At 64.1% G+C, this 57,671-nt stretch carries 49 protein-coding genes and 2 pseudogenes (1 of these 51 running past the window's edge); 36 read left to right on the top strand and 15 right to left on the bottom strand.

Annotation, left to right across the window (positions count from 1 at the left end):
- From prmA to accB, 3 genes are all read right to left on the bottom strand, one after another.
- Positions 1-217, bottom strand: partial view of a 50S ribosomal protein L11 methyltransferase gene (gene prmA / locus AWB65_RS15365; RefSeq protein WP_087667976.1) — the start only. It extends 686 nt beyond the left edge of the window; only the first 217 of its 903 coding nucleotides appear in the window; it begins with the start codon at positions 215-217; its stop codon lies beyond the left edge, outside the window.
- Positions 218-223: 6 nt separating this feature from the next.
- Entirely contained in the window at positions 224-1,594 is a 1,371-nt protein-coding gene (accC, locus tag AWB65_RS15360) for an acetyl-CoA carboxylase biotin carboxylase subunit (RefSeq protein ID WP_087654743.1), read from the bottom strand.
- A 177-nt stretch (positions 1,595-1,771) separates the two neighbouring features.
- Positions 1,772-2,251 carry an acetyl-CoA carboxylase biotin carboxyl carrier protein gene (accB, locus tag AWB65_RS15355; RefSeq protein ID WP_087667975.1) on the bottom strand — a complete coding sequence of 160 codons (480 nt, stop codon included), beginning with the start codon at positions 2,249-2,251 and terminating at the stop codon, positions 1,772-1,774.
- Positions 2,252-2,285: 34 nt separating this feature from the next.
- On the opposite strand from accB, the gene AWB65_RS36935 reads away from it, so the two are divergent.
- Positions 2,286-2,543 (top strand): hypothetical protein, encoded by a 258-nt coding sequence (locus AWB65_RS36935; protein WP_235007631.1) that lies wholly within the window; start codon positions 2,286-2,288, stop codon positions 2,541-2,543.
- 210 nt (positions 2,544-2,753) lie between these two features.
- Here AWB65_RS36935 and AWB65_RS15345 read toward each other — a convergent pair whose 3' ends face one another.
- Entirely contained in the window at positions 2,754-3,287 is a 534-nt protein-coding gene (locus tag AWB65_RS15345) for a TlpA family protein disulfide reductase (RefSeq protein ID WP_087667973.1), read from the bottom strand.
- A gap of 30 nt (positions 3,288-3,317) precedes the next feature.
- Entirely contained in the window at positions 3,318-3,971 is a 654-nt protein-coding gene (locus tag AWB65_RS15340; RefSeq protein ID WP_087667972.1) for a UDP-N-acetylmuramate--alanine ligase, read from the bottom strand.
- A gap of 178 nt (positions 3,972-4,149) precedes the next feature.
- Between AWB65_RS15340 and mpl the strand changes: the two genes are divergently transcribed.
- The 16 genes from mpl (at position 4,150) to pyrF (ending at position 21,387) form a co-directional block, all read left to right on the top strand.
- Positions 4,150-5,556 (top strand): UDP-N-acetylmuramate:L-alanyl-gamma-D-glutamyl-meso-diaminopimelate ligase, encoded by a 1,407-nt coding sequence (gene mpl / locus AWB65_RS15335; RefSeq protein WP_125474138.1) that lies wholly within the window; start codon positions 4,150-4,152, stop codon positions 5,554-5,556.
- Complete coding sequence (locus AWB65_RS15330; protein WP_087667970.1) at positions 5,553-6,152, top strand: YqiA/YcfP family alpha/beta fold hydrolase; 600 nt, start codon at positions 5,553-5,555, stop codon at positions 6,150-6,152. The genes mpl and AWB65_RS15330 overlap by 4 nt, the downstream gene beginning before the upstream one ends.
- Positions 6,153-6,275: 123 nt before the next feature.
- Positions 6,276-8,336, top strand: coding sequence for a ribonuclease catalytic domain-containing protein (locus AWB65_RS15325; protein WP_087667969.1), 2,061 nt, complete (start codon positions 6,276-6,278; stop codon positions 8,334-8,336).
- Positions 8,333-9,178: a shikimate dehydrogenase gene (aroE, locus tag AWB65_RS15320; RefSeq protein ID WP_087667968.1), complete on the top strand. Its 846-nt coding sequence runs from the start codon at positions 8,333-8,335 to the stop codon at positions 9,176-9,178. The genes AWB65_RS15325 and aroE overlap by 4 nt, the downstream gene beginning before the upstream one ends.
- Before the next feature lie 27 nt (positions 9,179-9,205).
- Entirely contained in the window at positions 9,206-9,928 is a 723-nt protein-coding gene (mtgA, locus tag AWB65_RS15315) for a monofunctional biosynthetic peptidoglycan transglycosylase (protein WP_087654735.1), read from the top strand.
- A gap of 349 nt (positions 9,929-10,277) precedes the next feature.
- Entirely contained in the window at positions 10,278-11,213 is a 936-nt protein-coding gene (locus tag AWB65_RS15310) for an IclR family transcriptional regulator (protein WP_087667967.1), read from the top strand.
- Complete coding sequence (locus tag AWB65_RS15305; RefSeq protein WP_087667966.1) at positions 11,210-12,196, top strand: 2-dehydro-3-deoxygalactonokinase; 987 nt, start codon at positions 11,210-11,212, stop codon at positions 12,194-12,196. The genes AWB65_RS15310 and AWB65_RS15305 overlap by 4 nt, the downstream gene beginning before the upstream one ends.
- Before the next feature lie 17 nt (positions 12,197-12,213).
- Positions 12,214-12,891, top strand: coding sequence for a 2-dehydro-3-deoxy-6-phosphogalactonate aldolase (locus AWB65_RS15300; RefSeq protein WP_087667965.1), 678 nt, complete (start codon positions 12,214-12,216; stop codon positions 12,889-12,891).
- A complete protein-coding gene (locus tag AWB65_RS15295) occupies positions 12,888-13,670 on the top strand; it encodes an SDR family oxidoreductase (protein WP_087667964.1) in 783 nt (260 codons plus the stop codon). Before AWB65_RS15300 ends, AWB65_RS15295 begins: the two co-directional genes overlap by 4 nt.
- A gap of 117 nt (positions 13,671-13,787) precedes the next feature.
- Positions 13,788-14,798 carry an arabinose ABC transporter substrate-binding protein gene (locus AWB65_RS15290; protein WP_087667963.1) on the top strand — a complete coding sequence of 337 codons (1,011 nt, stop codon included), beginning with the start codon at positions 13,788-13,790 and terminating at the stop codon, positions 14,796-14,798.
- A 75-nt stretch (positions 14,799-14,873) separates the two neighbouring features.
- Entirely contained in the window at positions 14,874-16,388 is a 1,515-nt protein-coding gene (gene araG / locus AWB65_RS15285; RefSeq protein WP_087667962.1) for an L-arabinose ABC transporter ATP-binding protein AraG, read from the top strand.
- Between the two features lie 27 nt (positions 16,389-16,415).
- Complete coding sequence (araH, locus tag AWB65_RS15280) at positions 16,416-17,432, top strand: L-arabinose ABC transporter permease AraH (protein ID WP_087667961.1); 1,017 nt, start codon at positions 16,416-16,418, stop codon at positions 17,430-17,432.
- A gap of 25 nt (positions 17,433-17,457) precedes the next feature.
- The gene (locus tag AWB65_RS15275; protein ID WP_087667960.1) at positions 17,458-18,246 is read left to right on the top strand and encodes an SDR family NAD(P)-dependent oxidoreductase; all 789 of its coding nucleotides are present in this window, start codon (positions 17,458-17,460) and stop codon (positions 18,244-18,246) included.
- On the top strand, positions 18,243-19,121 hold the full coding sequence (locus AWB65_RS15270; protein ID WP_200821726.1) for an SMP-30/gluconolactonase/LRE family protein: 879 nt from the start codon (positions 18,243-18,245) through the stop codon (positions 19,119-19,121). The genes AWB65_RS15275 and AWB65_RS15270 overlap by 4 nt, the downstream gene beginning before the upstream one ends.
- 85 nt (positions 19,122-19,206) lie before the next feature.
- Positions 19,207-20,331, top strand: a complete 1,125-nt coding sequence (locus AWB65_RS15265; protein WP_087667959.1) for an aldose 1-epimerase — start codon at positions 19,207-19,209, stop codon at positions 20,329-20,331.
- Positions 20,332-20,574: 243 nt separating this feature from the next.
- Entirely contained in the window at positions 20,575-21,387 is an 813-nt protein-coding gene (gene pyrF, locus AWB65_RS15260) for an orotidine-5'-phosphate decarboxylase (protein WP_087667958.1), read from the top strand.
- 9 nt (positions 21,388-21,396) lie between these two features.
- Here the strand turns inward: pyrF and AWB65_RS15255 are convergent, their stop codons facing one another.
- From AWB65_RS15255 to thiL, 4 genes are read right to left on the bottom strand one after another with little or no spacing between them, the layout of a single operon-like run.
- Positions 21,397-24,726: a DEAD/DEAH box helicase gene (locus AWB65_RS15255; RefSeq protein ID WP_087667957.1), complete on the bottom strand. Its 3,330-nt coding sequence runs from the start codon at positions 24,724-24,726 to the stop codon at positions 21,397-21,399.
- A gap of 32 nt (positions 24,727-24,758) precedes the next feature.
- A complete protein-coding gene (locus AWB65_RS15250; protein ID WP_087667956.1) occupies positions 24,759-25,259 on the bottom strand; it encodes a CinA family protein in 501 nt (166 codons plus the stop codon).
- 27 nt (positions 25,260-25,286) lie between these two features.
- Positions 25,287-25,829: a phosphatidylglycerophosphatase A family protein gene (locus AWB65_RS15245; protein WP_181505747.1), complete on the bottom strand. Its 543-nt coding sequence runs from the start codon at positions 25,827-25,829 to the stop codon at positions 25,287-25,289.
- The gene (thiL, locus tag AWB65_RS15240) at positions 25,819-26,832 is read right to left on the bottom strand and encodes a thiamine-phosphate kinase (RefSeq protein ID WP_087667955.1); all 1,014 of its coding nucleotides are present in this window, start codon (positions 26,830-26,832) and stop codon (positions 25,819-25,821) included. The genes AWB65_RS15245 and thiL overlap by 11 nt, the downstream gene beginning before the upstream one ends.
- 248 nt (positions 26,833-27,080) lie before the next feature.
- Here thiL and AWB65_RS15235 point away from each other — a divergent pair, with 248 nt between their 5' ends.
- The 3 genes from AWB65_RS15235 to AWB65_RS15225 all read left to right on the top strand — a co-directional run bounded on the left by AWB65_RS15235 (position 27,081) and on the right by AWB65_RS15225 (position 30,854).
- The gene (locus AWB65_RS15235; protein ID WP_087667954.1) at positions 27,081-29,375 is read left to right on the top strand and encodes an NADP-dependent malic enzyme; all 2,295 of its coding nucleotides are present in this window, start codon (positions 27,081-27,083) and stop codon (positions 29,373-29,375) included.
- Between the two features lie 416 nt (positions 29,376-29,791).
- Positions 29,792-30,274, top strand: coding sequence for a ribonuclease (locus AWB65_RS15230; protein WP_087668031.1), 483 nt, complete (start codon positions 29,792-29,794; stop codon positions 30,272-30,274).
- Between the two features lie 16 nt (positions 30,275-30,290).
- Positions 30,291-30,854 carry a barstar family protein gene (locus AWB65_RS15225; protein WP_087668030.1) on the top strand — a complete coding sequence of 188 codons (564 nt, stop codon included), beginning with the start codon at positions 30,291-30,293 and terminating at the stop codon, positions 30,852-30,854.
- A 50-nt stretch (positions 30,855-30,904) separates the two neighbouring features.
- Here AWB65_RS15225 and AWB65_RS15220 read toward each other — a convergent pair whose 3' ends face one another.
- Positions 30,905-31,642 (bottom strand): 16S rRNA (uracil(1498)-N(3))-methyltransferase, encoded by a 738-nt coding sequence (locus tag AWB65_RS15220; RefSeq protein ID WP_087667953.1) that lies wholly within the window; start codon positions 31,640-31,642, stop codon positions 30,905-30,907.
- A gap of 56 nt (positions 31,643-31,698) precedes the next feature.
- Entirely contained in the window at positions 31,699-32,112 is a 414-nt protein-coding gene (locus AWB65_RS15215) for a VOC family protein (RefSeq protein WP_087667952.1), read from the bottom strand.
- A 323-nt stretch (positions 32,113-32,435) separates the two neighbouring features.
- On the opposite strand from AWB65_RS15215, the gene tkt reads away from it, so the two are divergent.
- Positions 32,436-34,478: a transketolase gene (gene tkt / locus AWB65_RS15210; protein WP_087667951.1), complete on the top strand. Its 2,043-nt coding sequence runs from the start codon at positions 32,436-32,438 to the stop codon at positions 34,476-34,478.
- A 64-nt stretch (positions 34,479-34,542) separates the two neighbouring features.
- Positions 34,543-35,553, top strand: a complete 1,011-nt coding sequence (gene gap, locus AWB65_RS15205; RefSeq protein ID WP_087667950.1) for a type I glyceraldehyde-3-phosphate dehydrogenase — start codon at positions 34,543-34,545, stop codon at positions 35,551-35,553.
- A 145-nt stretch (positions 35,554-35,698) separates the two neighbouring features.
- Here the strand turns inward: gap and AWB65_RS15200 are convergent, their stop codons facing one another.
- The 3 genes from AWB65_RS15200 to AWB65_RS15190 form a co-directional block, all read right to left on the bottom strand.
- Positions 35,699-38,128, bottom strand: a complete 2,430-nt coding sequence (locus AWB65_RS15200; protein WP_087668029.1) for an arylsulfatase — start codon at positions 38,126-38,128, stop codon at positions 35,699-35,701.
- 88 nt (positions 38,129-38,216) lie between these two features.
- Complete coding sequence (locus AWB65_RS15195) at positions 38,217-39,365, bottom strand: formylglycine-generating enzyme family protein (protein ID WP_087667949.1); 1,149 nt, start codon at positions 39,363-39,365, stop codon at positions 38,217-38,219.
- Between the two features lie 229 nt (positions 39,366-39,594).
- On the bottom strand, positions 39,595-40,296 hold the full coding sequence (locus AWB65_RS15190) for a FadR/GntR family transcriptional regulator (protein ID WP_087667948.1): 702 nt from the start codon (positions 40,294-40,296) through the stop codon (positions 39,595-39,597).
- 238 nt (positions 40,297-40,534) lie between these two features.
- On the opposite strand from AWB65_RS15190, the gene AWB65_RS15185 reads away from it, so the two are divergent.
- The 3 genes from AWB65_RS15185 to AWB65_RS15175 all read left to right on the top strand — a co-directional run bounded on the left by AWB65_RS15185 (position 40,535) and on the right by AWB65_RS15175 (position 43,507).
- The gene (locus AWB65_RS15185) at positions 40,535-41,866 is read left to right on the top strand and encodes a C4-dicarboxylate transporter DctA (protein WP_087667947.1); all 1,332 of its coding nucleotides are present in this window, start codon (positions 40,535-40,537) and stop codon (positions 41,864-41,866) included.
- Positions 41,867-41,975: 109 nt separating this feature from the next.
- Positions 41,976-42,986, top strand: coding sequence for an allantoicase (gene alc / locus AWB65_RS15180; RefSeq protein ID WP_087667946.1), 1,011 nt, complete (start codon positions 41,976-41,978; stop codon positions 42,984-42,986).
- 5 nt (positions 42,987-42,991) lie between these two features.
- Positions 42,992-43,507 (top strand): ureidoglycolate lyase, encoded by a 516-nt coding sequence (locus tag AWB65_RS15175; RefSeq protein WP_087667945.1) that lies wholly within the window; start codon positions 42,992-42,994, stop codon positions 43,505-43,507.
- A gap of 80 nt (positions 43,508-43,587) precedes the next feature.
- Here the strand turns inward: AWB65_RS15175 and fur are convergent, their stop codons facing one another.
- A complete protein-coding gene (gene fur, locus AWB65_RS15170) occupies positions 43,588-44,016 on the bottom strand; it encodes a ferric iron uptake transcriptional regulator (RefSeq protein ID WP_087667944.1) in 429 nt (142 codons plus the stop codon).
- Positions 44,017-44,215: 199 nt separating this feature from the next.
- On the opposite strand from fur, the gene AWB65_RS15165 reads away from it, so the two are divergent.
- From AWB65_RS15165 to AWB65_RS15115, 11 genes and pseudogenes are all read left to right on the top strand, one after another.
- Positions 44,216-45,034 carry an outer membrane protein assembly factor BamE gene (locus AWB65_RS15165; RefSeq protein ID WP_087667943.1) on the top strand — a complete coding sequence of 273 codons (819 nt, stop codon included), beginning with the start codon at positions 44,216-44,218 and terminating at the stop codon, positions 45,032-45,034.
- 116 nt (positions 45,035-45,150) lie between these two features.
- Positions 45,151-45,948 carry a 4-hydroxy-tetrahydrodipicolinate reductase gene (gene dapB, locus AWB65_RS15160; RefSeq protein WP_087667942.1) on the top strand — a complete coding sequence of 266 codons (798 nt, stop codon included), beginning with the start codon at positions 45,151-45,153 and terminating at the stop codon, positions 45,946-45,948.
- A 21-nt stretch (positions 45,949-45,969) separates the two neighbouring features.
- Positions 45,970-46,635 carry a MotA/TolQ/ExbB proton channel family protein gene (locus tag AWB65_RS15155; protein WP_087667941.1) on the top strand — a complete coding sequence of 222 codons (666 nt, stop codon included), beginning with the start codon at positions 45,970-45,972 and terminating at the stop codon, positions 46,633-46,635.
- Positions 46,636-46,637: 2 nt separating this feature from the next.
- The gene (locus AWB65_RS15150; protein ID WP_087667940.1) at positions 46,638-47,066 is read left to right on the top strand and encodes an ExbD/TolR family protein; all 429 of its coding nucleotides are present in this window, start codon (positions 46,638-46,640) and stop codon (positions 47,064-47,066) included.
- Positions 47,067-47,271: 205 nt separating this feature from the next.
- Positions 47,272-49,866 carry a leucine--tRNA ligase gene (gene leuS / locus AWB65_RS15145; protein ID WP_087667939.1) on the top strand — a complete coding sequence of 865 codons (2,595 nt, stop codon included), beginning with the start codon at positions 47,272-47,274 and terminating at the stop codon, positions 49,864-49,866.
- A 14-nt stretch (positions 49,867-49,880) separates the two neighbouring features.
- Entirely contained in the window at positions 49,881-50,498 is a 618-nt protein-coding gene (locus AWB65_RS15140; RefSeq protein ID WP_087668028.1) for an LPS-assembly lipoprotein LptE, read from the top strand.
- A 12-nt stretch (positions 50,499-50,510) separates the two neighbouring features.
- Positions 50,511-51,608, top strand: coding sequence for a DNA polymerase III subunit delta (gene holA, locus AWB65_RS15135; protein ID WP_087667938.1), 1,098 nt, complete (start codon positions 50,511-50,513; stop codon positions 51,606-51,608).
- Positions 51,609-51,742: 134 nt separating this feature from the next.
- Positions 51,743-53,014 carry a glutamate-5-semialdehyde dehydrogenase gene (locus tag AWB65_RS15130; RefSeq protein ID WP_087668027.1) on the top strand — a complete coding sequence of 424 codons (1,272 nt, stop codon included), beginning with the start codon at positions 51,743-51,745 and terminating at the stop codon, positions 53,012-53,014.
- A 26-nt stretch (positions 53,015-53,040) separates the two neighbouring features.
- Complete coding sequence (locus AWB65_RS15125; protein ID WP_087667937.1) at positions 53,041-53,457, top strand: CopD family protein; 417 nt, start codon at positions 53,041-53,043, stop codon at positions 53,455-53,457.
- A gap of 578 nt (positions 53,458-54,035) precedes the next feature.
- Positions 54,036-54,167 (top strand): annotated as a pseudogene (locus tag AWB65_RS37845) (ESPR domain-containing protein); the annotation flags it as partial.
- A gap of 237 nt (positions 54,168-54,404) precedes the next feature.
- Positions 54,405-57,671, top strand: a pseudogene (locus AWB65_RS15115) (hypothetical protein); the annotation flags it as partial.

Here is a 57,671-nt window from a genome sequence, read left to right as displayed (position 1 = left end):
GATCGGCGTCTTCGGCGAGGAGCGCGACGACGCGCGAGTGCTTCCACGCGCTCTGTTCCGGCGTGAGACCGGGCTCGCCGAAAAGCGGCTGCTCGTCGGGCGTATCGGCGTCGGCGTCTTCCACTGATACCGACAGCGCGCCGACTTCCAGCAACGCGTCCGACAGCGCTTCCGCGTGCTCGCGATCCAGTTCGGCGATCAGTTCCCGGTAACTCATTTTTGCTTACGCCTCTTCAGCGGCGACGGCCGCCTGGCGCGCGGCCAGCTTGTTTTCGAGGTAGTGGATGCTCGTGCCGCCCTCGACGAACTTCGCGTCGATCATCATCTCGCGATGCAGCGGGATGTTGGTCGAAATCCCTTCGACAACCATTTCCGACAGCGCGATACGCATCCGGTTGATCGCCTGCTCGCGAGTCGCGCCGTAGGAAATCAGCTTGCCGATCATCGAATCGTAGTTCGGCGGGACGAAATAGCCGTTGTACGCGTGCGAATCGACGCGGATTCCCGGCCCGCCCGGCGAATGCCACGACGTGAGGCGTCCCGGCGATGGCGTGAACTTGAACGGATCTTCCGCGTTGATCCGGCATTCGATGGCGTGGCCGCGGAACTGGATGTCCTTCTGGCGGAACAAGAGCTTCTCGCCCGCGGCGATCCGAATCTGTTCCTGCACGATATCGACGCCGGTAATCAGTTCTGTCACCGGATGCTCGACCTGCACGCGCGTGTTCATTTCGATGAAATAGAACTCGTTGTTTTCGTACAGGAATTCGAACGTGCCCGCACCGAGATAGCCCATCTTCCTGCACGCTTCCGCGCAACGGTCGCCGATCCGGTCGATCAGACGGCGCGGAACGCCCGGCGCCGGCGCCTCTTCGATCACCTTCTGGTGGCGGCGCTGCATCGAGCAATCGCGCTCGCCGAGCCAGATCGCGTTGCGGAACGAATCCGCGAGAATCTGGATCTCGATGTGACGCGGATTCTCGAGGAACTTTTCCATATAGACCTGCGGATTACCGAACGCACGGCCCGCTTCCTCGCGCGTCATGTTGACCGCGTTCACGAGCGCCGCTTCCGTGTGCACGACGCGCATCCCGCGCCCGCCGCCGCCGCCCGCCGCCTTGATGATCACCGGATAACCGATCGTGCGGGCAATCTTCACGATCTCCTTCGGATCGTCGGGCAACGCCCCTTCCGAGCCCGGCACGCACGGCACACCGGTCTTGATCATCGTCTGCTTGGCGGTGACCTTGTCGCCCATCATGCGGATCGTTTCCGGACGCGGCCCGATGAACGTGAAGCCCGACTGCTCGACGCGCTCCGCGAAATCCGCGTTCTCCGAGAGAAAGCCGTAACCGGGGTGGATCGCTTCGGCGTCGGTGACTTCGGCCGCGCTGATGAGCGCCGGCATGTTCAGGTACGAAAGGTTCGACGGCGCCGGTCCGATGCAGACCGCTTCGTCAGCGAGCTTTACGTACTTCGCTTCCTTGTCGGCTTCGGAATAGACGATGACCGTCTTGACGCCCAGTTCGCGGCACGCGCGCTGGATGCGAAGCGCGATCTCGCCACGGTTCGCAATGAGGATTTTTTCAAACATAGCAATTATTCGACTCATCAGCGGACCGGCTGTGCGGCCCTGGAGGATCGGCGGCGCGTTGCTGCTCCGAATGCTCCGGAGCGCTCACGCGGACGCGGCGAATGCCTGAATTTGCCCACGCCGTCGTGCGCGTTCCGATGAAGCGCGGCGCGTCGACGCGGCATGAATTCGCCCGGCTTACTCGCCGATCACGAAAAGCGGCTGGCCGTATTCGACCGCCTGACCGTTCTCGCACAGAATTTCCTTCACGACGCCCGACTTGTCCGACTCGATCTCGTTCAGGAGTTTCATCGCTTCGATGATGCAGATCGTCTGGCCTTCCTTCACCGTATCGCCAACCTGCACGAACGGCTCCGCGCCCGGCGACGGCGCGCGGTAGAACGAGCCGACCATCGGCGAGGTCACGATGTGGCCTTCGGGCGCGGCAGCGACGGGAGCCGCGGCCGGCGCAGCGGCGGCGCCTGCATCGCTGGCCGGGCCGAACTGCGGCGCCTGCTGCGGCTGGCCTTGCGGCATGTACTGCTGGGGCGCCTGCATGTAAACGGGCGCCGCGTTCTTGACGATGCGAACCTTTCCTTCGCCCTCGGTCACTTCGAGTTCCGAGATACCGGATTCCGAGACGAGGTCGATCAGCGTTTTGAGTTTACGAAGGTCCATCGAAAAATCCCCTTTCAATACTTGGAGACCGGAAGTGCTTCCGGTGCTTGACTTGATTTATGGGTGTTGCATGGCCGGCGAGTCAACGTGCCGGCGGCAGTGCCTGTCTGCACGAGAGCGCGTTGATTGCGATCTGGCCGGTACAGTGATGTTGATGCCGGAAGCACTTGCGATTGCTGCGATTGCTGCGGTGAAGCGGGGCGCGCATGGCGGTCGCCGCTACGTGAACGGCGGCATCCGGTTCCCGGATGCCGCCCAATTTCGGATGAATGCTGCGCAGCGTCAGCGTTGATGTCATAGTCGCTTCGGTTTGTGCGAATTGGGCGCACTTTAGCGCTCTTTAGAGAATTTTGTCTAGTTTTACAGGGCGGCGCTCAACTTGCTGCCGGCACAAATTACACCATCCGCGACGCGCGTGCCCGCATGTTCTCTCAAAAATAAGCAAATGGTTGCGAAATTGGCGCCTTCCGGCGCCAATTTGCGTGAGTCGCGTGAATAACTGTTACAGCGCGTCGAGCGTGTGTTTCAGCTCGGCAGGATCAACTTCGCCGAGTTTTGTCGACCGTACGACGCCTTTTGCATCGATTACGACGGTAAATGGCAGACCGCCCGCGTCATCGCCGAAGTGGCGGGCGAGGTCGGCGCCACCGAATCCTGCGATGTACACGGGATAGCTCACCGGCACCTTGCGCAGGAAATCGTTGATGTTTTTCTCGGTATCGACGCCCAGGCCGATGAACGTGATGCCCTTCTTTTCATATTGAGTGTGCAGCGCGGAAAGCGCGGGCATCTCTTTCACGCACGGTCCGCACCACGATGCCCAGAAGTTCACCACGATCGGCTTCCCTTTGAAGGCCGCGAGCGATTGCTGCGTACCGTCGGCGTTTTGAAGCGTCGCGGTCCACAAATGATCGACGGCGTTCGACGACGAAGCCGCTTCGCTCGTGCCGCCCGTCATCAGGTGACCGGCGTAGAAGCCGCCGGCGGTCGCGGCGATCGCGACCACGATGGCCGCCAGGATGCGTTTCGAGTTCATGTAGATGCTTGTAAGTGCGTTGAGCCGTGATCAGCCGGCGATGCCGATGGCCGGCGGGGTGTCGGAGGGACCGAGCAGCGCGCGCACTGCCGACGCATTTGCGCGCGCCAGCCGTCCGCGGCCGTCGGCGCGCACGGCGCCGCGCAGATCGTTGGTGTCGTAGAGCGCGATGTGGATGCCCATCGGATCTTCCGCGCGCGTCGGCCGGTTCAGGAAGCTCAGCGTTTCGACATAGCCGCGCCCGGCGAAGTGCCGCGTTTCGGACACGTCATATTGAATGTTCGCGTTCAGCAGGTAAATCGCGACTTCCTTCGGGTTGTCGCAGAAGCATTGCAGATGGATGTCGGAATGTTCGCCGGCCGTGCCGTTCAACACAGCGCCGGTCAGATACGGATTGAACTGTTCGAGCCGCAGCATCCAGTCGAGCGCGACTTCGCGCATCCGGCGCAGCACGGCGGGCTGCGTGTCGCTCTGGAAAATCGCCTGATACTCGCGGATCTCTTCTTCGATCTGGTCGTTGTCCGGCAGCCATTCGCCGCCGACTCTCGACTCGCCGACAACCTGCCGCGCCGCCTTGCGCTTCGCGGTGGAATAGTCGAGCCCGTCCTCGGCGATCATCCGCGCGGCAGCGATCGCGATTTCCTCGCGAACGCGCTGCGGATCGAAATGAGATTTGCGAATCATCTCGGAATCATACTAGAGATCAGGGAGCCTTCCGGCTGCGGCAAACGGCCGTGCGGAAAGCCGGAGCGGCTGGCGCCCTCGGTTACAATAAGCGCCTTCTTGTTTCTTCGCGGTCGGGCCCTTGTAAGCCGCCCGGCCTGTGTTTTCCGAGACTGCGCCCCGCGCGCGACCACGCTTTATGCACATCCACATCCTCGGCATCTGCGGCACTTTCATGGGCGGTCTCGCCGTCCTCGCCCGCGAGGCGGGCCACAAAGTCACCGGCTGCGACGCCGGTGTCTATCCGCCGATGAGCACGCAACTCGAAGCGCAAGGCATCGAGTTGATCGAAGGTTACGGCGTCGAACAGCTTTCGCTGCAACCCGACCTTTTCGTGATCGGCAACGTGGTCACGCGCGGCAATCCGCTGATGGAGGCGATTCTCGATCGCGGGCTGCCTTATACGTCGGGGCCGCAGTGGCTGGGCGAGCACGTGCTTGCTGGCAAATGGGTGCTCGCGGTCGCTGGCACGCACGGCAAGACTACGACGAGTTCGATGCTCGCGTGGCTGCTGGAGGAAGGCGGGCTGAATCCGGGCTTTCTGATCGGCGGCGTGCCGCTGAACTTCGGCATTTCGGCGCGGCTGACCGATTCGAGCTTTTTCGTGATCGAAGCCGACGAGTACGACACCGCTTTCTTCGACAAGCGCTCGAAATTCGTCCACTACCGGCCGCGCACGGCGGTGCTGAACAACCTCGAATTCGATCACGCTGACATCTTCCCCGATCTCGCCGCCATCGAAACGCAATTCCACCATCTCGTGCGCACCGTGCCGAGCGTCGGGCGCATTGTGACGAATGGCCGCGAGGGCGCGCTCGAACGCGTGCTCACACGCGGCTGCTGGTCAGGCGTGGAGCGCTTCGGCGTCGACGGCGGCTGGCAGGCGCTTCCCGCCACGGACGGCGCGACCGTCGACGAACAGTTCGCCGTGTACTGGGAAGGCGAGCGGATGGGCGTCGTCGACTGGCAGGTGCAGGGCGATCACAACCGCATGAACGCGCTCGCGGCGATCGCGGCGGCGCGCTCGGTCGGCGTGCCGCCGTCGCAATCGGTGAAGGCGCTCGGGAGTTTTCGCAATGTCAAGCGGCGCATGGAAGTAAAGGGCAGCGTCGACGGCATCACCGTCTACGACGACTTCGCCCATCATCCGACCGCCATCGAAACCACCGTCGCCGGATTGCGCACGCGCATCGGCGGGGCGGACAATGCGGCGCGCATTCTCGCCGTGCTCGAACCGCGCTCGAACACAATGAAACTCGGCACGATGAAGGCGCAACTGCCGGCGAGCCTGAAAGACGCCGATCTCGTCTTCGGCTACGGGGCGCGCGAAGGCCGCGACAAGCTCGGCTGGGATCTCGCCGAAGCGCTCGCGCCGCTCGGAGAAAAGGCGCGCGCATTCAACGAAATAGACTCGTTGGTCAAGGCGGTCGCCGCCGCCGCCGAGCCGGGCGATCACGTCCTCGTGATGAGCAACGGCGGATTCGGCGGCGTGCATCAGAAACTGCTGGACGCGCTGTCGGCGCGACCCGCCAGGGGCCACGCGTGATTCTCTACCTGCACGGCTTTCGCTCGTCACCGCAATCGTTCAAGGCGCGCGTGATGCGCGCGCGTCTCGCGGAACTCGGCCGGCTCGACGAATGGCGGTGCCCGGTCTTGCCCGTTTCGCCGCGCGAAGCGATCGCGCTGGCTGAATCGCTGGTGGCAATAGCCGATACGCAGGATGTCACGGTGATCGGCAGTTCGCTCGGCGGCTATTACGCGACCTACCTCGCCGAAAAGCACGGCTGGCGCGCGGTACTGCTCAATCCAGCGGTCGTGCCGCAGCGCGATCTGAGCCATTACCTCGGCGAGCAGCCGTTGTGGCATGGCGGCGGCAGCATTGTCGTGACGCCGGTTCATCTCGATGAACTGCGCGCGCTCGGCGTCGACGCCATCACGCGGCCGGAGCGCTACTATCTGATAGCCGCGACCGGCGACGAAGTGCTCGACTACCGCACGATGCTCGAGCATTACCCCAACGTGCGCACGACGCTGATCCAGGGCGGTGATCACGCGATCAGCGATTTTCCGAAGTATCTGGACGAGGTGCTCGCGTTTTGCGCGCCGCGTCCGCCCGCGACGGTGGCGTCCGCGGCGGCGTGAGCGCGCCGTCCGCCGTGAGCGCACGCGGTGTTTAAAACCAGCGCCAGATCCACGTTGCCCTAAGCTAAATCGAATACGGCGAGCAATCGCGCTCGCCGGTCCACAGTCTTGCGAGAGTATTGAGTGAACGTTTTCTTCGAGGAATCGGGTAGTTTCAAGGCCGGCGCGGTCCTGTCGAAACAGGGCGACGCGTTCCAGGTCGAGTTGCCGGGCGGCCGGCGAGCGAAAGTGCGCGCGAAAGACGTGCTGTTCGAGTTCGAGAAGCCCGCCGCCGGCGACCTGATGAAGGAAGCCGACACCATCGCTCAGGACATCGACCTCGACTTCCTGTGGGAATGCGCGCCCAACGAAGAGTTTCCGTTCGCGACGCTCGGCGCCGATTATTTCGGCGACAAGTTCGGCGCGGTCGAACGCGCGGCGCTCGTGCTGCGCATGCACGGCGCGCCGGTGTATTTCCGCCGCAAGGGGCGCGGGCAATATCAGCGCGCGCCGCAGGAACAATTGCAGATGGCGCTCGCGTCGCTGGAAAAGAAGCGCCAGCAGGCGCTCGTGCAGGCCGGCTACGAAGAGGAACTGAAGGCGGGCAAGCTGCCCGAGGCGCTCGTCGGCAAGGCGATCGGCTTGCTGACCAAGCCCGACAAGAATTCGATCGAATACAAGGCGCTCGAAGCCGCCGCTGCCGCGCGCGGCATTTCGCAAGCGCGGCTGATGCTCGAATGCGGCGGGATTCCGTCGGCGCGGGCATTGCACGAAGCGCGTTTCCTGTCCGAATTCTTCCCGCACGGCATCGGTTTTCCGGCGGTAGAGATTCCGCCGCTGCCTGAGGATTTGCCCGAAGCGGACGTCGAAGCGTTCTCCATCGACGACGTCACGACCACCGAAATCGACGACGCGTTCTCCGTCGAGCATCTCGCGGACGGCCGCGTGCGCGTCGGTATTCATATTGCGGCGCCGGCGCTCGGCATCGCGCGCGGCGACATGGTCGATGCGATCGCGCGCACGCGTCTGTCCACGGTCTACATGCCCGGCGACAAGATCACGATGATGCCCGACAGCGTCGTCGAGGCGTTCACGCTCGCCGAGGGCGGGCTGCGTCCGGCGTTGTCGCTCTACATCATCGTGAATCGCGAGACGCAGGAGATCGTCGCCACCGAGACGCGCGCCGAGCGCGTGTTCGTGAAGAGCAACCTGCGCCACAACCATCTCGATGAATTCGTCACCGAGGAAACGCTCGCGAACGGCAGCGGCGATTACGCGCACAAGGAAGACATCGCGGTCCTGTGGCCGCTCGCGCAGGCGCTGTTCGAGAAGCGGCAGGAAGCGCGCGCGACTTACGGCCTGCGTCGCGAAGTGCAGCGCAACAACGATTTCAACTTCTATGTGGAAGGCGAACACATCACGATCACGCCGCGCCGTCGCGGATCGCCGCTCGATCTGATCGTCGCGGAACTGGCGATTCTCGCAAATTCATCTTGGGGCGCTTTTTTGAACGACCACGGCGTGCCGGGCATCTATCGTTCGCAGCGAGGTTTCGGCGGGCCGGGTCCAAAGCGCACCCGCATGCAGACGACGCCCGCGCCGCACGAAGGCCTGGGCGTCGCGCAGTACGCTTGGAGCACGTCGCCGCTGCGCCGCTACGTCGATCTGGTGAACCAGTGGCAGTTGCTCGCGTGCGTGCAGCACGGCGTCACGGCCAAACTCGCCGCGCCGTTCAAGCCGAAGGACGCCGATCTCTTCGCCGTCGTGCAGGGCTTCGACGATACCTATTCCGCCTACGCCGATCATCAGCGCCGCATGGAGTATTTCTGGTGCCTGCGCTGGCTCAAGCAGGAGAACAGGAAGCACGTGGCGGCGGCGGTGGTGAAGGACGATCTCGTGCGTCTCGATGAGATTCCCCTGATGCTGCACGTGCCGGGTCTCGGCGTGCACGCGCGTGGCACGAAGGTGATGCTCGACGTGATGTCGATCGATGAATTGACCGTCGAAGCGTCGTGCCGGCTGCTGCACGTGATCGATGCGCCGTCGGCATCGGCTGAAGTCGCCGAAGAGGAGGCCGAAGAGGACATTATCGAGACGACCGATCTGAGCGCCGAAAGCGAACCCGAAGCGCAGGCCGAAGCCACGCCGGAAGTCCCGGCCGCCGAGCCCGAACAACCCTCCACCGACGCGACGGAGACGCGATGAACCTCGACCGCTACGCCGTGATCGGCAATCCGATCGAACACAGCAAGTCGCCGTGGATTCACGCGCGCTTCGCCGAGCAGACGGGCGAGCCGGTCGAATACGGCCGCATTCTCGGAACGATCGGCGCGTTTGCTCAGGATGTGCGCACGTTCATCGAAGCGGGCGGGCGCGGCATGAACGTCACCGTTCCGTTCAAGCTCGACGCCCACGCGCTCGCCGAATCGCTCACCCCGCGCGCCGCTGCGGCGGGCGCGGTGAATACGCTCGCGTTCACCGTCGACGGCATTCGCGGCGACAACACCGATGGCATCGGCATCGTGCGCGACATCGAGCAGAACCTCGGCGTGCGGCTCGAAGGCGCGCGGATTCTGCTGCTCGGCGCGGGTGGCGCGGCGCGCGGCGTCGTGCTGCCGATGTTCGAGAAGAAGCCCGCCGCGTTGACGATCGTGAACCGGACGGCAGCCAAAGCGCATCAACTCGTCGATCAATTCGCCGATGCCGCAGAGGCCGCGCACGTGCGCTTTTCGGGCGGCGGCGCGAATTCGGTCGAAGCCGGCCCGTACGACGTGATTGTCAACGCGACAGCCGGCAGCCTCGACGCCGCGCTCCCCGATTGCGACGACGGCGTCTACGGCCCCGGCTCGCTCGCCTACGACATGATGTACAGCCCGCAGCCGACCGTGTTCATGCGTCACGCGGAAGCGCTCGGCGCGCGCGCGTCGGACGGGCTCGGGATGCTGGTCGAGCAGGCGGCGGAGTCATTTTTTGTGTGGCGCGGCGTGCGGCCCGACGGCGGTGTCGTGCTGCGCGAACTGCGCAAGGTTCTGAGCGCGCAAGCCTGATCCACCGGACCGCGCGGACTTCCTGCCATGACAAGAACGAAAACGGCGGTTCGTCTCGGCCCGGCGCGCTGGATTCTGTACGGCGTCTCGGTGCTCGCCATCGCGTTCCTCGCGACGCAACTCTACTTTTTCGCGCAGATCGCCATCTGGACGACGGTCAATCCGTCGTCGACCGCCTTCATGCGTTCCGATGCGTGGCGGCTCAAGCAGGAGCGGCCTGATCTGTCGATCCAGCGCACCTGGGTTCCGTACGACCAGATTTCGCGCAATTTGAAGCGCGCGATCATCGCGTCGGAGGATGCGAACTTCGCAAGCAACAACGGCTACGAAACTGACGCCATCCTGCAAGCCTGGGAGAAGAACAAGGCGCGCGGAAAGATCGTCGCGGGCGGGTCCACGATTTCGCAGCAACTCGCGCGCAATCTTTTCCTGTCGCGGGAGAAGAGCTATATCCGCAAGGCGGATGAGCTTGTCATCACGTGGATGCTCGAACTGCTGATGGACAAGGAACGCATCTTCGAGATTTATCTCAATTCGGTGGAATGGGGCAACGGCGTGTATGGCGCGCAAGCGGCGGCGCAGTACTACTTCAAGACATCGGCGGCGAATCTGACGCCCGCACAAAGCGCGCGGCTCGCGGTGATGCTGCCGCGCCCGCGGTACTTCGACGAGCATCGCGGATCGGCGTATTTGACGCAGCGCGCAAGAGTCATCGCTAAACGCATGGGAGCAGCCGAATTGCCGCAGTAAGTTTTTTAGTTCGATGATGCTAAACGGCTAAAGCCCTGATTTATCAGGGCTTTTTTGTTTGCGCTCGTCGGGAAACTCCCATTATATGAACAGCGCAATCACATATTGAATTTTTGAGACAAGCGGAACTAGAATCCGTCCACAGCCTGAACGGCACTCGCGATGCGGCAAACCCAGCACGAGCCGCGCGAAAAAAGAACGGAGACAAGCCATGCCATCGATCGACCGCCTGCGCCCGCAGGCCGCGCCGCCACGTCAGGCGATTTCCCTCGCCGCGCGCCGTTTGCATCTCACGCCCCGCGTCTGACGCCGCCCCGCCCAGTCCAACGAGTATCGAGCATCGAGTGCCATGAACAAGCCCACGAATTCCGATATCGACCTTGACGTCGCCGACGCCGTCGCGCCGAAAGCCGTCGATAAAGCCAACGCAAGCGCGAACAGTCGCGATCCCGACTCGCTGGCGCTGCCGAGCGCGCTCGTCGACATCACGCCACAGCAAGCCGGCACGCAGACGCTCCTGCGCGGCCTCGCGATCCTCGAAGCCGCCGCGAACGGCGCGCGCGATCTTCGAGCGTTCGGCGCCGCGCTCGGCACGACGCGCAGCACGACGCACCGCCTCGTCAGCTCGCTCGTGCAGGCGCGCTATCTGCGGCAAGTGCAGGGCGGCTATCTGCTCGGGCCGAAGCTGATCGAACTCGGCACGATCGCGCTTGAACAGATGCCGCTCACCGCCGTCGCGCGCCCGCATCTCGAAGCGCTCGCGCAGCACACCCACGACACGATTCACCTCGGCGTGCGCGATGGCGACGACGTCCTCTACATCGACAAGATCCCCGGGACGCGCGGCCTCGAAATGCGTTCGCGCGTCGGCCATCGGATGCCGCTCGCGTCGACCGGCATCGGTAAGGCGATGATGCTCGACCTGCCGCACGAGTTGTGGAAGAAGCTGCTGGAGTCGTCGCACCGGGCGCTCGCGGGCGCGAGTTTCAAGCCCGACCATCGGCCCGACATCGATACCTTTTTGCAGCGCATGACGCGTTATGCGCAAGGCGGCTTCACGTTCGACCTCGAGGAAAACGAAGCGTCGATCCGTTGCGTCGCGGCGCCCGTGCGCGATGCGTCGGGCGCGATCGTGGCGGCGCTCTCGGTGGCGAGCACGATTCCCTACATGCCGCACGAGCGCATGGAAGAACTGATTCCGGTCGTGCAGCGCGAAGCGCGCGCGATCTCGGAGGAACTCGGCTGGCGCGTGCCGCAGCCCACGACGCGCAGGATCAAGCGATGAGCGACGTGACCCCGAAGCACGCCGCCGCGCTCGTCGCCCTCGACTGGGGCACCACCGCGCTGCGCGCCTACCTGCTCGGCGACGACGGCGCGGTGCTGGATTCGCGCGCGTCGCCGGCGGGGATCATGAAGCTGCCCGCGGGCGGCTTCGACCAGGCATTCGACGAAACCTGCGGCGCTTGGCTCGCGAGCCATCCCGGACTGCCGGTGATCGCCGCCGGCATGGTCGGCAGCGCGCAGGGTTGGGTGGAAGCGCCGTATGTCGAAACGCCCGCCGATGCCTCCGCGCTCGTGAAAGGCATCGTCGAGGTGACGGCGGCGAACGGCGCGACGGTCCACATCGTGCCCGGCGTGCTGCAGGCCGGCGCGATGCCGAACGTGATGCGCGGCGAGGAAACGCAGATCGTCGGCGCGCTCGCTGGCGACGCCGCGCTCGAACACGAGCCGCACGGCGCGCTGATCGGCCTGCCGGGCACGCACGCGAAGTGGGCGTTCGTGTTCGAAGGGCGCATCGAGCGCTTCTATACGTTCATGACCGGCGAGACGTTCGGCGCGCTGCGCGATCACACGATCCTCGGCCGCACGATGCGCGCGACCGCGCAGCAGGACCCGGACGCGTTCATTCGCGGCGTCGATACGGCGAAGGACGCGGGTCACGCGGGCATGCTCGCGACGATTTTCAGCACCCGCACGCTCGGGCTGACCGGCCAGCTCGCACCGGAGCAGCAGTCGGACTATTTGTCGGGGCTGTTGATCGGCCACGAATTGCGCGGACTGAACGAAGTGCTCGCGCGCGAGCAGTCGAATCTCGCGGGGCGGACGCTGCGGCTGATCGGCAACGAGGCGCTGTGCGAGCGGTATCGCGTGGCGCTCGAACGCTTCGGCTGCGACGACGCGAAAACCGTCGCCGATGCCACCGAGCGCGGCCTCTTTCGCATCGCGGCGCAAGCGGGACTCGTGCGCGCCGCCGTCCGCGTCAACTGATTAAAGGGAGTAGCGACATGCAGCCTCACATCAACCTGCCCGCGCCGTACGCGCCGCACGCCGGACTCGACGCCGCGTTCAGCGCCTGTCCGCTGATCGCGATCCTGCGCGGCGTCACACCCGCCGATGCCGCCGAGCACGGCCGCGCGCTCTACGAAGCGGGGTTTCGCATCGTCGAGGTGCCGCTCAATTCGCCGCAGCCGTTCGACAGCATTGCCGCGATCCGCCGGGCGCTGCCCGCCGACGCGATCGTCGGGGCGGGGACGGTGCTGCATTCGAGCTTCGTCGCGCAGGTGAAGGCTGCGGGCGGCGACCTGATCGTCATGCCGCACAGCGACGCCGATGTCGTGCGCGCCGCGAAAGCGCAGGGCCTCGCGTGCGCGCCGGGCGTCGCGACGCCGAACGAGGCGTTCATCGCGCTGAAGAACGGCGCCGACGTGCTGAAGATGTTCCCGGCCGAGCAGCTCGGGCCGCACGTCGTGAAGGCGTGGCGCGCGGTGATCGCGGCGGCGGTGCCGCTCGTGCCGGTCGGCGGGATTTCGCCCGACAACATGGGGCCGTTCCTCACGGCGGGCGCGAACGGCTTCGGCCTCGGCTCGGCGCTGTACACGCCGGGGCAGAGCGCGGCCGTCACGGCATCGCATGCTAAGGCGTTCGTCAACGGATTGCGCATCGCGCGGGGTGAGAAGAAATGACGGCGCGTCTCTCCGGCAAAGTCGGTTTGATCACGGGGGCCGGGCGCGGAATCGGCGCGGCGATCGCTACCGCGTTCGCGCGCGAGGGCGCTGCGGTCGTGATCGCGGAACTCGATATCGAGACGGCGCGCGCGACGGCCGAGCGCATCGGCCGGGACACCGGCTCGCAGAACGTGCTCGCCGTGCAGACCGACGTGACGCAAAGCGCGTCGGTGCAGGAAGCGGTCGCGCGGGCGCAAGCGTCGTTCGGTCCGGTCGACGTGCTCGTCAACAACGCGGGCATCAACATGTTCCGCGACCCGCTCACCATGACCGACGAAGACTGGCGCCGCTGCTTCGCCGTCGATCTCGACGGCGTCTGGAACGGCTGCCGCGCGGTGTTGCCGGGCATGGTCGAGCGCGGCGCGGGCAGCATCGTGAACATCGCCTCGACGCACAGTTTCAAGATCATTCGCGGCTGCTTCCCGTATCCGGTCGCGAAGCACGGCGTGATTGGCCTCACGCGCGCGCTCGGCATCGAATACGCGGGGCGCAACGTGCGGGTCAACGCGATCGCGCCGGGTTACATCGAGACGCAGCTCGCGTACGACTGGTGGAACGAGCAACCCGATCCGGCCGCCGCGAAGCAGGCGACGCTCGATCTCCAGCCGATGAAACGCATGGGCCGGCCGGAAGAAGTGGCGATGACGGCGGTGTTCCTCGCATCTGACGAGGCGCCGTTCATCAATGCGAGTTGCATCACCGTGGATGGCGGGCGGTCGGTGCTTTACCACGATTGAGAAAGATTCACGCATAGGCCGCGGTGCGGGCATCACGACAAAGAACACGCGGCCAACACCTTCGTTAGCGCTCTGAAAAAGCGCATGGACCAAGAAACAAACGTCAGGAGACACAACATGAAACGCAGAATGTTCCTCACGCTGGTTGCCGCGACCACCGCCGCGAGCGCCACGCTGATTTCGGCACCGGTCGCGCAGGCTGCCGATCAGGTCAAGATCGGCTTTCTCGTGAAGCAGCCCGAGGAGCCGTGGTTCCAGGACGAGTGGAAGTTCGCGGAAATGGCCGCCAAGGAGAAAGGCTTCACGCTCGTGAAGATCGGCGCGCCGTCGGGCGAAAAGGTGATGAGCGCGATCGACAACCTCGCCGCCCAGAAGGCGCAAGGCTTCGTGATCTGCACGCCGGACGTGAAGCTCGGGCCGGGCATCGTGGCAAAAGCCAAGGCCGACGGCCTGAAGATGATGACGGTCGACGATCGCCTCGTCGACGGTGCCGGCAAGCCGATCGAATCAGTGCCGCACATGGGCATCTCGGCTTACAACATCGGCAAGCAGGTGGGCGAGGGCATTGCCGCCGAGATCAAGAAGCGTGGCTGGAACATGGCCGACGTCGGCGCGATCGACGTGACCTACGAGCAGCTCCCGACCGCCCACGACCGCACGACCGGCGCCGCCGACGCGCTCGTCGCGGCGGGCTTCCCGAAGGCCAACATCATCATGGCGCCGCAGGCGAAGACCGACACGGAAAACGCGTTCAACGCCGCGAACATCGCGCTGACGAAGAACACGAAGTTCAAGCACTGGGTGGCGTTCGCGCTGAACGACGAAGGCGTGCTCGGCGCCGTGCGCGCGGCGGAAGGCCGGGGCTTCAAGGCGGACAACATGATCGGCGTGGGGATCGGCGGATCGGATTCGGCGTTGAACGAGTTCAAGAAGCCGAACCCGACCGGCTTCTACGGCACTGTGATCATCAGCCCGAAGCGCCACGGCGAGGAAACGTCGGAACTGATGTACGCGTGGATCAAGGACGGCAAGGAACCGCCGAAGCTCACGCTCACGAGCGGCATGCTCGCGACCCGCGACAACGTGGCGGAAGTGCGTGAAAAGATGGGCCTGGCGTCGGCCAAGTAAGTTTCTACGTCAGGTGGAAGAAAGGCCGCCCACGTATGTTTATCGGGCGGCCTTTGAAGAACTCAAGGAGGCGATGTGTCAGCGACGCTGCGTTTTGACAATATCGGCAAGGTGTTTCCAGGCGTGCGCGCGCTCGACGGCGTGTCGTTCGACGTCCACGCAGGCGAGGTTCACGGCCTGATGGGCGAGAACGGCGCAGGTAAATCGACCTTGCTCAAGATTCTCGGCGGTGAATATCAGCCCGACTCGGGCCGCGTGCTCATCGACGGCAACGAAGTGCATTTTGCGAGCGCGGCGGCATCGATTGCGGCCGGGATCGCGGTGATCCACCAGGAACTGCAATACGTGCCGGATCTCACCGTCGCCGAAAACCTGCTGCTCGGCGCGCTGCCGAGCACGTTCGGCTGGGTGAACAAGCGCGAAGCGAAAAAGCATGTGAAGGAACGCCTGCAGGCGATGGGCGTCGATCTGGACCCCAACGCCAAGCTGCGCAAGCTTTCGATCGCGCAGCGGCAGATGGTGGAAATTTGTAAAGCGCTGCTGCGTAACGCGCGCGTGATCGCCCTCGATGAACCGACGAGCTCGCTCTCGCACCGCGAGACCGAAGTGCTTTTCAAGCTCGTGCGCGATCTGCGGGCGGACAATCGCGCGCTGATCTACATCTCGCACCGCATGGACGAGATTTATGAACTCTGCAACACCTGCACGATTTTCCGCGACGGCCGCAAAATCAAGTCGCACGAAAAGCTCGCCGACGTGCCGCGCGAGACGCTCGTGCAGGAAATGGTCGGCCGCGAAATCAGCGACATCTACGACTACAAGCCGCGCGAACTCGGCCCGGTGCGCTTTTCGGTTGCGAACGTCGAAGGGCATGCGCTGAACGCGCCGGCCAGCTTCGAAGTGCGACGCGGCGAGATCGTCGGGTTCTTCGGGCTCGTGGGCGCGGGGCGCAGCGAACTGATGCACCTCGTCTACGGTGCCGACAAGAAAAAAGCGGGCACGATCGAACTCGACGGCAAGCCGATCAAGGTGCGCAGCACCGGCGAGGCGATCCGTAACGGCATCGTGCTGTGTCCGGAGGATCGCAAGGAAGAAGGCGTGATCGCGATGGCGACGGTCGCGGAGAACATCAACATCTCGTGCCGCCGGCACTATCTGCACGGCGGGTTCTTCCTCGACCGCAAGAAGGAAGCGCAGACGGCCGAGCGCTTCATCAAGCTGCTGAAGATCAAGACGCCGAGCCGCAAGCAGAAGATCCGCTTTCTGTCGGGCGGCAACCAGCAGAAGGCGATTCTGTCGCGCTGGCTCGCCGAACCGGACCTGAAAGTCGTGATCCTCGACGAACCGACGCGCGGCATCGACGTCGGCGCGAAGCACGAAATTTACAACGTCATCTATCAGCTGGCCGAGCGCGGCTGCGCGATCGTGATGATCTCGTCGGAGCTGCCGGAAGTGCTGGGCGTGTCGGACCGGATCGTCGTGATGCGGCAGGGTCGGATTGCGGGTGAATTGCCACGCGCGCAGGCGAACGAACAATCGGTGCTGAGTCTCGCGCTGCCGCAGTCGGATACGACGGCCAAGGCGGCCTGAACGGGTTCAAGGAATACGGAGCGAATCATGGAAGCAAGAGAAAACATCGTCAGCCAGGCGAGCGAATCGGTCGCGAACGCGCTGATTCCGCAGAAAAACGACAAGCAGAAATGGTGGCAGCAGATCACCGAATACAGCCTGATCGTGATCTTCATCGTGATGTTCGTCACGATGTCGGCCACGGTCGACCACTTTTTCTCGATCGAGAACATGCTCGGCCTCGCGCTCTCGATCTCGCAGATCGGCATGGTCGCGTGCACGATGATGTTCTGCCTCGCGTCGCGCGACTTCGACCTCTCGGTCGGCTCGACGATCGCGTTCGCTGGCGTCCTCTGCGCGATGGTGCTCAACGCCACCGGCAACACGTTCATCTCGATCGTCGCGGCGGTCGCGGCGGGCGCGGTGATCGGCTTCATTAACGGCGCGGTGATCGCGTACCTGCGCATCAACGCGCTGATCACGACGCTCGCGACGATGGAGATCGTGCGCGGGTTCGGTTTTATCGTGTCGCACGGGCAGGCGGTGGGCGTGTCGTCGGATACTTTTATCGCGCTCGGCGGACTGACGCTCTTCGGCATCTCCCTGCCGATCTGGGTCACGCTTGCGTGCTTCATCGTTTTTGGCGTATTGCTCAACCAAACGGTGTATGGTCGCAATACTTTGGCGATCGGCGGCAACCCGGAAGCATCGCGGCTCGCGGGGATCAACGTTGAGCGCACGCGTGTCTGGATCTTCCTGATTCAGGGCGCCGTGACCGCGCTGGCGGGCGTGATCCTCGCGTCGCGCATCACGTCCGGTCAGCCGAACGCCGCGCAGGGTTTCGAGCTGAACGTGATTTCGGCGTGCGTGCTGGGCGGCGTGTCGCTGCTGGGCGGCCGCGCGACGATTTCGGGCGTCGTGATCGGCGTGCTGATCATGGGCACGGTCGAGAACGTGATGAACCTGCTGAACATCGACGCGTTCTATCAGTACCTCGTGCGCGGCGCGATTCTGCTGGCGGCGGTGCTGCTTGACCAGTTGAAGAACCGCGGATCGCGTGACTAACCATTTGTCAGAGGGAAGAACGAGCATGGCATCCATCGATACGGCGCTCGCGCGCTATCCCAGCCTCGCCGGCAAGACAGTGCTGATCACCGGCGGTGCGACCGGCATCGGCGCTGGTTTCGTCGAGCATTTCTTCGATCAGGGCGCGAAGGTCGCGTTCTTCGACATCGATACTGACGCAGGCGAAGCCCTGGCCGATCAACTCGGCGCCGATCTCGCCGAAGGGGGCTTCCGGCCGATGTTCCTGCGCGTCGATCTCACCGATATCGACGCGTTGCGAAAAGGCATCGCCGACGTGCGCAATGCGCTCGGACCGATCGCGGTGCTGGTGAACAACGCCGCGAACGACAAGCGCCACAAGATCGAGGACGTGACGCCCGAGTCGTACGACGCGGGCATCGCGGTGAACATCCGGCACCAGTTTTTCGCGGCGCAAGCCGTGATCGAGGACATGAAGCAGCTCGGCGGCGGCTCGATCATCAATCTCGGCTCGGTGAGCTGGATGCTCAAGAACGGCGGCTATCCGGTCTACGTGACGGCGAAGTCGGCGGTGCAGGGCATGACGCGCGGCCTCGCGCGCGATCTGGGGCCGTTCAACATCCGCGTGAATACGCTCGTGCCGGGCTGGGTGATGACGGAAAAGCAAAAGCGCCTGTGGCTCGACGACGCCGGCCGCCGCACGCTCAAGGAAGGGCAGTGCATCGACGGCGAACTGCTGCCGGTGCATCTCGCGCGCGCCGCGCTCTTCCTCGCCTCCGACGACAGCCGCATGATGACCGCGCAGGATATGGTTATCGACGCAGGCTGGGCATGATGGCGGCGCCCGCCGAACTCCTGGTCGACAGCCAGTGCGCGCTGGGCGAAGGCGCGACGTGGTGCGCGTCGAGCGGGCGGTTCTACTGGACCGACATTGAAGGCGCGCGCTTGTGGCGCTATGATCCGCGCGACCGGACGAGCCATTCGTTCGCGATGCCCGAGCGGCTCGCGTGCTTCGCTCTGTGCGCCGATCCGGGATTCCTGCTGCTGGGGCTCGCGTCGCGGCTCGCGTTCTTCAACCTCGCAACGGGCGCAATCGACACGGTCATGGAAGTCGAAGCCGGCCTGCCGACGCGCGTGAACGACGGCCGATGCGACCGCCAGGGCCGCTTCGTCTTCGGCACGAAGCACGACGTGGCGAAGGCCGAGGCGATCGGCGGGTTTTATCGGCTGAACGCGGATTTATCGCTGGAACGGCTGCCGCTCGGTGATTGCGCGATTTCGAACAGCATCGCGTTCAGCCCGGACGGCGCGACGATGTACTACTGCGACTCGCCGACGCGTGAAATCCGCGCCTGCGACTACCCGACGTTCGGCAACGATCGCGTGTTCGTCGAGCTAAAGGACGAAACCGGCGAACCGGACGGCTCCGCCATCGACCGCGATGGCGGCCTCTGGAACGCGCAGTGGGGCGGCGCGCGCGTCGTGCGTTACGGAGCGGACGGCCGCGAGACGGCGCGCGTCGAGGTGCCGACCGCGCAGCCGAGCTGCGTCGCGTTCGGCGGCGCGGAATTTGGGACGCTATATGTGACGAGCGCGCGCATCGGCCTCGACGAAGCGGCGCTGCAAGGCGACGCGCACGCGGGCGGTGTTTTCTTCGCGACACCCGGCGCGCGTGGTGTCGTCGAGCCGGTATTTACAGGCAAAGCGTAAATCAAGCATTCGAGGCGGCGCGCAACGACGCGCCGTCCGCCCGACCGGCCAAGCCGGACTGTCGCCTCTCGATGGAGCGTGAGCCATGACTGTTGCCCGAACAGTTTCAGCGGAAAGCGTGAAGCCTGCATCCACTTCGACTTCGTCCACGGCGGGAGCCAGCGCCCGCGCCTCCCGGCTCGCCGCCGCCACCGAGCCGCCGATACGGCCCGGGCCCGGTACATCAGTCGTCGCGATGGGCGGCGCCGCGGTCGACGGCTGCATCACGCTCGCGAATTCGCACTTGCGGCTCGACGTGGCGCCCGCGCTCGGCGGCGGCATCACGCGCTTCGACTGGCGTCACGAAGGCGCGCTCGTGCCGATCTTCCGGCCCTGCGCCGAACCGTGCGCCGATACCGATCCGAACCAGCTCGCCTGCTATCCGCTGCTGCCGTACTCGAACCGCATCGGCAACGGGCATTTCAATTTTTCCGGCCGCGCGATCGACGTGCCGCGTAATCGCGACGACGAACCGCTGCCGCTGCACGGCGACGGCTGGCTCGGCGCGTGGGAAGTGGACGAGCAGGAGCCGTCGCACGTGCGCCTGACGCTCGACCGGCGCGCAGGCAAGCCGTATTCGTACCGCGCGGCGCAGACATATCGGCTGGATGGCGCGACGCTCGTCGTCACGCTGCATGTCGAGAATACCGGCCGTGACGCGCTGCCGTTCGGCCTCGGCCTGCATCCGTTCCTGATGCGCGAGGCGGACACGGAACTGTCGGCGGCGGCGGGTGGCCTGTGGCTCTGCGGCGACGACTGGCTGCCCGTGCGGCATGTGCCGGCGCCGCCGGCGTGGCAATTCGGCGTCGCCTATCCGATGCCGTCGACGCTCGTGAACAACGCGTTCACCGGCTGGAGCGGACGTACGAGCGTGATGTGGCCGAAGCGCCGCCTCTCGCTGACGATTTCCGCGAACACGGATTACTACGTGCTGTACGCGCCGCCTGGAGAGAATTATTTCTGCTTCGAACCAGTCGATCATCCGATCAACGCGGTGAATTTGCCGGGCGGCGGGGAAGCGCACGGCATGACGGTGCTGGCGCCGGGCGAGAAACTGACGCGTGAGTTTCGGTTCACGGTCGAGCGCACGGGTGAGTCCGCGCGACGCGGACGGCCACGGTCGGCCGCCGGGACGAAGGCGCGGGGAAGGGCGGCGGCGCGGCAGGGGTAATTTGAGCGTGACGGTGGGTGTACGCATTTGCCTTGCCGGGAGGTGGGGGCGTGGGACTGCTGCCCGCCACGGCGAGAGAGACGACGTTTTTTGGAAACGAAAGCTGCCGCTGGCAGTCGATCTCCCTCGACCACGAGCGAAGCACCCTTATGTACGAGCCTCCGCCACGAGCGAACCCCCGCCGCGATCGGAGCCGCCCCACACGTTAAAATGCGTGGCATCGAACTTTCCCTCCGGCCTGCCATGTCCTTCATCGATACTCTCAACGCCGCGTGGACGCGGACTCAGTCGCTCCTGTGCGTCGGCCTCGACCCGGAGCCGTCGAAATTTCCCGGCGCGCTGAAGAACCGCCCCGACGCGATCTTCGACTTCTGCCGCGCCATCGTCGATGCCACCGCGCCGTACGCGTCGTCGTTCAAGCCGCAGATCGCGTATTTCGCGGCCAACCGCGCCGAGGACCAGCTCGAACAACTGATCGCGCACATCCACGAGCAGCACCCCGGTCTGCCGGTGATTCTCGATGCGAAGCGCGGCGACATCGGCAGCACAGCCGAGCAGTACGCGCGCGAAGCCTTCGAGCGCTACGACGCTGACGCTGTCACGGTCAATCCGTACATGGGTTTCGATTCGATCGAGCCGTATCTCGCGCATGAAGGGCGCGGGGTGATCGTGCTGTGCCGCACGTCGAACCCCGGCGGCTCCGATCTGCAGTTTCTGAACACCGACGGCCGCCCGCTCTATCACGTCGTCGCGCGGCTCGCGGCAGAGAAATGGAACGCGAACGGGCAGCTTGGCCTTGTCGTCGGCGCGACGTTTCCACGAGAAGTCGAAGTGGTGCGGGGGATCGTCGGGGACATGCCGCTCCTGATTCCGGGCATCGGCGCGCAGGGCGGCGACGTGGAGGCGACGGTGCGCGCCGGCCGCACGGAAGGCGGCGCGGGGATGCTGATCAACTCGTCGCGCGCGATCATCTACGCAGGCAAGGACGACGATTTCGCCGCTGCCGCGGCCGTTGCGGCGAAGAAAACGCGCGACAACATCAACCTGTATCGCTGATCAAAAGCGTCAGAGAGACGGCATCGGCGCGAACAGCGCCTCGAGGTCGTCGGAGGAGAACTTCGCGGCGCCCGCCGCGTCCTCCGAAAGAATGCTGTCGGCGAGTGCCGCCTTCCTGCCCTGCATCGCGACGATCTTCTCCTCGATGCTCCCCGCCGCGATCAGCTTGTACACGAACACCGGCTTGTCCTGCCCCATCCGGTGCGCGCGGTCTGTCGCCTGGTTCTCGGCGGCGGGGTTCCACCACGGGTCGTAGTGGATCACGGTATCGGCGGCGGTCAGGTTCAGGCCGACGCCGCCCGCCTTCAAACTGATCAGGAAGAGCGGCACCTTGCCGTCCTGAAAACGGCGCACCGGCGTGCGGCGATCGGTGGTGTCGCCGGTCAGCATCGCGTAGGGAATCGACGCCTTGTCGAGCGCCGCCGCGATGATCGCGAGCATCCCCGTGAACTGCGAGAACACGAGCACGCGCCGCCCTTCCTCGATTAATTCGGGCAGCATCTCGAGCAGCAGTTCGAGTTTCGCCGATTCCTCCACGCGTTTCGCCTGCTTCAGCTTGACGAGTGACGGATCGCAGCACACCTGCCGCAGCTTCAAAAGCGCATCGAGCACGACGATGTGGCTGCGCGCAAACCCATGCTCGGACACCGCCGAGCGCACTTTTTCCTGCATCGCCGTGCGCACCGTTTCATACAGATCGCGCTGCCCGCCTTCGAGATCGACGGTGCGTACGATCGTCGTCTTCGGCGGCAATTCCTTCGCGACCTCGTCCTTCCGGCGACGCAGCATGAACGGCCGGATGCGCCGCGCGAGCAGTTCGCGCCGGACGGTGTCGCCGTCCTTTTCGATCGGCGCGCGCCAGCGCTTCGTGAAATCGCGCTGCGTGCCGAGAAAGCCCGGCAGGAGGAAATCGAACTGCGCCCACAGTTCGCCGAGGTGATTTTCGAGCGGCGTCCCCGTCAAACACAGCCGATGCCGCGCGCGCAGTTCGCGGATGCTCGTGGCAGCCTTGGTCGTCGAATTCTTGACGTACTGTGCTTCGTCGAGGATCAGCAGGTGATAGTCGTGCTCGACGAGCGCCTCGTGATCGCGCCACAAAAGCGCGTAGGTCGTCAGAATCAGATCGTGCGCGCCGATCTGCTCGAAACGCTCGCGCCGCTCGGGGCCGTGCAGGTCGAGCACTTTCAGATCCGGCGCGAAACGGCCCGCTTCCTCGCACCAGTTGTGAACGAGCGTCGTCGGCACGACGATCAGCGCGGGGCGGTCGAGCCGGCCCGCTTCCTTCTCCGCGAGGATGTGCGCGAGCGTCTGCACGGTCTTGCCGAGACCCATATCGTCGGCGAGGACGCCCGAGAGGCCGTGCTCGCGCAGGAACTGCATCCAGTTCAGGCCCTCGCGCTGATACGTGCGCAATTCGGCGCGCAGACCGGCGGGCACCGGAACCTCGTGCGGCCCGTTCGACGTCTGCAGCCGCCGCGCCAGTTCGATGACCGACGTATCGCCGCGAAACTGCCAGCGGTGCGTGTCTTCCAGCGCGGCGAGCCGGCCGGCGTCGAGCGCGGGAATGCGCAGCGCCTCGCCTTCGCCCATCGAGCTGAACAGGTCGATCAGCACGCGCACGACCGGCTTCAGCCGGTTTGCCATCAGCCGCAGCCGCTCGCCCTGATCGGTGCGCAACTCGACGCCTTCATCGTCGGCGATCGAATCGAGCATGCCCGACAGCCAGCGCCGGTCGCGGCGGAAAAGATCGGCGAGAAGCGGCTCCAGGCGCAGCTTGCGCTCGCCCGCCGTGATGCCCATTTCGAGATCGAACCAGCCGTCGCCCGCGCTGTGCGCGCTGCCTTCGATATCGTCGATGTCGATCACGTTGAAGCTGAAGTCGTGCGTCATATTGACGCGCCAGCCGTCGCGACGCAGGAGCGGCAGCGTATCGGCGACGAATGCGTCCCATGCCTTCGGGTCGTTCAGCGCGCGCAGCCCCACCGGAAACGGCTTCGGCCCATAGACGTGCTGCAGCGGGAGCCGCTGCAAGCCGCTGTCGGCGAGTTGCTCCAGGCGTTCCCGTTCCGCCGCGTCGTCGCGCTTGATCTCGACGAGTTCGTCGCCGCGCCGGTGAATCATCATCGACGCGCTTTCGGCCGCGACCTGAAGGCCGTCGTAATCGAAGCTGACCGTCGCGAAGTCGAGCGACGTCGCGCGATGGTCGTACTTGCCGAAACGCGCGACGTACACCGGCAGCGTGTCGAGCGTGAGCACCGGCAAGGGCGCCGCGTCGATCACGCGAATCTCGCCGCTGTCGCGCGAAGGCGGCAACGGCAGCGCGGGCGCGCAGTCGCGCAACGCGGCGGCGACGAGCGGGGCCTCGGCGAGCGTGATCGGCGGCATCGAGAGATAGTCCGCGAGCTGGCGCGCGGGCATCGGCGTGTCGACGAGGCCGGCTTCGCCCGTCTCAGCGTCGACGTACCAGCGCGGTTCGGTTGCGAGCACGGCGTTCGCGCGCGGGCTCGCATGCAGCACCGGGCGCAGGCGGTCGTGCGTTTCCGGCATCCATTCGATACGTCCGGCGCGCGCCGGACCTTCGCGCAGGGGCGTGCCAGCGTGCACATTGCCCGCATGCTTGGCGAGTTCCGTGAAAAAGCGTCCGGTCGCGAGGAGTTTCGGCATGAGGGCGGCGCCGGCCGGGCCACTCAGCACGAAGCTGCCGAGCACGTCGCCCGCGGATTTGCCGGGGATCAGCGCGCGCAGAATCGTGAGGTCGTCGTCGGCGATAAATTTCGCCGGATTCGACAAGGCGGCGTTGCTCGCATTCCAACGGTCGAAATCGCGGATCGTGCCGTCGATTCCGAGGCGCGTCTTGAAAATCTGCAACTCGGGATGATGGCTCGGTTGCGGCGTGTTGAGCACATAGGCAAGCGCGTACACCGCCTGCGTTTTTGCGGCGGGCTGCGCGCCCCCGGCCGGCCGGGCCGCCGCGACGCGGGTGCGAAAGCGGTTCAGCCACTCCGACAGCTCGGGCCGCAAGCCGTTTTCCTGCTGCGGCGCTGGCGCGAGATTCGCGAGCAGCACGGCGCCGATGTGCTTGCAGAGGTGACCGACCGGGCACGTGCAGTTGCCGTCGAGGATCGGGCTGACGGTATCCGGGTGAAACTTCAACTGCACCAGATAAGGCGCCAGCTGTGTGCCCTGGACGCGCGCGGAGAGTTCATCGCCGCGCCACTGCATCGCCGTCACGGCGCCGACGTACGGAACCGCCTTGGCGACGGTCTTGGGGCCGAGCCATTGCACGACCTGCGCTCGATCGTAGGAAAAGAGGTTGGTCGGAGAGTTCGAATCGTTCATTCAGGCAGCTTCATTTTGTGCGGCGTGCCGGTTCACCGTTCACGCCGCTCGAGCAATTCCAGCAGCCCGCGCAACGCGTGCGCGGCGGCTTGCGCGCGAACCTGTTCGCGATCGCCCTTGAAGAGCTGCGTTTCGACGGCCGTGTGCAGCCGGTTGCTCCACGCGAACGACACCGTGCCGACCGGCTTCGCTTCGCTGCCACCCGCCGGGCCCGCGACGCCCGTGATCGCCACCGATACCTGCGCGCGGCTGTTGCGGAGCGCGCCTTCAGCCATCGCCCGCGCGACCGGCTCGCTCACCGCGCCGTGGTGCTCGATGAGCGCGGCCGGCACGCCGATCATCTCCGTTTTCGCGAGATTCGAATACGTGACGAAGCCTCGCTCGAACCAGTTGCTGCTGCCGGAAATGTCGGTGATCGCGGCGGCGACCATGCCGCCCGTGCACGATTCCGCGGTGGCGAGCATGAGCCGCTCCTCGTGCAGCTTGTTGCCGACGCGGATCGCGAGTTGGTGAACGACGTTATCGGTAGCCATGATGATGTCTCGAAGGGGCCGGAAAGGTCAGACGGTCATGCGCCAGAGCGCGATTACGAGCAGCGTGAGGAAAGCGGCGACGAGGTCGTCGAACATGATGCCGAAACCGCCTTTCAGGTTACGGTCGAAATAGCGGATCGGCGGCGGCTTCACCATGTCGAAGAAGCGGAACACGATGAACGCCCACAATTGCCCGGTAAACGTGACTGGCGTGACGAAGAGCAGCACCAGCCAGAACGCGATGATCTCGTCCCACACGACCGGCGACGGATCGGCCACGCCCATCTTCGTCGCCGTGAAGCCGCAGAACCAGCAGCCCGCCACGAAACCGACGACGATCAGCGCTGCCCATTCGGCCACCGTCAGATACTGATTGAACGCGACGAACGACGCCCACGCGAACAGCGTGCCGACCGTGCCCGGCGCGATCGGCGAAAGGCCGCTGCCGAAGCCGAGCGAAAGGATGTGCAACGGATGCGTCAGCATGAAGCGCGCGCTTGCCTTGCGCGGGGGCTTGGGTGGCTTGAGCGGCGCGGCGGGATCGCTCGCGAGCGTGGGGTCAGTCTGCATGAAAGTGGTCGAAGCCTTGCAACGTCAGGGAGAGCGGGGCGCCGTTGCGGTCGCGCCAGGCGATGGACGGCGCGTGCGCCACGGAACCGATCGCTTCGATTGTACCGATGCGCGTGACCCGCACGTTCTCCCGTTCGGCTAATCCTTCGACCGTTCCGCGCGTTTCGGCGGGGGCGGTGAAGCACAGTTCGTAGTCGTCGCCGCCGGCGAGCGCGCACGAACGGCGCACCCCTTCTGGCAGCGAGGCGAGCGCGTCGGAGATCGGCACAGCGTCCGCATCGACGATGGCGCGCGCGTTCGAGCGCTTCAATATGTGCATGAGATCGCCGGCCAGGCCATCGGAGATGTCGAGTGCCGCGTGCGCCACGCCGCGCAGCGCCAGCCCCAGCCCGACGCGCGGCTCCGGGCGTTCCAGCGCGCGTTTGCATCGAGCGGCCAACGCTTCGTCGGCGACGTGCCATTCGTCGCGCAGGAGGCCGAGTCCCGCGCGCGCGTCGCCGAGCGTGCCGGAGACCCAGATGTCGTCGCCCGGACGCGCTGCGTCGCGACGCAGCGCGGCGTTCGGTGGGACGTCGCCGAAGACGGTGATGCAGATGTTGAGCGGACCGCTCGTCGTGTCGCCGCCGATCAGCTCGCAGCCGAAGCGCTCGGCGAGCGCGAAAAGGCCGTCGCTGAATGCCGCGAGCCAGCGCTCGTCGGCGCTCGGCAGCGCGAGCGCCAGTGTGAACGCGTGGGGCGCGGCGCCCATCGCGGCCAGATCGGACAGGTTGACGGCGAGCGCCTTGTGGCCGAGCGCGTGCGGATCGACGTCGGCGAAGAAGTGGCGGCCTTCGACCAGCATGTCCGTCGATATCGCGAGCTGCTGGCCGGGCGGCGGGACGATCAGCGCGCAATCGTCGCCGATGCCGAGCGCCGCGCGCGGCGCTCTCGCCGCGCCGTTCGACAACGGCGCCGACGCACGGCGGGCGAAAAAACGCTCGATCAGGGAAAACTCGGAAAGCATCGTGGGCCCGGAAGCGAATTAGGAATGGTGGAATGGACATCGGTGCGCGCAGATGCACGCGTTTCCCGGCCGGATGAAACGGGTTAGGCGACTTTAGACCCTCGAACGCCTTGCGGGGCGTGCGCTTTCAGCGTGTTCCAGTCTTGGCAGTTGCACCCGAATTGCGCCGATTTCAACCCGAATCGGTGCCTGAATGGCGCTACAATGCGTTCGAACTTCTATTCTAATCTCGCCTGCCGGCCCGCCTCATGACGACATCCGCCAATACCAAATTGCGCGAAGCTGCGCTCGATTACCACGAATTTCCGACGCCGGGCAAGATCGCCATCGCGCCGACCAAACAGATGATCAACCAGCGCGACCTCGCGCTGGCGTACTCGCCGGGCGTCGCGTTCGCCTGCGAGGCGATCGTCGAAGATCCGCTGAATGCCGCGCGTTTCACCGCGCGCAGCAACCTCGTCGGCGTAGTCACGAACGGGACGGCGGTGCTGGGCCTCGGCAACATCGGGCCGCTCGCGTCGAAGCCGGTGATGGAAGGCAAGGCGGTGCTGTTCAAGAAATTCGCGGGCATCGACGTGTTCGACATCGAACTCAACGAGATGGACCCGCACAAGCTGGTGGATGTGATCGCCGCGCTCGAACCGACTTTCGGCGGCATCAATCTGGAAGACATCAAGGCGCCGGATTGCTTCATCGTCGAGCGGGAATGCCGCAAGCGCATGAAGATTCCGGTCTTCCACGATGACCAGCACGGCACCGCGATCGTTGTCGCGGCGGCTGTGACCAATGGTCTGAAGGTGGTCGGCAAGAATATCGCCGAAGTGAAGCTCGTGGCTTCCGGTGCGGGCGCTGCCGCGTTGGCGTGTCTCGATCTGCTGGTCGATCTCGGCATGAAGCTCGAGAACATTTATGTGACGGATCTGGCCGGCGTGGTCTACAAGGGCCGCGTCGAATTGATGGACCCGGACAAGGAACGCTTCGCCCGCGAAACGGACGCGCGCACTTTGGCCGAAGTGATCGAAGGCGCTGATGTGTTCCTTGGACTTTCGGCCGGCGGCGTGCTCAAGCAGGACATGGTCAAGAGCATGGGCACGAAGCCGCTGATTCTCGCGCTCGCCAACCCGACGCCCGAAATCCTGCCGGAACTCGCGCTCGAAGTGCGCCCGGACGCCGTGCTCGCCACCGGTCGCACGGACTATCCCAATCAGGTCAACAACGTCCTCTGCTTCCCGTTCATCTTCCGCGGCGCGCTCGATGCAGGCGCGACCACGGTCACGCGCGAGATGGAAATCGCTGCCGTGAACGCGATCGCGGAACTGGCGCGTCAGGAACAGAGCGATATCGTCGCAACGGCTTACGGCATTCAGGATCTGTCGTTCGGTCCGGAATATCTGATTCCGAAGCCTTTCGATCCGCGTCTGATCGTGAAGATCGCGCCCGCCGTGGCGAAAGCCGCGATGGATTCCGGCGTCGCGACGCGTCCGATCGAGGACATGGAAGCCTACGAGCAGCACTTGCAGCAATTCGTCTACCACAGCGGCACGACGATGAAGCCGATCTTCCAGCTCGCGCGCAGCGTCGAGGCGGAGAAGAAGCGCATCGTGTTCGCGGAAGGCGAAGAGGAACGCGTGCTGCGCGCGGTGCAGATCGCGGTCGATGAAAAGATCGCTCGTCCTATCCTCATCGGCCGGCCGGCGGTGATCGAGCAGCGTCTGCACAAGTTCGGCCTGCGGCTGACGCCAGGCGTCGATTTCACCGTCATCGACACCGATCACGACGAGCGCTACCGCGATTTCTGGCAGAGCTATTACAAGATGATGGCGCGAAAGGGCATCAGCGAGCAGATGGCGAAGCTCGAAATGCGCCGCCGCACGACGCTGATCGGCGCGATGCTGGTCGAGCGCGGCGAGGCGGACGGCATGATCTGCGGCACGGTTTCGACGACGCATCGCCATTTGCACTTCATCGATCAGGTGATCGGCAGGAAGGAAGGCGCGACGGTTTACGCCGCGATGAACGCGCTGGTGCTGCCGGGGCGGCAGATCTTCATCGTCGATACACACGTGAACGTCGATCCGACGCCCGAGCAGCTCGCCGAAATCACGATCATGGCGGCTGAAGAGGTGCGCCGTTTCGGTATCGAGCCGAAGATTGCGCTCTTGTCGCATTCAAACTTCGGCACGAGCAACGCGCCTTCCGCGCAGAAAATGCGCGACGTGCTGGCACTGCTCAAGCAACGCGCGCCGGACCTGGATGTCGATGGCGAAATGCACGGCGACGTCGCGCTGGATGCCCGTCTGCGCAAGGAAGTACTGCCGGAATCGACGCTCGAAGGCGACGCGAACCTGCTGATCCTGCCGAATATCGATGCCGCGAACATCTCGTACAACCTGCTGAAGACGGCGGCGGGCAACAACATCGCGATCGGGCCGATCCTGCTCGGCGCGGCGAAGCCCGTGCACGTGCTGACCGCTTCGGCGACGGTGCGGCGGATCGTCAACATGACGGCTCTTTTGGTCGCGGACACGACGGCCACGCGCTGAAAACCCGGTGCGGGGCTCGCAACAAGCACCGCACTGCTCCCTTGCCTCCATTAAAAAACCCAAAAAAAAAGCGTGCCGGATGACCGGCACGCTCCGAGGCATGCAAGGGGATTTGCGTCTCCTCCAATCAGCAATGGCGACGGCGAGCGCCGCGAGGCCGGCGGCAAGCGAGGCAAACATGCCACCGTGTCTCTGAACCACGCTGGATTGAATTATTAGCGTGTTCGAGATAAAAATCTCTCAGATTTGGGCTAAGAATTGCGTCGGCGGCCCAGTTTTGCACACGCAAAACTCGGCTCCCAAGCGCGGTCCGAACTTTCATTTCCCGGCCGAACGTTGATTCCGGGTGTCATTAGCGATACCCTTACGTCTTTAATGGTCGTCGAAATCCGGGTTTATTGCGGGGATATCGCTACGTGAAGCGCATGTGGTTTCGGCACTGCATTCTTGCGCTTTTCGTGGTCCTGAGCGGCTGTGACAAGGGCGGGCATGGTCCGGACGCGCGTGATACGGCGCCCGGTTCGAGCGCCGTGGCCCAGTCCGCTCAGCCGGCGGAATCGCCGGGACGGAATGCATCGGGCGGCTCGGTCAACGGGCGAACGGAAGACGGTCGCGAAACCGTCGCCATCGCGCAATTGCCGAAGCAGGCCATCGCGACGCTGCGGCTGATCGAGTCAGGCGGGCCGTATCCGTTCGAGAAGGATGGCGTCGTGTTCGGCAATCGCGAGCGTTTGCTTCCGCCGCATCCGCGCGGCTATTACCACGAGTACACCGTCCCCACCCCGCGTGCCCGCGACCGCGGCGCGCGCCGGATCGTGTGCGGTGGGCCCCGGCGGCAGATCGACGAGTGTTATTACTCCGACGACCATTACGCCAGTTTTAAACGCATTGCGGGATAACTTCGGGATGAACGGCATGAGCGACAACATCTACGCGCACGGCAACGGTGTGGCGGGTGATCTTTTCGCCACCGGCGATGGCAACCTGTTCCAGCGAGTACTTCGGCTGCGCACGACTGAACACGACGACAGATCCGACGACGAACCGAACCCGGCGCTCTCATCAACGGACGAGGGGTCCATGAGTCTTTTCAGGACGGTGCGGCCGAACATCGTGCAGTCGATCCGCGCGTATCGCGTGCAGGACCTCGCCGACGAAGCCAGCCGGCTCGGCCAGCATTTTCTGTTCGCGTATTGCGGACAGGCGCAGAGCAAGCAGGAAGTGCTCGAAACTATCGCTACGTCGTTTCTGTTTCCCAAGCACTTCGGCAAGAATTACGACGCGCTGTACGACAGCCTCACCGATCTCGTCCACAAGGCGGGTTCGCAGCCGGGCTTCGTGATCGTGCTCGAGGCGCTGCCGATCGCGCAGAAATTCGATAAGGAAGGGCGCGAAACGCTGCTCGACGTGTTCCGCGAGGCGTCCGAGTTCTGGGCCGAGCGACGTGTGGCGTTCCGGGTGTTTTATTCGTTTGCCTGAGCATCAGGTCTTGCAACAGAAAGCCGGTCTCCACGACCGGCTTTTTGCGTTTACCACCCGCCCCAGCGAGCGGCCAGCGCCGCCAGCACGGCCATTCCGGCAGTCTCGGTGCGCAATACGCGCGAGCCGAGGCCGAGCGTCGAAAATCCCGTGTCAACGATAAATTTCTCTTCTGAAGGTGAAAAACCCGCTTCCGGGCCGATTAGCACCGTGACCGGCGCGACAGGCGGCGCGCTCGGCAGCGACGCGAAGCTCACCTCCGCGCGCGGCGAAAGCAGCAACCGCAATTCACTATCTTCGGCGGGGGGCAGTTGAGAGAGCCAAGCTTCGAGATCGCGCGGCGGCGCGATATCGGGCACGCGATTGCGCCCGCACTGCTCGCACGCTGCGCGCACAAGCGCTTGCCAGTGCGCCTGACGCTTGAGCGCGCGCTCTCCAGCAAGACGTACGACGCCGCGCTCGGCCGTCAGCGGCACGACCGCGGCCACCCCGAGTTCGACCGCCTTCTCGATCAGCCAGTCCATCTTGTCGCCGCCAGCGACGCCTTGCGCCAGCGTCACGCGATATGGCGGTTCGGCCTCGCGATCGCGATGCTCGCCGATCCGCGCGACCACCGAGCGCTTGGCGATATCAGTGAGTTCGGCGTCGAATTCGCCCCCCGAGCCGTCGAAGAGCGTGACCGCGTCGCCGGTTTGCAGGCGCAGGACGTGGACGTGGCGCACGACGTCGTCGGGCAGCGGAAGGGTTTCGCCCGCGACGAGCGGACGGTCAACGAAGAAGCGTGGCATGTCGATGATCGCCGGCTCACAGCGCCAGCGGATATAAGTTGAGAGCGGGCGGTGCCTTAGCCCAGATGCCGCGCGATTGCCCAGCGATAGCCGTCCGGGTCCTCGAATTGTGCAAAGCGGTCACCCCAGAACTGGTCCTGCGGCTCGATCAGCCCTTTCGCCCCAACCGCCAGCGCACGAGCATAGACGGCATCGACATCATCGACGTAAAGATAGAACGACTGCGGCGCCATCAAACCCGAGGTCTTCGGCGTGCGCGCCTGCGAGCCGTATGCACCTTCGGGTGCGAACATCACAATCAACTGCCCGCGATAGGTCATCTCGACGTGGATGATCGCGCCGTCGTCGTTGACGCTGTCGCGCACGGCGAAACCGAGCGCCTGCTCATAGAAGCCGGTGGCGACGCGCGCGTCGTGGACGGTCAGGTAAGGCGTCAGCCACGGCACATCGGCTGGGCGAGGATCGGTCATCGGGAAAACTCCTGCAGCTTGGGTCCGTGAGGCGCATTGTGCCACGAAGGTTTGACGCTCAAAGGTCAGCCGATCGGCCATCCAGACGCACGTCGCGTGGACGAATGCACGGAGCGTGCCTGAACAAACATGGCGCCCCCGACTCGATTCGCGCCGCCTGTCTGCCGGCTTTCGGACGTTGTCAATCAGACGCGTCTGTTAGAATGACGGCCTCCGATCCTCCTCGTTTCTCGTCGTTCCGGGGCCTGAAAGCATCGTTCGCCGCCGCCCGGCGCGTCATCCGGAAACATCCGGGATCATTTCAGGACTTACCCCGAACCCACATGACGACCCCGACCTCCAGCCAAACCGCCCTGATGGCCAACGCGATTCGCGCGCTGTCGATGGATGCCGTTCAACAAGCCAACTCCGGCCACCCCGGCATGCCGATGGGCATGGCGGAAATCGGCGTCGCGCTGTGGTCGCGCCACTTGAAACACAATCCGTCGAATCCGCACTGGGCCGACCGCGACCGCTTCGTGCTGTCGAACGGGCACGGCTCGATGCTGCTGTATTCGCTGCTGCACCTGACCGGCTACGACCTGCCGATCACTGAACTCAAGAACTTCCGCCAGTTGCATTCGAAGACACCGGGCCACCCCGAAGTGGGCCTCACGGCGGGCGTCGAGACGACCACCGGCCCGCTCGGCCAGGGTCTCGCGAACGCGGTCGGCATGGCGCTCGCCGAAGCCTTGCTCGCCGCCGAATTCAATCAGGAAGGCGCGTCGATCGTCGATCACCATACGTACGTGTTCCTCGGCGACGGCTGCCTGATGGAAGGCATCTCACACGAAGCCTGCTCGTTTGCCGGCACGCTCAAGCTGAACAAGCTGATCGCGCTCTACGACGACAACGGCATCTCGATCGACGGCCACGTCGAGCACTGGTTCCGCGACGACACCCCGAAGCGCTTCGAAGCCTACGGCTGGAACGTGATCCGCGCAGTGGACGGCCATGACGTCGATGCGGTCGATGCCGCCATCGCGCAAGCCAAGAACGCAGACAAGCCGACGTTGATCTGCTGCCGCACGGTGATCGGGAAGGGCGCGCCGACCAAGGCGGGCGGCCACGACGCGCACGGCGCACCGCTCGGAGACAAGGAAATCGCCGATACGCGCGCCGCGATCGGCTGGGCGTACGAGCCGTTCGTGATCCCGCAGGAGGTCTACGCCGCGTGGGACGCGAAGGAGCAGGGCGCGCGCTCGGAAGCCGAGTGGAACAAGGCGTTCGACACCTACAGCGCGAAGCACCCGCAGCAAGCCGCCGAATTCACGCGCCGCATGAAGGGCGAGTTGCCGGCGAACTGGGCGGACGACGCGAAGAAGATCATCGAAGGCGCGAACCAGCGTGCCGAAACCGTCGCGACCCGCAAGGCATCGCAGCAGGCCCTCGACGGCCTCGCCGCCGCGCTGCCGGAACTGCTCGGCGGCTCGGCCGACCTGACCGGCTCGAATCTGACGAACTGGAAGGCCTCGAAGGCCGTGCGCGCGGCCGGCGACGGCAACGATGCGACAGGCATCGAGTGGGGCAACCACATCAATTACGGCGTGCGCGAATTCGGCATGAGCGCGGCGATCAACGGCATCGCGCTGCATGGCGGCTATCGTCCGTTCGGTGGCACGTTCCTCACGTTCTCCGACTACAGCCGCAACGCGCTGCGCGTCGCGGCGCTGATGAAGTCGCGTTCGATCTTCGTGTTCACGCACGATTCCATCGGCCTCGGTGAAGACGGCCCGACGCACCAGTCGATCGAACACGTGTCGAGCCTGCGCCTGATTCCGCAACTCCAGACGTGGCGCCCGGCCGATACCGTCGAAACCGCCGTGGCCTGGACGCACGCGATCGGCCACGAAGGCCCGTCGGCGCTGATTTTCAGCCGTCAGAACCTGCAATTTTCGCCGCGCAGCGACGTGCAGATCGCGAACATCGCGAAGGGCGGCTACGTCCTGCGCGACTGGAACGACGACATTCCCGCGCGCAAGATCATCCTGCTCGCGACCGGCTCGGAAGTGCAACTGGCGATGGAAGCCGTCGAGAAGCTCGCGCAGGAAGGCATCGGCGCGCGCGTGGTGTCGATGCCGTCGACCAACGTGTTCGATAAGCAGGACGCCGAGTATCGCGAGCGCGTGCTGCCGAAGGGCGTCGTGCGCGTGGCGATCGAAGCGGGCGTGACAGATTTCTGGCGCAAGTATGTGGGTCTCGAAGGCGGCGTGGTCGGCATCGATTCGTTCGGCGAATCCGCGCCGGCCGGCGCTCTCTTCAAGCATTTCGGCTTTACCGTCGAGCATGTGGTCGCGACGGCCAAGGCCGCGCTCGCCGGCGCCTGAGCGTGATCGTTAGCTCGGACGCGCCACGATCCGGAAGTATTTTTTCAAGCCAAGGAGATAGACCATGACGATTCGCGTTGCAATCAACGGCTACGGCCGGATCGGCCGCAACACGTTGCGCGCCCTGTATGAGAACGGCAAGAAGCACGACATCGAGATCGTGGCGATCAACGATCTCGGCGATGCCAAGACGAACGCCCACCTCACGCAGTACGACACGGCGCACGGCAAGTTCCCGGGCGAAGTGAAGGTGGACGGCGACTACCTCGTCGTCAACGGCGACAAGATCCGCGTGCTGGCGAACCGCAACCCGGCCGAACTGCCGTGGGGCGAGCTGAACGTGGACGTGGTGCTGGAGTGCACCGGCTTCTTCACGACGAAGGAAAAGGCGAGCGCGCACATCAAGGGCGGCGCGAAGAAGGTGATCATCTCGGCACCGGGCGGCAAGGACGTCGACGCGACCATCGTCTACGGCGTGAACCATCACGTGCTGAAGGCATCGGACACGGTCATCTCGAACGCATCGTGCACGACGAACTGCCTAGCGCCGCTCGTCAAGCCGCTGAACGACAAGATCGGCCTCGTGAACGGCCTGATGACGACGATCCACGCGTACACGAACGACCAGGTCCTGACCGACGTCTATCACGAAGACCTGCGCCGCGCGCGCTCGGCCACGCACAGCCAGATCCCGACAAAGACGGGCGCGGCATCGGCGGTCGGCCTGGTGCTGCCGGAACTGAACGGCAAGCTCGACGGCTACGCGATCCGCGTGCCGACGATCAACGTGTCGGTGGTCGATCTGTCGTTCATCGCCGCGCGCGACACGACGGTCGATGAAGTCAACTCGATCATGAAGGAAGCATCGGAAGGCGCGTTGAAGGGCATTCTGGGCTACAACGATGCGCCGCTCGTGTCGATCGACTTCAACCACAACCCGGCGTCGTCGACGTTCGACTCGACGCTGACGAAGGTGTCGGGCCGCCTCGTCAAGGTGTCGAGCTGGTACGACAACGAGTGGGGCTTCTCGAACCGCATGCTGGATACGGCTGTCGCACTCGCGAACGCGAAGTAATCGCGCTGCGATGTCATACGAAAACCCCGGTCGCGAAAGCGGCCGGGGTTTTTTTTGGTGCGGCGGCAAATGAAAAAGCCCTGCGCGCTGGCAGGGCTTTGGTCGTACAGCCGACAGCAGCGGGGAGCACCCCCGCCGATCCTGCTTACTTCAAGTCGATACGCACCGTACGAATCGTGCCGGTGAACTCGTTGTCGTAGAAGGGGTAGTCGTCGGTGACGGGCGTCGGCGCGTCGATGCCCACGTCCGCCGTCTCTCCCGCGAGCGAATACACGGCGCCCTGCGTCTTCTCAATGCGGCCCGAGCCGACCTTCTTGCCGTTGATCGACAACGTACCCGTTGCGCCCTTGTTCAGGCCGCCGCCGTCATAGGCGAAGTCGAACGTGACCTTGACGCGGCCCGTTGGCAGCGGTTCGCTCGATTCGATCACGTACTTCTCGCGCGAGAGCCAGTTGTAGACGTACTTCGTCTTGCCATTCTTGACGTAGAGACTCCAGCCGCCGTTCTGCCCGGCTTGCGAGATGATCACACCCTTCGCGCCTTCCTTCGGAATGTCGAGATCGGCGGTGATCGTGTACGACACGGCCTTCGTGTTGATGAAGTTGTTTTCCGTCATGCCGCGCATGCCCGGGTAGAGCGTGAGCGATTTGCGGCCGAACATCAGGTCCGGACGGCCGGCTTCGACCGGGTTCAACAACTGGAAGCCGCGATCGTCGAGCGGGAAGACCTTGTTCCTGATGGCTTCCTGGCGGAACAACTCCTTCATTTCCTTCAGCTTTTCTGGATATTTCGCCGCGACGTTGTTGGCGAGGCCGAAGTCCTCGGCCATGTGGAACAGCTGCCAGTCGTCCTTTTCGAAGTCGTGCTGCGGCGCTTCGTGCTGCCACGGCGCGCGATGGACCACGGCGGCGAGCCAGCCTTCGTGGTAAATGCTCCGGTTGCCCGACGACTCGTTGTACTGCGTGACGTGACGCTCCGTCTTCTCGTCCGCAGCGGTGTACTTCAGGCTGGTGCCCGACATCGGCACCTGCTTGACGCCGTTCACCATTTTCGGTTCCGGCACGCCGATCACGTCGAGAATCGTCGGTACGATGTCGTTCAAATGCGCGTACTGGTGGCGCAATTCGCTCTTCGCCTTGATGCCCTTCGGATAGTGGACGACCATGCCGGCCATGTTGCCGCCAGCGTGCGTCATCTGGATCATCCAGGTAGCGGGCGTCGCGCCTGCCGCAGCCCAGCCGATCGAATAGTTCGGATACGACTTCGGACCGCCGTATTCGCCCGCGTCGATGCGCTTCTTCAGGTATGCCACGTCCTCCGGTGCGCCGTTGAGCGCCGACCACTCGTTGAACACGCCGTTGATCTCGCCGATCGACGAGCCGCCGTTGTCACCCGTGATGTAGAAGAACAGCGTGTTGTCCATCTGGCCGAGGTCCTCGATGGTATCGACGAGGCGGCCCACTTCCGCGTCCGCGCTTTCGACCAGCGTGGCATACACCTCCATCTGGCGCGCATAGACTTTCTTCGCGTCAGGCGAGAGATCTGCCCATTTCTTGATGTAGTCGGGATTCTTCGCGAGCTGCGTGTTTTCCGGCACGATGCCGAGCTTTTTCTGGCGCGCAAGGATTTCCTCGCGCATCACGTCCCAGCCCTTGTCGAACTCGCCTGCGTACAGATGCTTCTTAAGCCAGTCGGGGCGCGGCGTGTGCGGCGGGTGGCCGCCGCTCGACGAGTAATACATCAGGAACGGCCGGTCTGGCGTCAGCGACTGCGTGCCGCGCAGCCAGGCGATCGCCTGATTGGTCATGTCGGTGTTGAAGTGATAATTCGGGTCGTTGCGCGGGCGCTCGACGTGCGTCGTGCCATCGATCAGGTTCGGATAGAACGACGACTGCTCACCGCCGATGTAGCCGTAGAACTTGTCGAAGCCGGACTGCGTCGGCCAGCGGTCGAACGGACCGCTTACGCTGCCTTCATACGGCGGCACCTCGTGGTTCTTGCCGAAGTACGACGTGACGTAGCCCCATTGATGCAGGATTTCGCCAACGGTCGCGACGCTGCGCGGGCGCACGCCGCTATTCGCCGGATAGGCCGTGGCGGTATCGATCACGGTCGAGACGCCCGCCAGATGCTGGTTACGCCCGGTCAGGAGCGTCATGCGGCTGGGCGAGCACAGCGCGTTCACGTGAAAGTTGGTGTACGTCAGCCCGTCTTTTGCCAGCTTGTCGAGCGTCGGCATGCGGATCTGGCCGCCGAACAATTGCGGGTCGGCATAGGCGACCTGATCGAGCAGCACGATCACGATATTGGGCGCGCCCTTCGGCGGCCGTACCTGATGGAATGCCGGCGCCTGAACCTTGGCGTAGTCCTGCTCCGTCATCGCCTCGAATTCGGTCTGAGGCAGCGGCAGGATTTCGCCGAGCCTGCCCGTGGTTTCGCTGACGAGCGGCTTGAACTGGACCTTCGCAGCGTCGGCGGCCGTGTTCGCCTGTGACAGTCCGGTAATGCCAAGGGTCAGCGCCAACGCAGCGGCTAAGAGCAGCCCGCCCGTGCGCCGCCCTTTGAATTTTGGCATGTGCATGGAGTTTTCCTTATTGCTTGAGTAAATGCTCTCCGGCATCAGCGGAGAGCCTTGTGATCCGGCGAACGCCGAATGAGGTGCATCAACGATTGGCTTCGGCCTTGGTGCGTTTCTGCTCGGCTTTCCATTGATCCTGTGTCATGACGAGGCGAAAGCCGATGTGCGACATGCTCGTGTACGGGTCGGTGCCGCGCCGTGCGCTGGTGCGGTAGCTGAGGCAATACGTATCGCTGCACAGGAACGAACCGCCACGCGTCACGCGGCGCGGGGCATCGGGCGGGATGCCGGAATCGTCGTAAGGGTCGAAGCTGTCGGGGGGACCAACGGGGTCGCGCGGCGTCTTGCCGAGCTGCGCCTGCGTCTTGAAGTAGTCGGCGCGGTACCAGTCCGCGGTCCATTGCCAGACGTTGCCGGCCATGTCGTAGAGGCCGTAGCCGTTCGGCGCGAACTTCCGGACGGCCGTGGTGCCGACCTGCACTTTTTCGTCAGTGACGACGGGGAAGGGTGTCTCGCGATGGTTGTCCCAGATGTTCGCCATCGTCTTCTGCTGCGGGTTCGGTTCGTTGCCCCATGCGTAGGTGGCCTGCTCGAGCCCGCCGCGCGCCGCGTATTCCCACTCGGCTTCGGTCGGCAGCCGCTTGCCGGCCCACTTCGCATAGGCCTCGGCGTCTTCGTACGAGACCTGCACCACCGGATGATCGTCCTTGCCGATAATGCCGCTGTCCGGCCCTTGCGGACGCTTCCAGTCGGCGCCCGGAACGAAGCGCCACCATTGCGAGTAATCGCGCAGGGAAACCGGCGCGGCGGTGCCGCTAAAAACCAGCGCGCCCGGCACGAGCAGGCTGTCGTCGGGTTTCGGCGTGCCGGGCGGGGCCTGTACCTTGAGCGTTTCCCAGTCAGGTTTGCGCTCGGCGGTGGTGACGTAATGCGTGGCTTCGACGAAGCGCCGGAAGTCGGCGTTGGTGACGTCGCTCACGTCGATCCAGAAGCCCGACAGCGCGACCTTGTGCGCGGGTTTTTCGTTCGGCTGGGCGTGCGAGTGGTCGCTGCCCATCAGGAAGGCGCCGGCGGGAATCCACGCCATGTTCGCTGGACCCGTCCTGCCGTCGCCAAGATAGGTCTTGCCCGGCTTGAAGACATCGAAATGCCAGGCGGCAAGACCGCCGCCTGCGGCGAGCACGCCAGCGGTGAGCAGCGCGCCCAGCCATGCCCTACGGGAAAATTGGCCCATGATGCTGCATCCCTATTTGCTATTTATAGGAATGCGAGAGTGCTTTTTGTTCGCTTTTTTCGGAATGAGATGATTCCGAAAGTTGAATTAATACGATCTGGGCGGCATTTATTTCAACTTTCGATTGACTTGTGCGCGATCGCCGGGAGTCGCGGCGCCCCGCGAGCGTAAAAAAGGCCGTCCGGTTGGTGACCGGACGGCCCTGTTTCCACGCATTTCGTTTCGCCCCCTAGCGCGCTGAATCCACCGGCAACGGAAAATGCACACCCGCGCGCTGCGCGGCGTTCACGATGTGCGTCTCGATCGCGCGGCCGGCGTTTTCGCCGTCGCGCGCCTTGAGCGCTTCGACGATGGCCGAATGTTCGTGATACGTCGAAAGCACGAGTTCGCGCCGATAAAACGGTAGCCGCTGGCTTTCCTTCATGATCTCGGCGCTCCCCCGCAGGATCGATTCGATCGCCGCGTTCCCCGCAAGGCTCACGATCCGCATGTGAAACGCGAAGTCGAGCTGCGCTGCTTCCTCCAGTTCCGCGTTGATCAACGCGCCTTGCAATGAATCGAGGTTGTCCTGGAGCCAGTCGATATCCACGTCGCCGATCGAATGGGCCGCCAGTCGCGCGACGAAACCCTCGAGTGCGAAACGCATCTGGTAGGTATCCGGCAGCGACGCCTGATCGGCAAAGCGCCACGCGTGCGACGTGCTCGCCTGCGCGCTGCTGACATACACGCCCTTGCCCGGCCGGATATGAAGCATGCCGAGCGCTTCGAGCGTCGAGAGCGCTTCACGCAACGACGCACGGCTGATCGCCAGTTCGTCGGAGAGTTGCCGCTGTGCCGGCAATAGACTCCCCACCGGATATACGCTGGATTCGATCCGTTCGCGAATGGTCGCGATGGCGGCATCGGTAACGGTATGCGGAACGTTTTTCATAGGAAGAATCGTACTAGTCCGGTCTGACCGCCATTGTAGGCGCGGCTTCAGCCGGCGTCTCGAAATTGCCTTTGACAATCGCAAGATGCTGCCGATATCGCGGGTAAACAGCTACGACGACTTCCTTGACTGGGCTATATCGGTTTTCTAATATTCGTCATCACAGCACTGGTCGGACCAGTCGGAACAGTTGCTGAAGTGATCCCGTGACAGAGATTGACGACGAAGGAGAACAGTCGTGCTGAGATTCCTGAATTCGCTGTTTGGCAGGGTAATGATTGCGCTGGTCATAGGTGTCGTAGTGGGGGCGGTGTTCCCGCATTTCGGCGAGTCGCTCCGGCCGCTTGGCGATGGCTTTCTGAAGCTCATCAAGATGGTCATCGGGCCGATCGTGTTTTGCGTCGTCGTGAGCGGGATGGCGAGCGCCGGCGATCTGAAGAAAGTCGGGCGCGTCGGGCTGAAGGCGGTCATCTACTTCGAAATCATGACGACGCTCGCGCTCGTGATCGGCGCGGTGCTCGCCTATGTCACGAAGCCGGGCGCAGGCGCGAACATCGACCTGCATTCGCTCAACGCCGCGTCGCTCACGCAGTACACCGAGCACGCCAAGAGCCTGAAGGACACGTCCGGCTTCCTGCTCAACATCATCCCGAACACCGCTATCGACGCCTTCGCGAAGGGCGACATCCTGCAGGTGCTCGTGTTCTCCGTGCTGTTCGGCGCGGCGCTGTCGATGCTCGGCGAGAAGGGGCGGCGCGTGTCGGGACTGATCGAGGAACTGTCGCATGTGTTCTTCCGCATCATGTCGTTCGTCATCAAGCTCGCGCCGCTCGGCGTGCTCGGCGCGATCGCGTTCACGACCGGCAAGTACGGCGTCGATTCGCTCAAGCAGCTCGGCATGCTGGTCGTCGTGTTCTATGCGAGCTGCTTCCTGTTCGTGTTCGTCGTGCTCGGTGTCGTGATGCGCCTCGCGGGCTTCAGCATCTTCAAGCTCGTGCGGTATCTGCGTGAAGAACTCTCGATCGTGCTCGGCACCGCTTCGTCGGACGCCGTATTGCCGCAGATCATGCGCAAGCTTGAATGGATGGGCGTGAAGGATTCCACCGTCGGCCTCGTGATTCCGACCGGCTACTCGTTCAACCTCGACGGCTTCTCGATCTACCTGACGCTCGCCGTCATCTTCATCGCGCAGGCCACGAACACGCCGCTGTCGATGCATGACCTGATCGTCGTCGTGCTCGTGTCGCTCGTGACGTCGAAGGGTGCGCACGGCATCCCCGGCTCGGCGATCGTGATTCTCGCCGCGACCCTCTCCGCGATTCCCGCGATCCCCGTGCTCGGCCTCGTGCTGATCCTGCCGGTCGACTGGTTCGTCGGCATCGCTCGCGCCGTGACGAACCTGATCGGCAACTGTGTGGCGACGGTGATCGTCGCGGTCTGGGAGAAGGATATCGATCGGGTGCGCGCGCATCGCGTGCTGAACCAGGATGCCGATTTCCTCTTCGTCCCGGCGACGGGCAAGACGGACACTGCCAACGCGAGCAGCCACGAAACCGCCCACGCGCTGTAAGTAACGTCAACGCGGTCGCCGGCCCGCCGGCGACCGCCAAATCGAATGTAAGCACATTCACACGCGCTTCAAGCCGCCTCACTCAACCGATTCCAAGGAGCCGACCAGCATGGCAAACCCGATCCTCGACGCCGACGCCCCCGCCTTCACGCGCCGCTATATGAATCTCGCCGATCCGCGTCTCGGCGCAACAGCGCTGTTCGCGACCGACGAATTCTTCGCGCCGAAAGAGCGCATGCTCGACCCGCAGCCGGCGCAGTTCATTCCCGGCAAGTACGACGACCACGGCAAATGGATGGACGGCTGGGAAACGCGCCGCAAGCGCACGACGGGCTACGATTTCTGCATCGTGAAACTGGCGCGGCCGGGCACGATCCACGGTATCGACATCGATACGAGCCATTTCACGGGCAACTTCCCGCCGGCGGCCTCCATCGAGGCGTGCTGTACGGACAGCCCGAATCCGCAGGAACAGGGCGACTGGCGCGAAATCGTCCCCGCGACGACGCTGCAGGGCAACCGCCACCATTACGTCGAGATCAGCGATACACGCGCCTACACGCATCTGCGCGTGAACATCTATCCGGATGGCGGGATTGCGCGGCTGCGTGTCTACGGCCAGCCGAAGACGGACTTCTCGCGTGTCGCGCGCGGCACGCTGCTGGATCTGGCGGCGATCGAAAACGGCGCGTATCTGGTCGCGGCGAACAACCAGCATTTCGGACCGGCCTCGCAGATGCTGATGCCGGGGCGCGGTGTGAACATGGGCGACGGCTGGGAAACGCGGCGCCGTCGCGAGCCGGGCAACGACTGGGCGATCGTTGCGCTGGCGAATCCGGGCGTGATCCGCGCAATCGAAGTCGATACGGCGCACTTCAAGGGCAATTTCCCCGATCGCTGCTCGCTGCAGGCGGCGCGCGTCGAGGGCGGCACCGACGAATCGCTCGTCACGCAGGCGATGTTCTGGCCGGTGCTGCTGCCGGAGCAGAAACTGTCGATGGACAATGTGCATCGCTTCGAGTCGGAAGTCGCGGCGCTTGGGGCCGTGACGCACGTGCGCTTCAACATTTTCCCGGACGGCGGCGTGTCGCGGCTGCGCGTCTTTGGCGACATCGAGTAACGATCATGAAGACGCTGACGCTGGAACCCCTGACGCGCGAGGCTTTCGCGCCGTATGGCGACGTCATCGAACTGGACGGCGCGCGCCATTTTCCGATCAACGGCGGTACGACCGAGCGTTTCCACGATCTGGCACGCGTCGAGATCGGCGCGGATGAAGGCGGCCGGCCGCTCATCAGCGTGTTTCGCGGCCAGCCGCGGCCGCAGCCGGTCGAGATCTCGATGATGGAGCGGCATCCGCTTGGCAGCCAGGCGTTCGTGCCGCTCGGCGATGTCGAGTATCTGATCGTCGTGGCGCCGGCGGGCGAGTTCGATCCCTCCGGGCTGCGCGCGTTCCACACAAAGGGCTGGCAGGGCGTGAACTACGCGCGCGGCGTCTGGCATCACCCGCTGATCGTGCTGGAACGAGAGGGTGATTTCATCGTCGTCGATCGCGGCGGCAGTCAGCCGAATTGCGACGAAATCGACTTGTCCGAGCGCTATGTGCTGACGCGCGCGGCGGCAATCGGTCAGGCTGCGTAAAAAAACGCGTACGCAAGAAAACCGCCGCCCATCGGTCACGATGGGCGGCGGTTTTGTCTTACAGTCAGCGTTTCGGTACTTCAGTGCTTCCGATGCGGGCAATTTTCCTTCGTGCACGCCCCGTACAGCGCGAGCGCGTGCTCGTGCAGCTTGAAACCGCGCGCCTTCGCAATCGCTTGCTGACGGCTTTCGATTTCCGCATCGAAGAACTCCTCGACGCGTCCGCAGTCGATACACACCAGATGATCGTGGTGCGTGCCTTCGTTCAGCTCGAACACGGCCTTGCCCGATTCGAAATTACTGCGCGACAGCAGGCCGGCCTGCTCGAACTGCGTGAGCACGCGATAAACCGTCGCGAGCCCGATGTCGAGCTCTTCGTGAATCAGGTTGCGATACACGTCTTCGGCCGTCAGATGGCGCACCGGGCTGTGCTGGAAAATCTCGAGGATCTTGAGGCGGGGCAGGGTCGCCTTGAGCCCGATATTTTTGAGATCGGCGGGATTGGTCATGGCTAGGCATCCCTAGAGTACAATTCAAGGTTCTCATAGTAATGCGTTTTTACCGTTTCGGTCATCTTCGAACCGAAGTCGAACAGCCGGGAACCGTTGCGATCGATATCAGCGTCATATGAAAACGCGTCGCGCGCGGGGTGAAATGAAGGGTGAAATGTTTCCAAAATCTTTGTCGAATTGCCTGGAGAGCCGTCGTATGCGGGGAACCTTGATCGCTGCCGTCCTGGCCACCACGCTGGCCGGTTGCTCCTCTTACGACAGCGTCACGCAGAAGATCGCGCAGAGCATCACGCCGTACCGAATCACCGTCGTGCAAGGCAATTTCGTGTCGCAGGAAGCGGCGAGCCAGATGCAGATCGGCCTGTCGCGGGACCAGGTGAAGGCGCTGCTCGGCACGCCGCTGCTCACCGACATGTTTCACGCGGATCGCTGGGATTACGTCTTCTACTTCAAGCGCGGATCGACCTCGGTCGTCCAGCAGCGCGACTTCATCGTGAACTTCACAGCGGATCGCGTGACGAGCTGGTCGGGCGGCGAGAATCTGCCGTCGAACCTCGAACTGCTCGCCGAAATCGATGGCGACAAGGGCGTCAAGCTCGCCTCGCTGCCGAAGCCGCCGACACCCGTCGCGGTGCCGGCATCGGCCACGTCGGCGGGTGTCGCGGCGCCTTCCGCCGAGGAGCCGTCGATCTCGCCGGACCCGTCGGCCGCGTTCGCGGGTGATGCGAACCAGCAGGCCGCACAGGCCGCCAACCGGGCAACGAACGCGATCCAGACGCCGACTGGCCGCACGCAATCCACGGCGCGCCCGAACGTGCCGCAAACGCCGGGCGGCGCGCTTGGTTCGAACAGCCAGGGCAATTCGCAGATCCAGTTGAAGCGCCAGCCGCAGCAGATCAACATTCCGGACAGCAGTGCCGTTGGTCCGCAGAGTTCGTCGCCGGCGCCCGCCGCCACGAATCCGGTCGGACCGACTCCGTTCTACGTGCCGGCTGCCGGCACGCCGAGCAACTGAGCCGGGTTAAAGCACGTCAAATCGGGGAACGGCGGGTTTGTCCCGCTGTCCCTTGTCTGGACAGGGCGCGCGACGCATCGCGCGCATCTTTCAACACGTTTTCACGCTGAATCGTCATGAAAATCGCCATCGCTGGTGCATCGGGCCGCATGGGCCGCATGCTGATCGAAACCGTTCTCGACGATACCGACGCCGAACTCGTCGGCGCGCTGGACCGTCCCGGCGCGCCGCAGCTCGGGCAGGACGCGGGCGCGTTCCTCGGCAAGACGACGGGCGTCGTGCTGACTGACGACATCGAACGCGTATTCGCCGATGCCGATTTCCTGATCGACTTCACGCGTCCCGAAGGCACGCTCGTGCATCTGGAAGCGGCGGTGCGCCACAACGTGAAGATGATCATCGGCACGACGGGTTTCGACGACGCGCAAAAAGCGCAATTGCGTGCAGCGGGCGAGAAGGTCGGCATCGTGTTTGCGCCGAACATGAGCGTCGGCGTGAACGTGACGATGAAGCTGCTCGAATTCGCCGCGAAGCAGTTTGCCGAGGGCTACGACATCGAGATCATCGAGGCGCATCACCGCCACAAGGTTGACGCGCCGTCGGGCACGGCGCTCGCGATGGGTGAAGTCGTCGCGAAGGCGCTCGGGCGCGATCTGAAAGACTGCGCGGTTTACGGCCGCGAAGGCGTGACGGGCGAACGCGATCCGTCGACGATCGGTTTTGCCGCGATTCGCGGCGGCGATATCGTCGGCGATCATACGGTACTGTTTGCGGGCATCGGCGAGCGCATCGAGATTACGCATAAGTCCGCGAGCCGCCTGTCGTATGCGCAGGGCGCGCTGCGGGCGGCCCGCTTTCTCGCCGGCCGCGACACCGGCTTCTTCGACATGCAGGACGTGCTCGGCCTGCGCTGAGCCTGGTCCCATAAGGCACCGATGGCGGACACGGGCGTTATCCACTATCTGCAAAGCGGCGACGGTGTCACGCGCGGCGTCGCTGGCGTACTGCTCGCGATGTCGGTCGCGAGCTGGTGTTTCCTGATCGTCAAGGCGTGGGTTCTGGCGCGCGCGAAGCGGCAAGGGCCGCGCGCGCTGAAGCATTTCTGGCAAGCCGCGACGCTCTCCGATGGCATCAGCGCTTTGCGCGCGACCGATCGCGAACGCGTCTACCTTCCGCTCGCCGAGGCCGCATGGCACGCGTCCGAGGCGGAAGTGCCGGGCGCGCTGCTGGCGCGCGTCGAGCGCAGCGAGCGCGTGTTGCGCGCGCTGCGTCAGGCGCTGCTCAGTTCGCAGCGGCGGCTCGAATTCGGACAGGTTTTGCTCGCGTCGGTGGGCAGTACGGCGCCGTTCGTCGGCTTGCTCGGGACCGTGTGGGGCATCTATCACGCGCTCGGCAGCATCGCGGCGAGCGGACAGGCGATGATCGAAAACGTCGCCGGACCGGTCGGCGAGGCGCTCATCATGACGGCGTTCGGGCTCGTCGTCGCGATTCCGGCGGTGCTTGCGTACAACGTGCTCGGCCGGCTCGTGAGGCAAGTCTCCGAGGAACTCGACGGCTTCGCGCACGATCTCCACGCGTTCCTCTGCGGCGAGGGCAAATAACGATGGCTTTCGGCGGACTCGACAAAAGGCCCAACGGCTCGCCGATGGCCGAGATCAACATGACGCCGCTCATCGACGTCATGCTCGTGTTGCTCGTGATCTTCATCATCACCGCGCCGCTTTTCACGCACGCGATCCGGCTCGATTTGCCGAGGGTGTCGTCGCAATCCGTGCGCGAGACGCCGGACACCATCACGCTGTCCATCGACGACGCCGGGAAGCTTTACTGGAACGACAAGCCACTCACACTCGACGAGATGCGCGCGCGTTTCGCCGACGCAGGCAAGCGCCCGGCACCGCCGGAGATCCATCTGCGGGCGTCCGCCGCGACGCGCTACGACGTCATCGCGCAGGTGATGGGCGCGGCGCAGCAGGCGGGGCTCGACAAGATCGGCTTCGTCACTGAGCCGAAGGGCGCCAAGCCCCAGTAAGGCGGCCAGCCAGCGGCGTTGGCCATCCGGCCAGGCGCCAGCCGCGCGCCATCGAACGGTATAATCGCCCTTTGCCTGATCGGCGCGTCGACACGACCGAAGACTCAAGCCAAAACGCCGCAGCCCCGCCACCGCGCGCTCACGTAGCCGAAGCGCGACCGGGGCCGAGCCAGTTTCCAGCATCAGCCGAACAGCCAACCACACCATGCACGATAAATACGTACCCGCCGACGTTGAATCCGCCGCGCAAAGCGACTGGCGCGCGAAAGACGTCTACCGGTCGACCGAATCTGCGGCCAAGCCCAAGTTCTATTGCGTCTCGATGCTGCCGTATCCGTCGGGCAAGCTGCACATGGGCCACGTGCGCAACTACACGATCAACGACGTCATGTACCGCTATCTGCGGATGAACGGTCACAACGTGCTGATGCCGATGGGCTGGGACGCGTTCGGCATGCCCGCCGAGAACGCCGCGATGGCGAACGGCGTGCCGCCCGCCAAGTGGACGTACGACAACATCGCGTACATGAAGAAGCAGATGCAGTCGATGGGCCTCGCCATCGACTGGTCGCGCGAAATCGCCACCTGCTCGCCCGAGTATTACAAGTGGAACCAGTGGCTGTTCCTGAAGATGCTCGAAAAGGGCATCGCGTACAAGAAAACCGGCACGGTGAACTGGGACCCGGTCGACCAGACCGTGCTCGCGAACGAACAGGTGATCGACGGGCGCGGCTGGCGCTCGGGCGCGCTCGTCGAAAAGCGCGAAATCCCGATGTACTACATGCGCATCACCGATTACGCGGACCAACTGCTCGACGACCTCGAAGGCCTTGGCTGGCCGGAGCGCGTCAAGGTCATGCAGCAGAACTGGATCGGCAAGAGCTTCGGCGTGAATTTCGGCTTTCCGTATGAAATCGACGGCGAAGCGAAATTACTGCGCGTGTTCACTACGCGCGCCGACACCATCATGGGCGTCACCTTCGCCGCGATCGCCGCGGAACACCCGCTCGCCACGCGCCTCGCGCGCGACAACGCCGAATTGCAGGCGTTCGTCGACGAATGCAAGCGCGGTGGCGTCGCCGAGGCTGACATGGCGACGATGGAAAAGAAGGGCATGCCGACCGGCTTTTTCATCACGCATCCGCTGACGCAGGCGAAAGTCGAAGTGTGGGTCGGCAATTACGTGCTGATGAGCTACGGCGAAGGCGCCGTCATGGGCGTGCCGGCGCACGACGAACGCGATTTTGCGTTCGCGAAGAAATACGATCTGCCGATCAAGCAGGTTGTCGCGATCGAAGGCAAGGAATACTCGACGCAAGCGTGGCAAGAGTGGTACGGCGACAAGACGGCCGGGCGCCTCGTCAATAGCGGCAAGTACGACGGTTTGACGTTCGAAGAAGCCACCGACGCCATCGCCGGCGACTTGAAAGCGCTCGATCTCGGCGACAAGCAGGTCACGTGGCGTCTGCGCGACTGGGGCATTTCGCGCCAGCGCTACTGGGGCACGCCGATTCCGCTCATCCACTGCCCGAGCTGCGGCGACGTGCCGGTACCGGAAGCGGACTTGCCGGTCGTGCTGCCGGAAGACCTCGTGCCGGACGGCACAGGCAATCCGCTCGCGAAGTCGGAAGCGTTCGTGAACTGCGCGTGCCCGAAGTGCGGCGCGGCGGCGAAGCGCGAAACCGACACGATGGACACCTTCGTCGATTCGTCGTGGTACTTCTCGCGCTACGCCGCGCCGGACGCCAAGACGATGGTCGACGAACGCACCGACTACTGGATGCCGATGGATCAGTACATCGGCGGGATCGAGCACGCGATTCTTCACCTTTTGTATTCGCGTTTCTGGACGAAGGTCATGCGCGACATGGGTCTCGTCAAATTCGGCGAACCGGCGAAGAATCTGCTCACGCAGGGCATGGTGCTGAACGAAACGTACTATCGCGAGGACGCGGCGGGCAAAAAAACCTGGTACAACCCGCTCGACGTCACCGTGTCCCACGACGACAAAGGCCGTCCGACCGGCGCCGTGCTGATCGCCGACGGCCAGCCTGTTGTGCTGGGCGGCGTCGAGAAGATGTCGAAGTCGAAGAACAACGGCGTCGATCCGCAAACGCTGATCGATCAATACGGCGCCGATACCGCGCGTCTCTTCGTGATGTTCGCGGCGCCGCCGGAGCAGTCGCTCGAGTGGTCGGGCACGGGCGTGGAGGGCGCGAGCCGCTTCCTGCGCCGCGTGTGGCAGTACGCGCACGGCCAGGCCGACGCGCTGAAACAGCACGCGAAGCTCGACGTATCGAACCTGAACGACACCGAGCGCGTGCTGCGCCGCGAAATCTACAGCGTGCTCAAGCAAGCCGATTTCGACTACGGCCGCCTGCAGTACAACACGGTCGTGTCGGCGGGCATGAAGATGCTGAACGCTGTCGAAGGCGCGAAGGATGCGAGCGCGGGCGTGCTCAACGAAGCGTTCGGCGTGCTGCTGCGCGTGCTGTATCCGGTCGTGCCGCACGTCACGTTCCAGTTGTGGGCCGAACTCGGCTACGCGAAGGAATTTGGCGATCTGCTGGACGCGCCGTGGCCGAAAGTCGATGAAGCCGCGCTCGAACAGGCTGAAATCGAGCTCGTGCTGCAAGTGAATGGCAAGGTACGCGGCGCGCTGACGGTCGCGAAGGACGCGTCGCGCGAAGCCATCGAAAAGGCGGCTGTCGAGCATGAGATGTTCGCCAAGTTCGCGGAAGGCCGTGCGCCGAAGAAGATCGTCGTGGTGCCGGGGCGCCTCGTCAACGTGGTAGTTTGAGCGCCGTGAAAATCATGGGAGTCGATGTGAGCCGGAAAGTCGTCGAAGGGAAGGCGCCCGAAGCGCAGCCGGTGTCCGGCGTCAGCAGGCGTTCGTTCCTGTCGCTCGTGAGCGGCGCGCTTGCGCTGTCCGCGTGCGGCTTCCAGTTGCGCGGCCAGCAGGACTACGTGTTCAAGCGGCTCGCCATCTCGGGCGGCGCGGCGGTGATGGTCGCGCGTCTCGAACGCATGGTGCAGGGCGGCAGCGACACGGTGATCGTCAAGCCGTCGGAGAAGCCGGAGGCCATTTTGTCGCTGGCCGAGGGCAACGGCCAGCGCACGCTGAGCCTGAATTCGCAGGGTGTCGTGCAGGAATACGAGCTCGTCTACACGCTCAACTATTCGCTGACCGGCGCGGACGGCACCTTGCTGATCCCGCCGAGCGTGATCGCGCTCAACCGCGCAATGACTTACAGCGACCAATACGCGCTCGCGAAGCAGCAGGAAGCTACGCTGCTCTATCGCGACATGCAGTTCGATGCCGTCGATCAGTTGACTCGCCGGCTCGCCGTCGTGCGCTCGCTGCATCCGGCGCCGGGCGAGCAGACGCCGGGCATCGCGCCGCGCGCGCCGCTGCCCACGCCGCCGCTGTAACCGGTCGCCTGCATGCAACTCCGGCTCGACGCGCTCGAAGCGCATCTCTCCAAGGGTCTGAAAGGCTTGTACGTCGTCTATGGCGACGAGCACCTGCTCGCCCAGGAGGCGTGCGACCGCATTCGCGCGGCGGCGCGGGCGAGCGGCTTCACCGATCGGTCGGTGTTCACCGTCGAGCGCGGTTTCGACTGGAGCAGCCTGATCGGCGCCAGCCAGTCGATGTCGCTGTTCGGCGACCGTCAACTCGTCGAGTTGCGCATTCCGACCGGCAAACCAGGCAAGGAAGGCGGCGAGGCGCTCAAACTCATGGCCGCTGCTAACAATCCCGACGTCCTCACGCTGATTACGCTGCCGCGCCTAGATTCGGCGTCGCAGAAAGCGGCGTGGTTCACGGCCATCACCGCCGCGGGCGTGGCATTGAAAATCGATCCCGTCGAGCGGGCGCAATTGCCGATGTGGGTCGGCCAGCGGCTCGCGCAGCAAGACCAGCGCGTCGCGCCGGGAGAAGAAGGACGGCGCGCGCTGCAATTCATCGCCGAGCGCGTCGAAGGCAATCTGCTCGCCGCGCATCAGGAAATCCAGAAGCTCGGGCTGCTGTACCCCGAGGGCGTGCTGAGCGTCGAGCAAATCCACGATGCCGTGCTCAACGTCGCCCGCTACGACGTGTTCAAGCTCAACGAGGCAATGCTGACGGGCGACGTCGGCCGCCTGGCGCGCATGCTCGACGGCCTGAAGGGAGAGGGCGAAGCGGCCGTGCTCGTGCTGTGGGCGCTCGTCGAGGAAGTGCGCACGCTGTTGCGCATCAAGCGCGGCGTCGCGGCGGGCAAGCCGCTCGCCACACTGCTGCGCGAAAACCGCGTCTGGGGCCCGCGCGAACGGCTGATCGGCCCGGCGCTCTCTCGTGTGACGGAAGGTGCGCTGGAGAAGGCGCTGTCGCTTGCGGCGAAGCTCGACCGGCAGGTGAAAGGCCTCTCTGGCAGCACCGGAAAACGCGGCAGCGAGCCGCCGCCCAATCCGTGGGACGGCATGTTCGAACTCGCGATGACGGTCGCGCATTCCGGCAATCCGCCGCCGGGCAAAGCGCTCGCGCCGGCGCGACCTCGTCGCTGAAACGCGCATCGGCTTAAAATCAGGATAGCGGTGTCCATTTTTTGCGGACGCCTCCGAATCCAGCCGTCTTTACGGACGCTCACGTGCTCATCCACGGCACCGGCGAGCGGCGACAAAACAGCAAGAGACCCACGATGAACATCGACGAATACATGACCGATCTGGGCCGCCGCGCGCGCGCCGCTTCGCGCGCGATGGCGCGCGCATCGACTGCCGCGCGCAACGCGGCGCTCGAAGCGGTGGCGGTTGCGATCGAGCGCGATCGGGCCGCGTTGAAGGACGCGAACGCGCGCGATCTCGCCCGCGCCCGGGACAAAGGCCACGACGCTGCCTTCATCGACCGCCTGACGCTTTCCGACAAGGCGCTGAACACGATGGTCGAAGGCTTGCGGCAAGTGGCTTCTCTGGCCGATCCGATCGGCGAGATCAGCGGCCTCAAGTTCCGCCCGACCGGCATCCAGGTTGGCCAGATGCGCGTGCCGCTCGGCGTGATCGGCATCATTTACGAATCGCGGCCGAACGTGACGATCGACGCCGCCGCCCTCTGTCTCAAATCCGGCAACGCAGCGATTTTGCGCGGCGGCTCCGAGGCGCTCGAATGCAACACGGCGCTCGCGAAGCTGATCGGCGAAGGGCTGGCAGCGGCCGGGCTGCCGCAGGACGCCGTGCAGGTCGTCGGAACGGCGGATCGCGCGGCGGTCGGCAAGCTGATCACGATGACCGAATACGTCGATGTAATCGTGCCGCGCGGCGGCAAGAGCCTGATCGCGCGCCTGATGGAAGAGGCACGCGTGCCGATGATCAAGCACCTCGACGGCATCTGCCACGTGTACGTCGACGATCGCGCCGATCTCGCGAAAGCGCTCGCCATCTGCGAGAACGCGAAGACGCATCGCTACGGCACCTGCAACACGATGGAAACGCTGCTCGTCGCGCGCGGGATCGCGAAGGAGGCGCTGCCGGTTCTCGCGCGCGCGTTCCAGGCGAAGGAAGTCGAACTGCGAGTCGATGCGGCCGCGCGCGCCGTGCTCGAAGCGGCGGAGGTCGGCGCGCTCGTCGATGCCAGCGAGGAAGACTGGCGCACCGAGTATCTGGCGCCCGTGCTAGCGATCAAGGTGGTCGACGATCTTGACCAGGCCATCGACCACATCAACGAGTACGGCTCGCATCACACCGACGCGATCGTGACCGAAGACCACGATCGCGCAATGCGTTTCCTGCGCGAAGTGGATTCGGCGAGCGTGATGGTGAACGCCTCGACGCGTTTCGCGGACGGCTTCGAATTCGGCTTGGGCGCGGAGATCGGCATTTCGAACGACAAGCTTCATGCGCGCGGGCCGGTAGGGCTGGAAGGGCTGACGTCGCTGAAGTACGTGGTGCTCGGTCACGGCGAAGTGCGCCAATAAAAAAGTAACGAAAAGGCAACTCATCGATGCTCTGGATCAAAACGCTGCATATCGTCCTGGTGGCTTCGTGGTTTGCGGGGCTTTTCTATCTGCCCCGCATTTTCGTCAATCTCGCAATGGAAACGGACGCCGCCGCCACCGCGCGGCTGCTCCTGATGGCGCGCAAGCTGTTTCGCTTCATGACGTTCATTGCGATCCCGGCGCTTGCTTGCGGGCTGTGGCTGTGGCTCGCGGTCGGCATCGGGCAGGGGCAGGGCTGGCTGCATGCGAAACTGACCATCGTCGCGCTGCTCGTCGTCTATCACGCGTATTGCGGCCGGTTGCTGCATACGTTCCAGCGCGGTGAAAACAAGCGCTCGGACAAGTGGTATCGAATGTTCAACGAGTTGCCGGTGCTGGGTCTTCTCGGCGCAACGGCGCTCGTGATCATCAAACCTTTTTAGCCGTGCCAGGCCACACGGGCCGCTGACACAAGACGCCGTATCCGCAGTTTTCCAGGAAGCCGTTTCAACGAGAAATCGTTGGCGGCTTTTTCGCATTCTGCGGCTGCCTTAATTCCAATCAGACAGTCGATGCGCCGTTGTGATCCTGCAACTAGGAAATTAATGAGAAATTTCCCAGTGTCTCAATAATGATTTCAAAGAGGACATGGGTTCATCGGAAACCCTTGTCGGGTGGGCCTTTCGAACTGCTGAACACATGCTTCTCCGGGCGACGAACCGTTCGCCCCGCATCCCTTTTCTCCTCGCAGTGCTTCGCTATCCGCAATTAAGAATTTTCGCGTTCAGCTTAAGTTGACCAAAACCTATAGTTCGTCCGCGCTCCTTATGGATTGCGGTTTGACGTGTCCGCTCCATTTCGTTGTGCCAGTGCCGCTGGAGTGCGTTGAACGAGGCAGCCCATGCCGCGTTGAAGCCGAGCGCTCTGTACAGACGTTTTGTCATCCTAAAAAGAATGGCGACCGAACTTACCGCCGGAACCGAAGGCGATTTTTCTTAATTTTGTTGGGGTTAGTTAAAGCATGAACAAGTCATACAAATCGGTATGGAATGAGTCGACAGGCTCATGGGTTGCCGTTTCGGAATTGGAGAAATCGCGCGGGAAGCGCAGCAAGGCGGGGCAGAAAGCTGCGATTGCAGCGGTGGTGGGTGTTTCGGCAATGGCTGCTTCGGGTGGTGCTTCCGCCGGCACGCAATTTGTCGCTTGTGGTGGTAACTTTGGGCAGGTCTACGGCGATACAAGCATAAACCCCGCATCTAACTGTTCCGGCTTGGGATGGAAAGTTACCGATGGCACCGGCACAGCATCATTGACAGGTGCAAACGGGTGGATCAGTGCGAGCGGCAATTTTTCTGTAGCCGGCGAAAGTTATCTTGGCGGCCACGTCAATGTGAGCAATCACAGAGTCTACAACCTTCAAGCAGGTGTCCTTGGAACTGACGCCGTCAACCTGAGCCAGTTGAACGGCGCGGACAAGTATTTCCACGTGAATGGCAATGCCAAAACGGCGGCCAACGTAGATTTCGTCGCCGCCGATTCATCGGCAACCGGCCTCGGCTCGACCGCTGTCGGCCCCGCCGCTGTGGCGAGCGGCAACTATGGGACCGCACTGGGTGATTGGTCTACCGCTGCCGGCGCAGAAAGCGTGGCGCTCGGCAGCAACGCCAAGGTTCTCGCGGGTGCAGACAACGGGGTTGCTCTCGGAAAGTACGCGACCACGACGGCGGCCAACTCGGTGGCGCTCGGCGCCAATTCAACCACGACAGCTGACTTGAGCGCCGCTGGCTATAAGCCGGGCGCAGCGGCCGTTTCGGGCATTGCTTCGGCGGCTAACGGCGAAGTGTCGGTGGGCTCGTCGGGTAAGGAACGCCGCGTGACGAACGTCGCGGCGGGCGCGGCCGAAACGGACGCGGTGAACGTGAGCCAGTTGAAATCGGCACTGTCGCAGGTAGGAACCGGTCCGTCCGACGCCGTGCAATACGACACGAGCACGCACGACAAGGTGACGCTGGGCGGCACGGGCGCGGCGGTGACGCTGGCGAACGTCAAGGCAGGCGCTGCCGATAACAAGGCGGTCAACCTGAAGCAGTTGAAGGATGCGGGCCTGAAGACGGATACGAACGGCAACGTGACGAACGCGTTCGTCGCCTATGACGACTCGACGAAGGGCAAGGTTACGTTCGCGGGCGGCGCGGCTGGCACGCAGCTGAGCAACGTGAAGGCCGCGATCGCCGACATGGACGCGGTGAACCTTTCGCAACTGAAGACCGCAGGCCTGAAGACGGACACGAACGGCAACGTGACGAACTCGTTCGTCGCCTACGACGACTCGACGAAGGGCAAGGTTACGCTCGGCGGCGGCACGGCTGGCACGACGATCAGCAACGTGAAGGCCGGTGTCGGCAACACGGACGCGGTGAACGTCGAGCAGCTTAATAAGGCTATCGAGGGCGTTGCGCCGGGGAACGGCGGCGATTCGCTCAAGTACGTCAAGTTCGGCGCGACCGAAGGCGCAACGGCTCTGGCTACGGCGACGAATTCGGTCGCGGTCGGCGGTAATTCGTTCGCTAGCGGTGCGAATTCGCTGGCAATCGGAACGTCGGCGCGCGCTGTGGGCGCGGGTTCCGTTGCGCTCGGTTACGGCTCGCAGGCAACCGAGGACAACACCGTGTCCGTCGGCACGAACCTGAAGACACGCAGGATCGTCAACGTGGCCGCTGCTACGAGCACCACTGACGCGGTCAACCTTGGCCAGGTGCAAGACCTGATCACCAAGAACGTGCAAACCGCATCATCGATGTCGGCAAGCACGCCGGTCGCTTCTACGCGCGGGCTCTTGATGACTCGTGCGACAGTGTCGTCGGTGCCGGTCGAGCAACTTCTCGTCGCGGGTCCGACGGATAAGGGTGACCAGGTTTCGGCACTCGGCTCTGATTCCATAGCTATCGGCTTGAACACGCATGCCGACGGACAGCAAGCCGTCGCCATCGGTTCGAACTCGATTTCGACGGGCTTCTCCGCAGTTGCGATGGGCTACGGCGCCATTGCCAACGGCCGCAATGCCGCTGCGTTCGGCGTGAACGCCAATGTCGTATCTAACGGCGGCCTTGCACTGGGTAACGGTGCGAGCGTCGACACGGAATCCCCGGATGCCATCGCGATTGGTCCCAACGCCCAGGTCGGCAATCTCGACGCCGTGGCGTTCGGCAAGAATTCGCTCGTAGGCGGAAAGGCTGCGTACGGCATTGGTAATTCGGCTACCGTAATGGGCGACGAGTCATTCGTCCTGGGTAACCGCACCTCTGTAACTGGTAAGAGCACGATCGCACTCGGCAACGATGCCATCGTGTCGGGCGACAACAGCGTCGTACTGGGCAGCAAGAGCGATGGCACGCAGAGCAATGTAGTGTCGGTCGGTAGCAAGACGGCGCAGCGCAAGATCGTGTACGTCGCACAGGGCGCCGTATCGGCGACCAGCACCGACGCAATCAATGGCGCGCAGTTGTACAACACGGCATCGACGACGGCGGCGGCACTGGGCGGCGGGACGACCGTGGGCTCGGACGGCAAGCTCAGCAAGCCGACGTATGATGTTGGTGGCACCACGTATAACGACGTGGGTACGGCATTGTCTGCTCTCGGCAGCAAGCCGACCATCGATGCGGTCAAGTACGACAGCAGCGTGCACGACAAGGTCACGCTGGCAGGCGGCACGGCTGGTACGACGCTCGCGAACGTGAAGGCTGGCGCTTCCGACATGGAAGCTGTCAACCTGAAGCAGTTGACGGACGCAGGCCTAAAGACGGATACGAGCGGCAACGTGACGAACGCATTCGTTGCATATGACGACTCGACGAAGGGCAAGGTCACGCTGGCAGGCGGTACGGCTGGCACGACGCTGGCAAACGTGAAGGCTGGTGCAGCCGACATGGACGCAGTGAACGTCAAGCAACTGAAGGATGCGGGCCTGAAGACGGACACGAGCGGTAATGTGACGAACGCATTCGTCGCATATGACGACTCGACGAAGGGCAAGGTCACGCTGGCAGGCGGTACGGCCGGCACGACGCTGGCGAACGTGAAGGCTGGTGCAGCCGACATGGAAGCTGTCAACCTGAAGCAGTTGAAGGATGCAGGCCTGACGACGGATACGAACGGTACTGTGACGAACGCATTCGTCGCATACGACAACGCCGCCAAGAATTCGGTGACGCTGGGTGTCGGCACGGCTGGTGCGCAGATCCACCAAGTCCTGGCAGGTACGGCTGACGCGGATGCCGTCAACCTGAAGCAGTTGAAGGATGCAGGCCTGAAGACGGATACGAGCGGCAACGTGACGAACGCCTTCGTTGCATATGACGACTCGACGAAGGGCAAGGTCACGCTGGCAGGCGGTACGGCCGGCACGACATTGGCGAACGTGAAGGCAGGTGCTGCCGACATGGAAGCTGTCAACCTGAAGCAGCTGAAGGACGCAGGCCTGACGACCGACACGAACGGTACTGTGACGAACGCATTCGTTGCGTATGACGACTCGACGAAGGGCAAGGTCACGCTGGCAGGCGGTACGGCCGGCACGACATTGGCGAACGTGAAGGCAGGTGCTGCCGACATGGAAGCTGTCAACCTGAAGCAGTTGAAGGATGCAGGCCTGACG

This window comes from Caballeronia humi (assembly GCF_001544475.1).
Lineage (GTDB): Bacteria > Pseudomonadota > Gammaproteobacteria > Burkholderiales > Burkholderiaceae > Caballeronia > Caballeronia humi.
The sequence above is the reverse complement of the archived record's forward strand: the minus strand, read 5'-3'. Positions and strand labels throughout refer to the sequence as shown.

What these genes read in the sequence shown, in the direction of transcription:
- araH (WP_087667961.1), top strand. Translation starts at nt 16,416, where the DNA reads ATGGAAGCAAGAGAAAACATCGTCAGCCAGGCGAGCGAATCGGTCGCG.
- leuS (WP_087667939.1), top strand. Translation starts at nt 47,272, where the DNA reads ATGCACGATAAATACGTACCCGCCGACGTTGAATCCGCCGCGCAAAGC.
- AWB65_RS15300 (WP_087667965.1), top strand. Translation starts at nt 12,214, where the DNA reads ATGCAGCCTCACATCAACCTGCCCGCGCCGTACGCGCCGCACGCCGGA.
- alc (WP_087667946.1), top strand. Translation starts at nt 41,976, where the DNA reads ATGGCAAACCCGATCCTCGACGCCGACGCCCCCGCCTTCACGCGCCGC.
- AWB65_RS15195 (WP_087667949.1), bottom strand. Translation starts at nt 39,365, where the DNA reads ATGGGCCAATTTTCCCGTAGGGCATGGCTGGGCGCGCTGCTCACCGCT.
- gap (WP_087667950.1), top strand. Translation starts at nt 34,543, where the DNA reads ATGACGATTCGCGTTGCAATCAACGGCTACGGCCGGATCGGCCGCAAC.
- accB (WP_087667975.1), bottom strand. Translation starts at nt 2,251, where the DNA reads ATGGACCTTCGTAAACTCAAAACGCTGATCGACCTCGTCTCGGAATCC.
- AWB65_RS15235 (WP_087667954.1), top strand. Translation starts at nt 27,081, where the DNA reads ATGACGACATCCGCCAATACCAAATTGCGCGAAGCTGCGCTCGATTAC.
- AWB65_RS15265 (WP_087667959.1), top strand. Translation starts at nt 19,207, where the DNA reads ATGACTGTTGCCCGAACAGTTTCAGCGGAAAGCGTGAAGCCTGCATCC.
- AWB65_RS15275 (WP_087667960.1), top strand. Translation starts at nt 17,458, where the DNA reads ATGGCATCCATCGATACGGCGCTCGCGCGCTATCCCAGCCTCGCCGGC.
- AWB65_RS15220 (WP_087667953.1), bottom strand. Translation starts at nt 31,642, where the DNA reads ATGCCACGCTTCTTCGTTGACCGTCCGCTCGTCGCGGGCGAAACCCTT.
- AWB65_RS15155 (WP_087667941.1), top strand. Translation starts at nt 45,970, where the DNA reads ATGGCGGACACGGGCGTTATCCACTATCTGCAAAGCGGCGACGGTGTC.
- AWB65_RS15190 (WP_087667948.1), bottom strand. Translation starts at nt 40,296, where the DNA reads ATGAAAAACGTTCCGCATACCGTTACCGATGCCGCCATCGCGACCATT.
- AWB65_RS15140 (WP_087668028.1), top strand. Translation starts at nt 49,881, where the DNA reads ATGGGAGTCGATGTGAGCCGGAAAGTCGTCGAAGGGAAGGCGCCCGAA.
- AWB65_RS15305 (WP_087667966.1), top strand. Translation starts at nt 11,210, where the DNA reads ATGAGCGACGTGACCCCGAAGCACGCCGCCGCGCTCGTCGCCCTCGAC.
- AWB65_RS15345 (WP_087667973.1), bottom strand. Translation starts at nt 3,287, where the DNA reads ATGAACTCGAAACGCATCCTGGCGGCCATCGTGGTCGCGATCGCCGCG.
- holA (WP_087667938.1), top strand. Translation starts at nt 50,511, where the DNA reads ATGCAACTCCGGCTCGACGCGCTCGAAGCGCATCTCTCCAAGGGTCTG.
- dapB (WP_087667942.1), top strand. Translation starts at nt 45,151, where the DNA reads ATGAAAATCGCCATCGCTGGTGCATCGGGCCGCATGGGCCGCATGCTG.
- mpl (WP_125474138.1), top strand. Translation starts at nt 4,150, where the DNA reads ATGCACATCCACATCCTCGGCATCTGCGGCACTTTCATGGGCGGTCTC.
- AWB65_RS15165 (WP_087667943.1), top strand. Translation starts at nt 44,216, where the DNA reads ATGCGGGGAACCTTGATCGCTGCCGTCCTGGCCACCACGCTGGCCGGT.
- AWB65_RS15200 (WP_087668029.1), bottom strand. Translation starts at nt 38,128, where the DNA reads ATGCCAAAATTCAAAGGGCGGCGCACGGGCGGGCTGCTCTTAGCCGCT.
- AWB65_RS15150 (WP_087667940.1), top strand. Translation starts at nt 46,638, where the DNA reads ATGGCTTTCGGCGGACTCGACAAAAGGCCCAACGGCTCGCCGATGGCC.
- AWB65_RS15130 (WP_087668027.1), top strand. Translation starts at nt 51,743, where the DNA reads ATGAACATCGACGAATACATGACCGATCTGGGCCGCCGCGCGCGCGCC.
- thiL (WP_087667955.1), bottom strand. Translation starts at nt 26,832, where the DNA reads ATGCTTTCCGAGTTTTCCCTGATCGAGCGTTTTTTCGCCCGCCGTGCG.
- AWB65_RS15340 (WP_087667972.1), bottom strand. Translation starts at nt 3,971, where the DNA reads ATGATTCGCAAATCTCATTTCGATCCGCAGCGCGTTCGCGAGGAAATC.
- AWB65_RS15250 (WP_087667956.1), bottom strand. Translation starts at nt 25,259, where the DNA reads ATGGCTACCGATAACGTCGTTCACCAACTCGCGATCCGCGTCGGCAAC.
- AWB65_RS15215 (WP_087667952.1), bottom strand. Translation starts at nt 32,112, where the DNA reads ATGACCGATCCTCGCCCAGCCGATGTGCCGTGGCTGACGCCTTACCTG.
- mtgA (WP_087654735.1), top strand. Translation starts at nt 9,206, where the DNA reads ATGACAAGAACGAAAACGGCGGTTCGTCTCGGCCCGGCGCGCTGGATT.
- AWB65_RS15310 (WP_087667967.1), top strand. Translation starts at nt 10,278, where the DNA reads ATGAACAAGCCCACGAATTCCGATATCGACCTTGACGTCGCCGACGCC.
- tkt (WP_087667951.1), top strand. Translation starts at nt 32,436, where the DNA reads ATGACGACCCCGACCTCCAGCCAAACCGCCCTGATGGCCAACGCGATT.
- AWB65_RS15245 (WP_181505747.1), bottom strand. Translation starts at nt 25,829, where the DNA reads ATGCAGACTGACCCCACGCTCGCGAGCGATCCCGCCGCGCCGCTCAAG.
- AWB65_RS15125 (WP_087667937.1), top strand. Translation starts at nt 53,041, where the DNA reads ATGCTCTGGATCAAAACGCTGCATATCGTCCTGGTGGCTTCGTGGTTT.
- AWB65_RS15255 (WP_087667957.1), bottom strand. Translation starts at nt 24,726, where the DNA reads ATGAACGATTCGAACTCTCCGACCAACCTCTTTTCCTACGATCGAGCG.
- accC (WP_087654743.1), bottom strand. Translation starts at nt 1,594, where the DNA reads ATGTTTGAAAAAATCCTCATTGCGAACCGTGGCGAGATCGCGCTTCGC.
- AWB65_RS15175 (WP_087667945.1), top strand. Translation starts at nt 42,992, where the DNA reads ATGAAGACGCTGACGCTGGAACCCCTGACGCGCGAGGCTTTCGCGCCG.
- fur (WP_087667944.1), bottom strand. Translation starts at nt 44,016, where the DNA reads ATGACCAATCCCGCCGATCTCAAAAATATCGGGCTCAAGGCGACCCTG.
- pyrF (WP_087667958.1), top strand. Translation starts at nt 20,575, where the DNA reads ATGTCCTTCATCGATACTCTCAACGCCGCGTGGACGCGGACTCAGTCG.
- aroE (WP_087667968.1), top strand. Translation starts at nt 8,333, where the DNA reads ATGAACCTCGACCGCTACGCCGTGATCGGCAATCCGATCGAACACAGC.
- AWB65_RS15295 (WP_087667964.1), top strand. Translation starts at nt 12,888, where the DNA reads ATGACGGCGCGTCTCTCCGGCAAAGTCGGTTTGATCACGGGGGCCGGG.
- AWB65_RS15290 (WP_087667963.1), top strand. Translation starts at nt 13,788, where the DNA reads ATGAAACGCAGAATGTTCCTCACGCTGGTTGCCGCGACCACCGCCGCG.
- AWB65_RS15270 (WP_200821726.1), top strand. Translation starts at nt 18,243, where the DNA reads ATGATGGCGGCGCCCGCCGAACTCCTGGTCGACAGCCAGTGCGCGCTG.
- AWB65_RS15225 (WP_087668030.1), top strand. Translation starts at nt 30,291, where the DNA reads ATGAGCGACAACATCTACGCGCACGGCAACGGTGTGGCGGGTGATCTT.